A 57671-nucleotide genomic window follows, 5' to 3' on the forward strand; every position below is an offset into this window, starting at 1 on the left:
CATGTAGAACAAGATCGTGTAGACCGCGACGTTGTAGAACAGCACCAGGCCGATGCACGTCACGATGGGCCGCCAGTGGTGGGTCAGCAGCTCCTTGAGCGGCGAGTCCGCAACGGCCTGCTTCTCCTCCAGCTCCCGGAAAGCGGGGGTGTCCTCCAGCTTGCTCCGCAGGTAGAGACCCACGAGGCCGAGCGGTCCGGCGATCAGGAACGGAACCCGCCAGCCCCACGCCGCCATCGCCTCCGGCGCCAGGCTGACCTCCAGGACCGTCACGAGCCCCGCCGCGAGCACGAACCCCCCGGTCGTGCCGAACTCGAGGAAGCTGCAGTAGAAGCCCCGGCGCTTGTCCGGCGCGTACTCCGCGATGAACGCCGCTGCCCCGCCGTACTCGCCACCGGTTGCGAAACCCTGCACGAGCCGTGCGACCACGAGCAGGATCGGGGCGAGCCACCCGACGGCGTTGAACGTGGGCAGGAGCCCGATCGCGAAGCTCGCGGCCGACATCACCACGATCGTCAGCGCCAGCACCCGCTTGCGCCCGATCTTGTCGCCCAGCGGGCCCAGGATGCACCCGCCCAGCGGGCGCACCAGGTACGCCACCGCGAACAACGCGAACGTGAACGCGACGTTTGCGCTCGTGTCACCGCCGGGAAAGAAGTTCAAGGCGATGAAGATCGTGACGTAGCTGTAGATCCCGTAGTCGAACCACTCGACGAGGTTGCCCATCGCGGCGGCACCGACCGCTTTGCGGACGGTGCGCTCGTCGACCTCATGCTGCTGCCCTTGCGGCGTCGCCATATGAAGGTCCTCTCCTTTTGGCCGCCGACGCTAGAAGCGGAGCGTTGGGTCCGCAACAGCTGGGCTCGTGCCGGGCACGGTCCCGTACCCGCTCGGACCGCCCACAAACGCCGGTCACTAGGGTCGGGACCGTGCTGGACGTCACGCGGGTCTCCAAGCGATTTGGAGAACGACAGGCGCTGGCTAAGGTCTCGTTCAGGGTCGAAGCCGGTGAGATGTTCGGCTTCGTGGGCAGCAACGGGGCCGGCGAGACCACGACGATGCGCATCGTGCTCGGCGTGCTCACCGCCGATACCGGCGAGGTGCGCTGACAGGACCGCCCGGTGGATGCCGAGCTGCGGCGCCGCATCGGGTACTTGCCCGAGGAGCCCGGCGCGTAGGTCCACCAACCCCCTGAACGACGAACGCCCCTCGCACAGCCGCCCGGCGACGGGAGCGCCACGAGGGCGAGGGGCCGCTCCAGGTAGGCGGGAGGATGAACCGACCGCGAGGCGCACGCGCGTAGCCCGATCCGCGGTGCGGTCGGTTCACGGCCTCGCAGATGAACCACCAAGCTTCACGCTGGCTCTCCGCGTACCCGTGCGACGCCTTCCCGTCACTGGCAACCACGGTCCAGCGCCAGCGTCCGGAGGACTCCTGAAAGTTCACGCTGCCCCGTTGCTGCGACTCGATCATCAGTCGCGCCTCATGCTCGTCGGCCGCCTCGCCCATCGCGAACCCCTCTGCTGGCACCGTCACCCAGAACGCCACGAGGCCGGAGTAGGCCAACGGAGACAACTGGAACATGGGGGCCTCTGCGCTACTTCGAGGCCGTCGGGGCTGACGGAGACCCGTGGTCGTACGTAGCGTCCGCGAGGTGGACGAGGAGCGGTTGGTGAGCACAGGGGAGGCAGCCCGCGCCCTGGGCGTCTCCTCACGCTCGCTTGCGCGCTGGGCGAGAGAGGGCAGGCTCAAACCTGTGTTCTCCACCCCTGGAGGAGACAAGCGGCCGGGGCAATATCGCTGGGATCTCCAGGACCTCCGCGCACAGTTGCTCCGGATGAACCGGCCGGAGTGATTCTGCCCAGCTCCGCCTGATCAGCCGCTCACCGGCGCGCCCGGCGTCTACGAGCTGGTCGGACTCGACTCAGTCGACTCCGACCTGGAAAGCCCTCGACCACGCAGTCGAGCCCGCGTCGGCCTCCGCGAGGCCCTGTCCACGAAGACCCCCTGACCCGTAGCTCAGCGCTTACGCGGCGTCCACTCCGTGAAGCCCGCGGCACGGGCGTCGTCGGCCGTGCGGAACCAGTACTCCGCCTTGGTGCGCCCGAAGTACGGGCTGGTCGGGGTGTGGAACAGCATCGACCCGGCGTTGCCCTTGACCGTGTACTCCGGGCCGGGCGCGGAGCCGTCGGGCAGCGCGGTCGCCGCGCCGTGCGGCAGACCGTCCCGAGCCGGGGTGGCCGGGGCCGCAGCGCGCGGGCGGGGCGACGGGCGTCGAGTGGCCGGTGCAGCCTCCCGCACCGGTGACGCGACGGCGCGCGGGGCCGGAGCCGGCGGCGTCCATGCCGGCGCAGCGGCGTTCGACGCACGCGCGGAGGCCGCTCCCGCGCCGTTGACGCCCGCGCTGTGCCTCGGCGCCGCGGCGGCCCGCGCAGCGCCGTCAGCCGCGGGGTTCAGCCACTCCGCGCCTGCACCCGTCGGACGCGCCGGCGGCCAGCCGGTGCCGATGTCGGCGGCGGCCGCCGCACGCCGCGACCGGACGATCCATGCGACGGCACCCAGCAGCACCGCGAGCAGCAACCAGCGCCCGCGATGACCGCGGCGCCCCTCCCCCTTGACCGCCATGGAGCTCACCCTCCCTCGGTGGATGCTCACGAAGGGTAAGCCGTGCCCTCACGGTGCGCGATCGCGGGCGGGAGATCAGCCCCGCGCATCCTTGACCCGCTGGTAGCGGGCCAGTGCCTCCTGCCGCTCGGCGGCGTGGTCGACGATCGGCTCCGGATAGCCGTCCGGCACCCCGTCGGGCAGCCGCCACGGCTGGTGCACCGCCTTGCCCGGCACGCCCCGCAGCTCCGGGACGAACCGGCGCACGTAGTCGCCGTCCGGGTCGAACCGCTCGGCCTGCGTCACCGGGTTGAACACGCGGAAGTACGGCGCGGGATCGGTGCCGCTGCCCGCCGTCCACTGCCAGCCGTGCTGGTTGGACGCCAGGTCGCCGTCCACGAGCAGGCGCATGAAGTGCCGCGCACCCCACCACCACGGCAGGTGCAGGTCCTTGACCAGGAAGCTCGCCACGATCATCCGGACCCGGTTGTGCATCCACGCCTGGGCGCGCAGCTGCCGCATCCCGGCGTCGACGATCGGGTAGCCGGTGCTCCCGGCGCACCACGCGTCGAACCGCTCCTGGGCCACAGGGCCCGATGCCAGCGGCAGCGCGTCGAAGGCGCGGTCGTAGTTGCGGCGCGCCGAGTCGGGACGGTGCAGCAGCACGTCGGCGTAGAAGTCGCGCCACGCGATCTCGTTGCGGAAGGTGCCTGCCGATTCCGAGCGCCGCGACGCGAGGTCGGCGAGCAGCGTGCGCGGGTGGATCTCGCCGTACTTGAGGTGCACCGACAGCCGGGACGTGCCGTCGCGATCGGGGCGGTTGCGGTCCGAGCCGTAATCCTGGACCCCGTCGTCGAGGAACTCGTGCCAGCGCCGCAGCGCGGCCTCCTCGCCCGCCTCGGGCAGCGTGGCGTCGACCGCGTCGTCGTCCGGGATCTCCTCGCCCGCCGGCGGGTCCAGCCAGCCGACGGTCGAGGCGTTCGTGTCGGCGGGCGGCCGCCAGCCGTGGTCGGTCCAGGCCCGGCGGAACGGCGAGTACACCCGGAACGGCGCGCCGTCGGCCTTGCGGACCCGCCCCGGCGCGACGGCGTAGGGCGAGCCGGTGCGCACCAGCTCCCGGCCGTCGTCGGCGAGCGCCTTCTCGACCGCCTCGTCGCGGCGCCGCCCGTACGGGCCGGAGTCCGCCGCGACGTGCACGGTGGCCGCGCCGCAGTCCGCCGCGACGCCCGGCACCACGTCGGCGGGATCACCGCGCACGACGAGAAGCCGCCCGCCCAGCGCCGTGTCCAGCGCGCGCAGGCTGCGGAACAGGTACGTGCGGCGAGCGGCTCCGGACGGACCCAGAAGCGCCGGGTCGAGCACGAACAGCGCCAGGGCACGCGGTGCGGCGTCGGCGGCGGCCAGGAAGGTGGGCTGATCACGCACCCGCAGGTCGCGCCGGAACCACACGACCGAGGAATCGGACATGGGCCGACGCTAGTGGCGGCCCCACGGCAGCGCGCGCCGGAGAACCGCCCCGACGAACGAAGGCACTCTCGTCGGCGCCTGGCCGACGAGAGTGCCGTTCGTCAGGTGGGTCCCCGTACTCAGCGGTTGTTCATCGGAACGTACGGGCGTTCCGTCGAACCCACGTAGAGCTGCCGCGGACGGCCGATCTTGGTGCTGGGGTCGTTGATCATCTCGCGCCAGTGCGCGATCCAGCCGGGCATCCGGCCGAGCGCGAACAGGACGGTGAACATCTTCACCGGGAAGCCCATGGCCCGGTAGATGACGCCGGTGTAGAAGTCGACGTTCGGGTAGAGCTTGCGCTCGATGAAGTAGTCGTCGGCAAGAGCGCGCTCCTCGAGGGCCTTGGCGATGTCGAGCAGCTGGTCACTCGCGCCGAGCTTCTTGAGGATCTCGTCCGCGCTCTGCTTGACGATCTTCGCGCGCGGGTCGTAGTTCTTGTAGACGCGGTGCCCGAAGCCCATGAGGCGGGCGCCCTTCTCGCGGTTCTTCACCCGCTCGACGAACGCGTCGACGTTGCCGTCCTCGACGTCGCGGATCCGCTGCAGCATCTCCAGGACCGCCTGGTTGGCGCCACCGTGCAGCGGGCCGAACAGGGCGTTGATGCCGGCGGAGACGCTCGCGAACAGGTTGGCCTGCGACGAGCCGACCATCCGGACCGTGGACGTGGAGCAGTTCTGCTCGTGGTCGGCGTGCAGGATGAGCAGCACCTCGAGGGCGCGTGCGAAGTCGGGGTCCACCTCGTAGGGCTCGGCCGGGAAGCCGAACGTCATCCGGAGGAAGTTCTCGACGAGCCCGAGCGAGTTGTCCGGGTACAGGAACGGCTGCCCCACCGACTTCTTGTAGGCGTACGCCGCGATCGTCGGCACCTTGGCCAGGAGCCGGACGGTGGACAGCTCCACCGCGTCCTCGTCGAACGGGTCGAGGCTGTCCTGGTAGAAGGTCGACAGCGCGCTGACGGCGCTGGACAGCACCGGCATCGGGTGCGCATCACGCGGGAAGCCCTCGAAGAACCGTTTCAGGTCCTCGTGCAGCAGCGTGTGCCGGCTGACGCGGTTGGTGAACGCGTCGAGCTCGGCCTGCGTGGGCAGCTCCCCGTAGATCAGCAGGTAGCTGGTCTCGAGGAAGGTGGAGCCCTGGGCGAGCTGGTCGATCGGGTACCCGCGGTAGCGCAGGATGCCCGCGTCACCGTCGATGTAGGTGATCGCCGAGCTGCAGGCCGCCGTGCTGCCGAAGCCGGAGTCGAGCGTGACCAACCCGGTCGACGGCAGCAGCTTCCCGACGTCGAACGCAGAGGCGCCCTCGGTGGCGGCGTGGATCTCCATCTCGTAGTCGCCGCCGGGGTGGCGCAGGACGGCGGTGCTGGTGGTGTCGTCGGCCATGTGGAGGTTCCCTCACACTCTTGTCTTCCGTGGTTGGCCGCAACGCTAGTGCGCCAGACGGCTGTTGTGCCGGTCGGACGGTGACTCGTTGGTCACGACTGCACGCGACGGGCCGGCGACGACCGGAGCGATCAGTGGGCAGGCCGGTAGCGCCAGAAGACCGGGAAGGCCGCGACCACGGCGACCGCGCCCACGACCACCGCGACGCCCCCGACGGACGCCGCCACACCCGGCCCCCACCACTCCGCGGCACTGCCGTGCCAGAGGTCGGCGACCCGAGGCCCGCCCGCGACGACCACGCCGAAAACGCCCTGCATCCGGCCGCGCATCTCGTCGGTGGCGGCGCTCTGCAGGATCGACATCCGGTACACGCTGCTGATGACGTCGCCCGCCCCGGCGATCGCGAGGAAGAGCACCGCGAGCCACAGCGAGCTGGTGAGCCCGAAGAGGGCGACGCCCACGCCCCACGTGCAGATGGCGAGCGTGACGGCGACGCCCTGGCGCTGCACGCGGTGCAGCAGGCCGGTGAACAGGCCGGCCGCCACCATCCCGAGGGGGATCGCGGCGAACAGCAGCCCCATCGCGAACCCACCGCCCGGTGGGTCGCCGTAGAGCGTCTGGGAGATCTCGGGGAACACCGCGCGGGGCATCCCGAACGCCATCGCCACGATGTCGATCAGGAACGACACCAGCAGCACCGCGTGCAGCGCGGCGTAGCGGAAGCCGTCGACGATCTCCCGCAGGCCCGCCCGCCTGCGCGCGCCGCTCGCCGCGGGCGGCACGGCAGGCAGCCGCCAGGTCGCCCAGAGCGTGGCGAGCAGTGCGATCGCGTCCAGCAGGTAGAGCGTCGGGAGCCCGATCACCGGGATCAGGACGCCCGCGAGCAGCGGCCCGGCGATCGCCCCGACCTGGAACACGGTCATGTTCAGCGCGTTCGCCGCCGGGAGCTGCTCGGCGGGCAGCAGCCGCGGGATGACGGCGTTGCGGGCCGGCTGGTTCACCGCGAGGAACGCGGTCTGGACGGCGAACAGCCCGAGCACCGGCCAGACCCCGCCGGCGCCGCTCGCCGCCGTGACCCAGAGCGCCAGCGACGACAGCGCGATCCCGGCGCCGCTGAACAGCAACAGCGTGCGCCGGTCGACGGCATCGGCGATCGCGCCGCCCCAGAGCCCGAAGACGACCAGCGGCACGAGCCCGAACAGCCCCGTCAGGCCGACGTAGGCCGAGGAGCCGGTGAGCTCGTAGATCTGGGCGGGCACCGCGACGACCGACAACTGCGCGCCGATCACCGTGACGATGCCGGCGGTCCACAGCCGCCGGTAGGCCGGCGTGCGCAGCGGGCGAGTGTCGGTGAGCACGCCGCGCACCGCCCGGGCGACGCGCCGCGTGGCGGGCTCCGCGCCGGACGTCGGACGGGTCGGGGCATCCGGCCCGGCCAGGATGTGCCCTGTCCGCTCGTCGCGGTCGTCCCGGTTCGGGCGGGTGGGCCCCTCCGGACCGGAGGTCGTCATGGGACAACGACTACCACCCCTGGCCTGCAGAGCCACCCCTCGATCCGGCGGCGAGTGCCCGTCCTCACGACCGAAACGGACGAACCACCCCAGCGCGACACCCGCGCACCGAGAGCCCGACTCGCGGACGGGGCGACCCCGACTCGCGGAGTTCCGCGAGTCGGGGCCCAACACCCGCGAGTCGGGGTCTCAGTGTCGGCGAGTCGGGGTCGCTGCGGCTGATCCTGCGAGTGCGGTCCGGCCCAGCAGCGCCGCGAGCCCGTCGATCGGTGGGGCGAGGTCGGACACCGGCCGTGGTGGCGCGAACGGGGATCGCTCCGGTGGGACGTCGGCGAGCTTGACGCGGGTGAACTCCGCCGCGCGCTCGACCACGTCGTCGGGGAACCGGGGCTGCCCGCCGGTCGCCTGCGCGAGGTCCCAGCCGTGCACCAGCTCCTCGACGATGCGCAGGTGGACCGCGACGATGCCGGGCACCGGCCCGACGGGCACCTCGAAGGTCCGTCCGAGCACGCCCGGCTGCCCGAACGCGGCCAGCAGGCTGTCCGCAGCCTCCCGGTAGGTCCCCGCGGGATCGTCGCCGAGCGCGTCGGCCGACCCGGGTTCCAAGGCACCCGCGGTGACCGTCGCCTCGCCGCGGAGGATCGCGGCGAAGAGGCGGTGACCGAGCACCATGTGCTCGACCAGCGCGCGCACGTCCCACTCGGGACACGGGGTGGGTGCGCTCCACCGGTCGTGCCGGACGTCGCCCACCAGCTCGCCGACGATGCGCAGGACCGCGGCGAGGTCGTCGAGGGGAGCCTGTTCGGTGCTGTCGTTCACTGTCGTTCCTTCCCGTGGACCGATGTCCGTCGCTTGTCGAGACACCACCGGCTTCGGGAACGGAACGGTGCGATCAGGCCGGGTGGCACGATCCCACGGTGAGCCAGGACGTGCTGGAGCGCGCTCGACGAGGTGACGAGCACGCGTTCCGCGAGCTGACCGACCCCTACCGGCGCGAGCTGCACCTGCACTGCTACCGCGTCCTCGGGTCGCTCGCGGACGCCGAGGACCTGCTGCAGGAGACGCTGCTCGCGGCGTGGCGCGGTCTGGACGGCTTCGAGGGGCGGGCGTCGCTGCGGGCCTGGCTCTACCGCATCGCCACCCACCGCTGCCTCAACGCGCTGCGCGACGCTGGGCGGCGCAGGCCGCCGGAGCCGCAGCCTTCCTTCGCCCCGCCGGAACCCACGCGCCGCACCGACGTGACCTGGCTGCAGCCCTACCCGGACCACCTGGTGGAGCAGATCGCCGACACCGAGCCGGGGCCCGAGGCGCGCTACCGCGCCAAGGAAGCGGTCGAACTGGCGTTCGTCGCCGGACTGCAGCACCTGCCGCCACGCCAGACCGCCGTGCTCGTGCTGCGCGACGTGCTCGGCTTCTCCACCTCCGAGGTCGCGTCCATGCTGGACACCAGCACGAACGCCGTCAAAGGAACCTTGCAGCGCGCCCGTGCGCACGTGCGGGCCCATCCCCGCCCCGGGAGCGTGGCGCCGCCGGACTCGCCGGCCGAGCGCGACCTGACGCAGCGCTTCGCCGCCGCGTTCACGGCGGGCGACGTCGAGGGTGTCGTCCGGCTGCTGACCGACGACGCGTGGCTGACCATGCCGCCCGCTCCGCACGAGTACCAGGGCCGGGCCGCGATCGCGGATCTCCTCACCACGTTCACCGGCTGGCGCGGTCGCCGCCACCTCCACCTGGTGGGCACCCGCGCCAACACGCACCCGGCCCTGGCCTGCTACCTGGCGGAGCCCGACGGGACGACCGCGCATCCAGCGGGTCTGCTCGTCCTGCGCCCGAGCGGTGACCGGATCGGCGCCGTGACGTGGTTCCTCGGCCACGGGCTGACCCGATGGTTCGACCTGCCCCCGACGGTCGGGTGACGCGGGCCGTCACCCGACACCGTGCCGGTCCGCTCGTCCCGCAATTCCTCGAGGTCTCGTAGGCCCGCACGAGGACACCGGCCCGCGACACGCGCGCATTCGCAGCGCGACTCGCGGGCACGAGACCCCGACTCGCGGGGGTTCCGCGAGTCGAGGGCCGCGTGCGGGAGTGCCGCGGGTCAGGGGGCCAGGCGGCGGATGCGCCAGGTGCGGTCGTGCGTGTCCAGCTCGAAGCGCAGCCGGTCGTGCATGCGGTTGCTGCGCCCCTGCCAGAACTCGACCTGCTCCGGCACGATCCGCCATCCACCCCAGTGCGGCGGCGCGGGCACCGGCTCCTCGGCGGAGAAGCGCCGGGTGGCGGTGGCGAGCGCGTCGTCGAGGACCCGGCGGTCGCGCACCTCCACCGACTGCGCGGACGCCCACGCCCCCAGTTGGGAGCCACGCGGCCGGCCTGCCCAGTACGCCGCGTTCTCGGCCGCCGTGACCAGCTCCACCGTGCCGCGCACGTGCACCTGCCGGTGCTGGGCGTACCAGGGGAAGGTGGCCGACGCGTAGCGCGTGGCCCGCAGCTGGTGGCTCTTCGCCGAGGTGTAGTTCGTGTAGAACACGACGCCGCGGGCGTCGAGCCCCTTGCACAGCACCGTGCGCGAAGTCGGACGACCGTCCTCGCCGGCCGTGGCGAGCACCATCGCGTTGGCTTCGGCGACGCCGTCGGTGACGGCCTCGTCCAGCCACAGCGCGAGCTGCTCGTGCCACGTCGGGGCGAGGTCGCCCACGTCGAGCTCATCGGTCCGCACGTAGTCCACTCGCATCGTCGCCAGCTGCTCTGCCATCGACGCCTCCCCCGGGTAGCCGGCCCACCACGCTATGTGCTATCCGCCCCGATCGACACCCCCGGTGACCGATGCCACCCGGTCGTCCCGTTGCACGCCGATCGGAGCGGGTGCAAGGTGCAGCCAACCACGCCCGCCGATCACGGGGTGGTCTTCTGCTGCACGGGGCCATCACTGTGGCCACGACGGCATGGTCCACGACGAGGAGGACGCGGTGACCACTGCGCCGGCCGCACCCGGAGCCGACCGGAACGAGAGCGCACCGCCCCCGCCGCCCCCCGGGTTCACGCCGGGGCTGGAGGGGCACGTCGCCTTCCGGACGCAGATCGCCGAGCCCGACAAGGACGGCGGTTCGCTGCGCTACCGGGGCGTCGACATCGAGGACCTCGTCGGCCAGGTGACCTTCGGCAACGTCTGGGCGCTCCTGGTCGACGGCCGGTTCGGGCCGGGGCTGCCGCCCGCCGAGCCGTTCCCCATCCCGGTGCACACCGGCGACGTCCGGGTGGACGTGCAGGCCGCGCTCGCGATGCTCGCCCCGTACTGGGGCTACCGCCCGCTGCTCGACATCGGCGACGAGGAGGCCCGCGACCAGCTCGCCCGCGCCTCGGTCATGGCGCTGTCCTACGTCGCGCAGTCCGCGCGCGGGATCGGCGTGCCCGCGGTGCCGCAGGCGCGCATCGACGAGTGCTCCACGATCACCGAGCGGTTCATGACCCGCTGGCGCGGTGATCCCGACCCGGCGCACATCCGGGCCGTGGACGCGTACTGGGTCTCCGCCGCCGAGCACGGCCTGAACGCCTCCACGTTCACCGCGCGCGTCATCGCCTCGACCGGCGCCGACGTGGCCGCCTCGCTGTCCGGGGCGATCGGCGCGATGTCCGGCCCCCTGCACGGCGGCGCGCCGGCCCGGGTGCTGCCGATGATCGAGGAGGTCGAGCGCACCGGCGACCCCGAGGGCCTGGTGAAGGGCATCCTCGACCGCAGGGAGCGGATGATGGGCTTCGGGCACCGGGTCTACCGGGCCGAGGACCCGCGCGCCCGCGTGCTGCGCCGCACCTGCCGGGAGCTCAAGGCCTCGCGCTACGAGGCGGCCGCGGCGCTCGAGCAGGCCGCCCTGTCCGAGCTGCGCACCCGCCGCCCCGACCACCCGATCGAGACGAACGTCGAGTTCTGGGCCGCCGTGATCCTGGACTTCGCCGAAGTGCCGCCGCACATGATGCCCGCGATGTTCACCAGCGCCCGGACCGCCGGCTGGTCCGCGCACGTCATGGAGCAGAAGCACGAGGGCAAGCTGGTGCGCCCGAGCGCGCAGTACATCGGCCCCGGCCCGAGAAGCCCGGAAGAGGTCGAGGGCTGGGCGGACATCCGCCACGCGTAACGAGCCACGCGCAACCAACGGCACTTTCGTCGCTTCCTAGCCGACGGAAGTGCCGTTGGTTCGGCCGCGGACCAGCAGGGAGAGCACGCCGGCCACCATGCACAGGCCGCCTCCCACGTACCAGGCCATGTCGTAGGCGCCGAGCTCGTCGCGGACGATGCCGGCTCCCAGCGCCATCGCCGCCGCACCCACCTGGTGCGAGGCGAACACCCACCCGAACACGACGGGCGCGGCCGCCCCGAACAGCTCCCGGCACAGCGCCATCGTGGGCGGGATCGTCGCCACCCAGTCGAGCCCGTAGAACACGATGAACGCCACCATGTTCGCCTGGATGTCCGGCCCGAACAGGGTGGGCAGCGCCAAGAGCGACAGGCCGCGCAGCACGTAGTAGACGAGCAGCAGGTACCGCGGGTCGATGCGGTCGGTGAGCCAGCCGGACGCGATGGTGCCGGCCACGTCGAAGATCCCGACCAGCGCCAGCAGGCCTGCGGCCACCGTCTGCGGCATCCCGTGGTCGTGCGCCGCCGGCACGAAGTGCGGCTGGATCAGGCCCATGGTGGTGGCGCCGCAGATCATCATGCCTGCGGCCAGGTACCAGAAACCCTTCGCACGGGCCGCCGCGGCGAGCGTGCGCAGCGCCATGCGCGCCGCCCCGCTGCGCATCGGCTCGGCGTCGTCGGCCGCGGTGCCGCCGTAGGGCGTCACGCCCACGTCCCGCGGCCGGTCCCGCAGCAGCCACATCACGAACGGCGCGACGGCCAGCGCTGCCACCGCGACGGCCAGCGAGGCGGGCCGCCAGCCGTAGCCTTCGGCGAGCTGCGAGACGAGCGGGAGGAACACCAGCCCACCCGCCGCGCCGCCTGCGGTCAGGACGCCGGAGACCAGGCCGCGCCGGGCCACGAACCAGCGGCCCGTGACGGTGGCGACGAGCGCGAGCGCCATCGACCCGGTGCCGAGGCCGACGAGCACGCCCCAGCACAGGATCAGCTGCCAGCTCTGCGTCATGAAGACCGTGAGACCGCTCCCGGCCGCCACGACGACCAGCGCGGCCGTCACGACCCGCCGGATGCCGAAGCGCTCCATCAGCGCGGCGGCGAACGGGGCGGTCAGGCCGTAGAGCGCCATGTTGACGGCCGCGGCGAGCGAGATCGTGGAGATCGACCAGCCGAACTCGTCGTGCAGCGGGTTCATCAGCACGCCGGGCACGGCCCGGAAGCCGGCGGCCCCGACGAGGGCCAAAAACGTCACGGCGGCGACCCACCACGCCGGGTGGATGCGCGGCACGCGCGCGGTGCGGAGCTCGGTCACGTCCGGCAGCATCGCCGCACGGCGCGCCCGGCAACAGTGGCCCGAGGGCCAATACGTGAAAGAATCCGGCCATGACCGGACTCCACGAGGTCGCCGTGCTCGCGCTGCCGGACGTGGTGGCGTTCGAGCTGGGGCTGCCCCACAAACTGATCGGCACGGCCGTCGACGACGCGGAACGTCCCCTCTACCGCGTGCGCGTCGCCACGCTGGACGGCGGCCCGGTGCGCACGTCGGCGGGCTACCAGGTGCTGCCCGAACACGACGCCTCGATCCTGCGCACCGCCGACACCGTGATCGTCCCCGGCGTCCACAGCGGCTCGGCGAAGGAACGCGGGGTGCTGGAGCCCGAGCTCGCGGCCGCGCTGGACGGGCTGTCCGCGCGGATGGTCTCGATCTGCACGGGCGCGTTCGTGCTGGCCGCGGCCGGGTTGCTCGACGGGCGCCCGGCCACCACCCACTGGATGCACGCCGACGCGTTCCGCGCGCTGTTCCCGCAGGTCGCACTGAACCCGGACGTGCTGTACGTCGACGACGGCGACGTGCTCACCTCGGCGGGCAACGCCGCGGGCATCGACCTGTGCCTGCACGTCGTGCGCCGCGACCACGGCGCCGTCGTGGCCAACCGGGTGGCGCGGCGCAGCGTCGTGGCCCCGTGGCGCGAGGGCGGCCAGTCGCAGTTCATGGAGCCCGCGCCGGACGCCGAGGGCCCCGGCACGGCGCCCACCCGCGCGTGGGCGCTGGAGCGCCTCCACGATCCGCTCACCCTCGCCGACCTCGCGGCGCACGCCGCCATGAGCGTGCGGACGTTCACGCGCCGCTTCCGCGAGGAGACGGGGGTGAGCCCCGCCCGCTGGCTCACGACCCAACGCGTGGCCGCGGCACGGCGCCTGCTGGAGGGCACCGACCTTCCGGTCGAGCGCATCGCCGCCGAGTGCGGGTTCGGCACCACGGCCTCGCTGCGCCAGCACCTGCACGCCGCCATCGGCGTCGCGCCGCTCGCCTACCGGCGCACCTACCGCGGGGTGGAGCCGGTGGGCGTGTGACCAGGGGTTCCCGCTAGAGGCCCACCCAGCGGGCCAGCTCGACGTCGAACCGCTCCCGGCGGATCCGCTGGTCGATGTAGAGCAACCCGGTGACGCCCGTGGCGAACGGCACGGCGAACGAGCTGGCCACGACGACGCCGATCGCCGCCCGGACCATGGACCCGGTGTCCTCGGGGTCGAGGCTGAGACCGCCGAGCACCCCGATGACCACGATCATGGGCACGACCACCAGAAGCGCGGTGAGCAGCAGGACGCCGAACGTCCTCCACCAGACGCCGTGGACGAGCCTGCGGGACCGCCCGATGGCCGCCACCACGCCGATCGGCTCCAGGACGTAGGCGGCGGGCGCCAGGACCCACAGCACGGACAGGTAGACGGCGACCAGGGTCGCGACCATGATCAGGACAACCGCCAGCAGGATGGCGTCACCGGATCCGGTGGCCGCGACGACCGCCGCCGGGATCGCCACGACCACCACGACCGCGACGACCGCGACCCCGATGAGCAGGGTCAGCCCGATCAGGCCCGCTAGCCGGGGCGCCACGGCGCGCCACGCGGCGGCGACGTCGATCCGCTGCCCGAGCACGGCCCGGCTGAGCACCACGAACAGCAGGCCGGTGAGGAGCGCGCCGAGCACGACCGCGACCAGCGTGCTCCCGATCTGGCCCGCCGCCGCGAGCCAGCCGACCCGGCCCGTGGCCAGCGCGCTCGGATCCGGCTGCGGCAGGGTCAGGTCGACGACGAGCTGGACGACCTGGGTGACGAGCATGATCGCGGCACTCGCCCCGAGCGTGAGCAGCGGGTTCGCCCGGATGTAGCCGATCGCGGCGGACAGCACGTCGCCGACGGCGAGGGGACGGAGCGGCACGACCCCCGGCTGGGGCGCCGCGGGCCAGGAGCCAGGAGCGCCGTACCCCGGCTGGGCTCCGTACGGGGGCCGGCCGTAGGCGGACGGTCCGTGACCCGGCTGGTCGTAACCCGGTCCGTACGCAGACGGCCCGTACCCCGGTTGCCACGCGGCCTGCTCGTACCCGGGCGGTCCGTAACCCGGCTGGCCATAACCCGGCTGCCCGTAGCTCGGTTGGGCATAACCCGGCTGGCCAAAACCCGGCTGCCCGTAACCCGGCTGGCCATAACCCGGCTGGCCATAACCCGGATGCCCGGGATCCGGCTGCCCGACGGGCGTCGGGTACTCGCCCGGCCCGTACCCATCCGGCCCGCCCGGGACCGGGTCCGGTTGCGGGGTCTCCTGCGCGACGGTGGGCGGCTCACCGGACTCCGGCCCGGGGTCGGACTCGGCCGCCGTCGCCCCGACGCTCGGCCCGGCCGACGGCGGCCCCTCGACTGCTGCGGTGCCGGCGTCCGCTCCGGCCGCCGGCGCCTCCGGCTCGGCACCGCCTGTACCTCCCCCGGACCCCGGCCGCTCCGGCGCGGCCTCCTCGCGGCCGCTCCCCGCCGGGTCGCGCGGTGCGTCCTCGCGCGGGGTGCTGTCGGCCGGTTCCGGTCGCTCCTGCTCGTTCGACACGTAGGCCCCCTGAGATCAACGTCCTCCGCATCGTGTCAGCGATCGCCCGCCCGCGTGGGCACACCCCGCAGAACGATGCCGAAGCCCGCCCGCCGGTCGGGTGACCTACCGCGTCGAGGCCGGCTCCAGCAGTACGCCGACGCTGCCCATGCGGGGCATGTCGACCGCCACGACGCCCGCGTCGACCGTCAGCGCCTCGCCGCGGTCGCCGAGGTAGGTCGCGGTCCACGCCCCGGCCACCGGCACCCGCACGCGGGCGCGCAGCGCCACTGGCTCCTCGGCGTAGGACTGCAGGCGCAGCAGCACACCGCCGTCCGCGGCCGAGACCGACACCAGCCGGACCCGGTCGTCGTCGAGCTCGAGCAGCGAGCGCTCCGGTACCGCCTCGGCGGCGGGACCGGTGGCGAGCACGCCGTGCACCGGCAGGGTCAGTTCCGCGGCCGTCCGGATGCCGAGCCCCGACGGGGACAGCTGCTCCCCGGCCCGTCGCACGCCCACCGCGTAGCGCACGGACGCGGTGAAGCCCTGCTGGGAGGGGAAGTTGGTGTCCCAGACGTTGTTGTGCACCCAGGAGTAGATCGTCGCGGGTTCCCGCGGGGTCGTGGAGTCGGGGAACGGCGCGTAGGGCAGCGCGATCGTCTCCGGATGCACGAGCGGGGCCTCGTCGGTGGCCCAGGCCACGGCGTGGTCCCCGTCGGCCACGCTCGCCCAGTTCCGGATCGCCCGCATGTGCTGCGGTGCACCGGGCACGTGCTCCAGCCCGTCCCCGGTGAGCGCGCCGGTGATCTCGTACCGGACGACCGGGTCGTCGGCCGCGAAGGGGAACGCGAAGAAGGCGCTCTCCTTGGTCATCGTGGCGGGCTTGGAGATCCGGTTCTCGATGTCCAGGCGCGCCTGGTCGCGGCCCAGCCGCAGCGTGGTGCGGGCCCAGCGCACGCCGTCGGCGGCGAACTCGAAGGTGAGCCGCTGCTCCACCCCGGTGTCCACGCGCTCGAGGAACGCGGCGGGCCGGGCGAGCGTGCGGCTGCCGAGCAGCTCCAGCTCCGGCGACACCGCCGTCTTGTTCGACTGGTGGTTGTAGCCACCGGCCGTGGTGTAGGTGTCGTAGACGTAGGCGTTGAAGCCGACCACGGCGTCGGTGTTCACCAGCTCGCGACCGGTGGCCAGCTCCACGATCGAGGCGATGCAGGCGCGGGAGAGGTCGACGCGCACGCGCAGGTGCTCGTTCTGGATCACGAGCGGGTCGGGGTGCTCGGCCGCGACCGGCCCTGAGGCCTGCGCTGTGGTCTCCGCCTCCCCCTCCGGGGTGACGACGTCGAGGCGCACGTGGCCCAGCGGCGGCAGATCCGGCACGTGCACGGTGACGATGCGCCCGGCGTCGCGGTGGTTCGGGTTCTGCTGGCCGGCCACGGTGATCGGCAGCGGCTTGCCGGTGCGCCCGTCGCGGACCTCGATCGTCCGGTCGAGCGGCACGCGGCTCTCGCGGACGAACAGCCGCACGGTCGCGGTGCGGGCCAGCGCGGTCGTGTTGGTGGCGTAGTAGGTGACGACCGCGTCGCCGCTCTCCGGGAGGACCTCGCCGAGCCGGGCCGACGCGTGGTCGGTGAACGTCGCGGCGTCGTCCTGCGCGTTCACGCCGTGGGCGTACTTCCAGTGCCACTGCTGCTCACCGGAGTGCATCCCCTCGTCGCCGTCGGTCCACGGGTTGGACGCGCCCCAGGTGTGCTCGTTGAACAGCGAGATCGAGCGGTAGACCCGATCGGAGTGCTCGGCCTCGTCGGCCAGCGCCTCGCCGCCGAGCAGGGCCGACATGCCGCTCATCGTCTGCGCCCCGGTGACGGCGGCCTGCGCCTTGCGGGTCATCGCGAGCGGACGCGCGCCGGACCCGACGCCTTCCACCCACCAGTCGCCCCAGTCGCCCTCGAACTCCTGGATCTGCCCGTCGAGACGTTCCTCGGCGTCGCGGAAGAAGTCCTCGTTGCGCGACAGGCGCAGCCGCGGGTAGAGCCAGTTCTCGTTCCAGCGGGCCACGGTGTCGGCCATGATCATCCGCGGCGGCGCGTTGTCGCCGAACATGCCCTGCACGCGCAGGTGCAGCACGTCCCACGGGTAGGGCTCGCGGTCGTGCACGGCGTCGCCGTGCCAGCCGAACATCCCCGGCGGGAACGGGTACGGCTTGGTGGCCAGCGCCGTGAGGTAGGCCGGCAGCATCCCGTCCACCTCCTCGTAGGAGGTGTCGAAGCCGAGCACCGAGCCCTCCATGTAGGCGAGGCCGTGCGGGCTGTCGGTCATCCAGACCAGCACCGAGTTGCCGGCGGGCGAGCGCCAGCGGAACAGCCGCGGCAGCTTCTGGCCCCCGTTGAGGTGCGGCACCGACCGGCCGGCCCAGTTGTGCGCCACCGACAGGTAGCGCACGCCGAGCTGGGCGAGCGCGTCCGGCAGGCCCGCGACGGTGCCGGGCACGTCGGTCTGCATCGCGGAGGTGAACTCCACGCCGTAGGTGTCGCGGACCCACCGCGCGAGGCGCAGCAGCTCGTGCAGCTCGTCGGTGGAGCAGGTGTCGGTGTGCAGGTTGTAGGGCAGCGCGGTGAGCTCGATCTGCCCGTTGCGCACGTAGGAGACGAACTCCTCCACCCGCTCCGGCGAGCGCGCCGCCACCCACTGCTCGAACGACCACAGCGACTCGACGGCCCAGCGGAACTTCGCCTGGTCGGGACGGTCGGCCGTCGCGCGGACGAGGTCGAGGCAGGAGTCGAGGAACCCGACGTGCTCGGCGAGCACCGTGCCCTGCGGGTCGGTGTAGCCGATGTCGAGGTGGCTGTGGTGGACGAGGTGGATCGTCCACTCCCGCACCGGCGCCACGGCCACCTCGACCGTGCCGTCGGCGTCCAGCGACGGGATCGCGAGCCGCAGCGTGGTGGGCCCGTCGACCGCGGGCACGAGGAGCCGCAGCGACCCCGCCGGGCCGGCCACCTCCTCGGCCGGGACCGCGGATCCGCCCTCCGTGAACAGCTGCACGTCGGCGGCCCGCAACTCGCCGAGCCCGTCCACCTCGATCCGCACGGCCTGCTGCCGCCCGCCCCCGGGAGCGGCGCGCAACAGCTGCTCGGCGACGATGCGGACGGGGCGGCCGCCGAGGCTGCCCCGGCCCGCGGTGGCGAAGTCGACCATCCCGGCCTTCGCCTTGTCGGCGGACCAGGGGGTGGCGGCGATGAGTGCCTTGGTCGTCATGGAGGAGGAAGAACCCTTCAGGAGGTGAGCTTGAGACTGCGGGTGAAGAAGCGCTGGAAGGCGAAGAACAAGACGATGGTCGGCAGCGACGCCACGAGCGCGCCCGCGAGCACGACCGGCGGCCCGACGTTCGAGTAGTTGCTGCTGAGGTCCGCGAGCGCCGCCATGGCCGGCCGGACGTTCGGGCTGGTCCCGAGCGTGATCCCGAACAGCAGGTCGTTCCAGATCCAGGTGAACTGGAACAGGAACGCGGCCACCATCGCGCTGCGCACCAGCGGCAGGTGGATCGACAGGAACATCCGCAACCAGCTCGCGCCGTCCAGCGCCGCCGCCTCGCGCATCTCGCTCGGCACGGTCGTCATGTAGTTGCGCACGACGAAGAACGCGAACGGCACCGCGAGCGCCGCGTAGATCAGCAGCATCCCGTACTGCGTGTCGTACAGCGATGTGACCGCGTACCCGTTGAACAGCGGCGCGAGGAACATCTGCAGCGGCAGGATCGTGCCCACGTAGATCGCCCAGAACCACAGCGCGGGCCGCTTGACCGGCATGATCACCACCGCGAACGACGCCAGCGCCGCGACCACCACCGCGATCAGCCCGCCGAGGGCGGCGTAGACGGCGCTGTTGAGCATCCCGGAGCCGACGTTGGCCATGGAGAAGGCCGTGCCGACGTTGTCGAGGAACGCCCACGAGACGGGCCACCACGCGGGTGTTCCATCGTAGTCCGCCACCGCGGTGAAGGAGTTGACCACCAGCAGCCAGCTGGGCACCAGCCACAGCAGTGCGGTGACCACGAGCACGACACCTTTGACCGTACGTCCCATCACCGGCTCCTCAATCGGACTTCAGCTGGCGGCGCAGGTAGAGCCAGGACACCGCGACGACCACCACCGTGAGCACCACCGCGACGGCCGCGCCCGCGCCGTAGCGGGCGAGCGTGAACGTCTCGCGGTACATGGTCAGCGCGAGCGTCTCCGAGGCCGTGCCCGGTCCGCCCTTGCTGAGCAGCCAGACGATGTCGAAGGTCTTCAGGCTGTTGACGACGGAGATGCCGACGACCACCACGGTGATCGGGCGCAGCTGCGGCAGCGTGATGTTCCAGAACAGCCGGACGCCGGTCGCGCCGTCGAGCTTCGCCGCCTCGATCGTCGACGGCGGGATCGCCTGCAGCCCGATCAGGAACAGGATCACGGCCACGCCGGTGCCCTGCCAGGTGCTCGCCACGATCATGACGAGCGTGTTGAGCGGCCACTCCAGCAGCCAGCCCTGCTCCAGACCGCTGAGGCCGAGCGCGGCCAGCGCGGAGTTGAGCGCGCCGTCGTCACGCAGCACGAACATCCAGACGACGGCGGTGGCCGCGCCGGACAGCGCGTAGGGCAGCACCAGGCTGAACCGGGCGACCGCGCCCCAGCGCAGATCGTGCGTGCCGACGGCGATCAGCAGGCCGATCAGCACCGGCAGGGCGAGCGTGCCGGCCACCCACATCAGGGTGTTGACCAGCGTCTGGCCGAAGCCGGCGCTGGTGAACAACGTGACGTAGTTGTCGAAGCCGACGAACGTGCGGGTGAAGCCGTTGTCGGCGAAGAAGCTGCGGTAGGCCGTGTCCAGGAACGGCACGATCATCAGCAGCGCGACGAGCCCGACCGCGGGCGTCAGGAACAGCGCGATCGCCAGCACGGAGCGTGGGCTGCGGCGCGCCGAACCGGTCGCGGGTGTGCTCGCCGGGCGCTCGACCTCGGCGGCGGGGGTCAGCACGCTCATGCTCGCCAGGCCTCCCATTCGGCGTCGGCGCGGTCCTGCATGGTCCGCAGCACCCTGATCCCGTTGTCGACGGTGGGCGTCACCATGAACGCGCTCAGGTCCTGCGCGTTGCCCTCCACCAGTACCGGCGGGGAGGCCTCCCAGTAGCGGATGACCTCGCGGGGGCGGACCCGGGCGACGTCGTGGGCGAAGTCGGCCACGACGCTGCCGGTGGGCAGCGCGGCGGGGTTCGCCGAGGCGTCGCCGAGCTGGTCGACCCAGGCCTGCTGCACGTCGGTGGCGAGCCAATTGTCGGCCACCGCCATCGCCTGCTCGTGCTTGTGCGCGTTGGCCGAGACGCACAGGGCCGCGCTCTCCACCACCACTGCCTGCTCCACCCCTGGATCCACCGGTGGCACCAGGAACATCCCGACGTCCGCGGCGCCGAGCCCGGCCTCGGTGTAGCTGTTGATGTTGAACGTGCCCCCGAGCGTCATGCCGAGCGTGCCGTCGGCGAACATGCCCGGGAAGCCCGACGCGTCGGTGTCCGGCTCGGAGAACAGGCCGTCGGCGTACATCTGCGCCCAGAGCTCCATCGCGGCCGTCGCCGTGTCGTCCAGGTAGCTCGCCCGTCCCGCCGTGACGTCCTCGTAGTAGTCGGGGCTGCGGCCGATCAGCAGCTGGCTGAACCAGACGATCGACTCCCAGGTGGTGGCACCGGTGGCCCCGATCGGCGTGATCCCCGCATCGCGCAGGGTGCCGGCCACCTCCAGCAGCTCGGCGAACGTCGTCGGCACCGACACCCCGGACTCGGCGAACGCGCGGCGGCTGAAGAACATCGGGTAGTAGGTCTTGTAGAGCGGCAGCGCGTAGGGACGGCCGTCGAGGCTGAACGACTCGCGCATCACCGGGTCCACCCAGCCCTGCTCCTGCGCGTGGTCCCACACGGCGGAGAGGTCGGTGACGATGCCGCCGCGCGCGATGTCCTGCAGCCGGTAGCCGTTCCACCACTTGAACAGGTCCGTGGTGGCCTCGGTCTGCGCCGACATCCGCACGATCTGCTGGTAGGTGCTCTGGTTCGGCACCGCCCGCACGGCGAGCCGGGAGCCGGTCCGCTGCTCGAGCACCGCGGACGCCGCGCCGTAGGCGTTCGTCCAGGTGGCCACGTCGTTGTTGAGCGTCAGCACGTTGCCGGGCGCGGGGCGGGTGTAGGTGCCGCGCGCGCAGCCCGTGGCCCAGGCGAGCCCGCCGGCACCGACGAGCCCGAGCAGTGTGCGGCGGGACAGCCGGCGGGAGCGCGGGCTGGGCGGCCGATCGGTCATCGGGGCTCCGGTCGTCGGCGAACGGGATGGAGGGAAGGTATCGGTAACACGCGAGTTGAGCAATAGCCTGCAGCAACCTAAGGTATCCGTATCTCGATCTGCTGTGAGGAGTACGGATGACCGCCCCCGGTTACGACCCGAGCCCGCGCTACCCCGCCGTCGGAGGCCCGGTGAGCACCGGATGGGACGGGCCGGTCGCCGAGCTCCCGTCGGCGCCGCTCACGCTCGCCGTCGACGGCCCGGCCACGCAGGACTGGTCGCGGCTGGCCGCCGACCTGGCCGGGCACCTGCGCGCACGCTTCCCGGGCGTCGAGATCCTCGACGCGGCCGCCCTGTTCGCCCCGTGGGACACCGTCGTCGAGCGCACCACGTCGGCGGAGCTGCCCGACGACCCCGACTTCGCCCGCCTCGCCGAGGGCACCCTCGCCGACCTGATCGACGCACCCGAGCACGCCGGGCCACCGGCAGGCGGCGTGCTCCTGGTCCACGGACCGGGCGCGGCGCTGCTGCCCCACGACGTGCTCTGGTACGCCGACCGGCCCAAGCGCTGCGCCGAGGCCGAGATCACCGGCGGCACCGGGCGCAACCTCGGCCAGCGCACCGGCGCCGGCACCACCCGCAGGCTGTTCTACGTGGACTGGCCGCTGCTCGACCGCCACCGCGACGCGCTGCTGGCACGCGTCGACCGCTTCATCGACGTGCAGGACGCCGCCCGGCCCACGTCCGTCGACGGCGACACCCTGCGCCGCACCGCCACCGACCTGGCCGCCCGCCCGTTCCGCACGCGCCCGTTCTTCAACTCCACGTCGTGGGGCGGGCACTGGGCCCAGCAGGAGCTCGGCGTCAACCCCGACGCGCCCAGCACGGCGCTGGGCTACGAGCTGATCGCGCCGGAGAGCGGCGTGCTGCTCGGGGACGACGCCGAGGCGCAGGTCGAGATCCCGTTCGCGGCGGTGGTGGCGCTGCACCCCGCCGAGGTCCTCGGCGCCGAGGTCCACGCGCGGTTCGGCACCTCGTTCCCGGTGCGCTTCGACTACCTCGACACGGTCGGCGGCGGCAGCCTGTCGGTGCACTGCCACCCGCAGCCGGAGTACATGTCGCAGGTCTTCGGCTGGCCCTACACGCAGCACGAGACCTACTACGTGATGGAGACGAGCGGCGGGCGCTCGATCTACCTCGGCCTGCACGAGGACGTCGACGTGGACGCGTTCCACGCCGAGGCGCACGCCGCGGCGCACGAGGCCGTGCCGTTCGACATCACCGACCACGTCCAGGAGCACCCGGCCACGACCCACCAGCTCTACCTCGTGCCCGCCGGCACCCCGCACGGCAGCGGCGAGGGCAACGTGGTCCTGGAGATCAGCGCCACGCCCTACCTGTACTCGCTGAGGTTCTACGACTGGCTGCGCCGCGACGCCGCGGGCCGGCAGCGGGCCGTGCACGTCGGGCACGCCTTCCGCAACCTCGACACCACCCGTCAGGGCAAGGCCGTGCACGAGCAGCTCATCCAGGACCCCCGGCCCCAGGGCGCAGGCGAGGGGTGGAGCGAGGAGCTGATCGGGGCCCTGCCCGAGATGTTCTTCGAGGTCCGCAGGCTCGCCCTGGACGCGGGCGGGAGCGCCCCCCAGCGGACGGACGGGAGCTTCCACGTGTGGACCGTCGTGGAGGGCGAGTCGGCCGTGTTCTCCGCGGGCGGGCGCACCCACCGCCTGGCCTACGCCGAGACGCTGGTGGTGCCCGCCGCCGTCGGCGACTACCGGGTCGAGGCCGCGGGTCCGACCCGGCTCGTGCAGGCTTTCGTGCCGTGACCGCGGTTCCGGTGCTGGAGATCGGCGGCACCCACGTGTCCGCCGCCCTCCTCGCGCCGCCGTGGGTCGCGGAGCGGGTGCACCGCTCCCCGCTGCGCGCGGACGGGACGAGCGCGCAGATCGTCGAGGACCTGCGGCGCAGCGCCGCCGTGCTCGGTCCGCAGCCGGGCGCGCGGTGGGGCGTCGCGATCCCCGGGCCGTTCGACTACACGGCCGGGATCGGCCGGTTCACCGGGGTCGGCAAGTTCGACTCCCTGCGCGGGTTCGCCCTCGGCGACGTCCTCACCCGCGAGCTGGACGCGGCCGGGATCGTGTTCGTCAACGACGCCCACGCGTTCGGCGTCGGCGAGTGGCGGGCCGGCACCACGCGGGGCCACGACCGCGTGCTCGTGCTGACGCTGGGCACCGGTGTCGGCAGCTGCTTCCTCGACCGCGGCATCCCCGTCGAATCCGGCCCCGACGTCCCGCCCGAGGGCCGGGCCGACCTGCTCACGATCGACGGCGCGCCGCTGGAGGACACGGTCTCGCGGCGGGCGCTGCTCGCCCGCGCCGGCGACGCGCCGGACGTCGACGTGCGCCACCTCGCCGAGCGCGCCCTGGCCGGTGACGCGGCCGCGCAGGTGCTGTTCACCGACGCCTTCACGGCCCTCGGCCACGCCCTGGCGCCCTGGGTCCGGCGGTTCGGGGCCTCCCTCGTGGTCGTGGGCGGGGCGGTCGCGGCATCATGGGACCTGGTGGCCGCCCCGCTGCGCGCGGGCCTGTCCGGCGGCCGGGTCGATCTCCCGGTGGTCCCGGCGTCCTCGGCGCACGCGGGCCTCGTCGGCGCCGCCTGGTGGGCACACCGGTCGGGAGGGGGGACGACGTGACGTCGATGGCGGCCGGCCGGGCACCGACGCCGACGATGCGCGACGTGGCCGCGCACGCCGACGTGAGTCCGATGACGGTGTCGCGCACCCTGCGCGGCGACCCGCGCGTGTCCCCGGAGATGCGTGCCCGCGTGCTCGCCTCGGTCGAGGCCCTGCGCTACCGCCGCAACGACCTGGCCCGCGGCCTGCGCACCGGGCGCTCCAGCGGCCTGCTCGGGCTCGTCGTCACCAACCTGTCCAACCCGTTCTACTCGGAGCTCGCGCTCGGCGTGGAGAGCTTCGCCTCCACCCACGAGATGCGGGTGGTCATCGGCAACACCGGCGGCGACCTCGACCGCGAGCGGCAGCTCGTCGACGACATGGCCTCCCGCCGCGTCGACGGGATCATCGTGGTGCCCGCCGGCAACGACCACACCCACCTCGAACCCGCCGGGCTGCACGGGCTCCCCGTCGTGCTGGCCACCCGCCCGCCGTCCGGCCTGGACGTCGACTGCGTGGTCGTCGACGACTTCGGCGGCAGCCGCCGCGCCACCGCGGCCCTCGTTGCGCAGGGTCACCGCCGGATCGGTTTCCTCGGCCTCGGCCGGTCGCTGTGGACCGGCGCGGAGCGGCTGCGCGGCCACTGCGCCGCGCTCGAGGAGGCAGGCGTCGGTATCGAGGACGCGCTGCTGCGCAGCGTGGCGGCGGACGCGGGCGCCGCCGAGGCCGTCGCGCTGGAGCTGCTGGGCGCCGACGACCCGCCCACGGCGCTGTTCGCGGCGAACAACCGCAACACCGTCGGCGCGTACCGCGCGATCGCCGAGACCGGCTCGAGCGCCGCACTGGCGGGCTTCGACGACGTCCCGCTGGCCGACCTGTTCGCCGCCCCGATCAGCGTGATCACCTACGACACCGGCGAGGTGGGCAGGCGCGCCGCCGAGCTGCTGCTCGACCGCATCGCCGACGAGAACCCACCGTCCCACCCCCGCATGGTGACGATCCCGACGACCCTCAAGGCCTACCGCCCCCTGCGCCCGAGCTGACCGCTCACACACCGACTCCTGCGCCGGCACACCGACTGCAGTCGGTGCGTGAGAGCAGAAGTCGGTGTGCGACCACCGGAACGGCCGTGCGGGGGGCGCCCCGCGCGATCGACCACGCGCGCGGTCTCCGACGCTCACGCACCGACTTCTGCGCCGGCACACCGACTGCAGTCGGTGTGCGAAGGCAGAAGTCGGTGTACGGCCAGCTGGACGGCCTGGGGGTGATCGGCGCGCGCGGCGGCAGCCGAGGCAGATCGTTCCGAGAAGCACCTCGACGCGGCGCCGGCAGCCCTGAGGTACGTCCGGCGGCGATCACACGCAGTTGATCGCGGTCAGGCGTACGGGAGCGTGGTGTCGGCCGCGCTGGGGCACTTCTCGGATCGATCAGCGGACCCGTGGCGGTGCGTCAGCAGCGGCCGCGCTGCCGGATTCGCCCAGTTCACGCCACCGACGTGAGCACCCACACCCCGGCGGATCCGGCCGCGGCTGCGACACTGGGGGCCGTGACCGCTTCGACGTCCAGCGACCTCCAGATCCCCGCCGACCTCAAGCCCGCCGACGGACGCTTCGGCTGCGGGCCGTCCAAGGTCCGGCCGGAGCAGATCACCGCCCTCGCCGGGGCAGGTGCGGCGATCATGGGTACGTCGCACCGCCAGAAGCCGGTGAAGTCGCTGGTCGGACGGGTGCGCACCGGGCTGCGGGAGCTGTTCTCGCTCCCCGAGGGTTACGAGGTCGTGCTCGGCAACGGCGGCTCCACGGCGTTCTGGGACGCCGCGGCGTTCGGCCTCGTCCGCGAGCGCGCGCTGCACCTGACCTACGGCGAGTTCTCCTCGAAGTTCGCCGACTCCACCCGCGGTGCCCCGTTCCTCGCCGACCCGGTCGTGATCTCCTCCGAGCCCGGCACCGCACCGGAGCCGACCACCGACCCGTCCTGCGACGTGTTGGCCTGGGCGCACAACGAGACGTCCACGGGTGTGTCGGTGCCGGTCGTGCGCCCCGAGGGCGCCACCGCCGACCAGCTCGTGCTGATCGACGCCACCTCGGGTGCAGCCGGGCTGCCGGTGGACGTCACCCAGGCCGACGCCTACTACTTCGCCCCGCAGAAGGGCTTCGCCTCCGACGGCGGGCTGTGGGCCGCGCTGATGAGCCCCGCCGCGCTGGAGCGGGTGGCCGAGCTCGCCTCCACCGACCGGTGGATCCCGCCGTTCCTGTCGCTCGCCACGGCCGTCGACAACTCGGGGAAGGACCAGACCTACAACACGCCCGCGCTCGCCACGCTGTACCTGATGGCGGAGCAGATCGACTGGATGCTCGGCCTCGGCGGGCTCGACGCCTGCGTCGCGCGCACGGCCGACTCCTCGGGCCGGCTCTACGCGTGGGCCGAGAAGTCGGAGTTCGCCACCCCGTTCGTCAGCGACCCGGCCCACCGCTCGCAGGTCGTGGGCACGATCGACTTCGCCGACTCGGTCGACGCGGCGGCCGTCGCGAAGACGCTGCGCGCCAACGGCATCGTCGACACCGAGCCGTACCGCAAGCTGGGCCGCAACCAGCTGCGCATCGGGATGTTCCCGGCCGTCGAGCCTTCGGACGTCTCCGCCCTGACGGACTGCATCGACTGGGTCGTCGAGCGCCAGAACTGAAACCCTGTGAGTGGATACGAGTGCTGGAGCACTCGTATCCACTCACAAGGAGTTGCCGCCACTGTTTGCGCTGCGTAGTCACACCAGTAACATCCGCCCCACTCGACCCTGCTGTCGTCGGCGCGCCGCGCCGGGCAGGGGCCAGGTCGGAGGCGCTGTATGACCTCAGGTGCACCCTCGTGGCCCCGGCGCGCCTCCGACGCAGGGCACGATCTGGCAACTACCGTCACCCGGACGGGGAGAACGAGAGCAGGAGGGCCGCTGATGCGGGCGCTGCGGGTCGTCGGGATCACCGAGGGCGGCGGTGAGATCTCCGTCGTCCTCGAGGACCCGGGCCGACGCGAGCGCTTCACCGTGCCCGCCGACGAGCAGTTGCGAGCTGCAGCGCGGGGCGACCTCGCCCGGCTCGGACAGATCGCGATCGAGTTGGAGAGCCAGTTGCGCCCACGTGAGATCCAGGCCCGCATCCGCGCCGGAGCGTCCGTGGACCAGGTCGCGACGGCGGCCGGCGTCCCGCTGCAGAAGATCGAACGATTCGCCTACCCGGTCCTGCTGGAGAGATCCCGCACCGCCGACGTCGCGCAGCGCGCCCACCCCGTGCGCGTCGACGGCCCCGACTCGCGCACGCTCGGCGACGTCGTCGCGCACACCTTCGGCCTGCGCGGCCAGGAGTACGCCGACGCCGAGTGGGATTCCTGGAAGGGCGAGGACGGCAAGTGGATCGTCGCCCTGTCCTGGCGTGCGGGGCGCTCGGACAACCGCGCGCACTGGACGTTCCAGCCCGGCGCCCACGGCGGCACCGTCACCGCGGTCGACGAGCACGCCAGCGACCTCGTCGAAGGGCTGCCCGCGCGTCCGCTGCGCACCGTCGGCCCGGTGATCGACATCGCCCGCACCGAGGACCCCGCACCGGCACCCGCACCGGACGAGGAGCTGCGCGCGGCGGCGTCCGACACGGTGCGCGGCGGCCGGCTCGAGGCGCCGCGCGAGCACACGTCCGAAGCCCGCACCGTGGAGCGCAGCGCCCCTCGCACCTCGCCGGAGCCGCGCAGGTCCATGCCGCCCGTGCAGCGCCAGGCCCCGGTCGAGCCGCAGCGCCCCGAGCGCGCGCGCACCGACGCTCCGCCCGCCCGGCGGCCGGAGCGCGAAGCACCGGCCGTCGAGGAACCCGTCGACGACTCCCCGATCAGCGACAGCCCGGACGGCGACGCCCCGACCTCCCGTCAGGAGTCGCAGCGCCCGCCGGCCGGCACCCCCGAACCGGCCGACCGCACGGAGCGCCGCCGTCCCGAACCGGTCGAGCCGCCCGCCGAGGCGCCGGTCACCGAGCCACCGGCCACCGAGCAGCCTGCCGCCACGGCGGAGCCCGCGGAGGCGCCGGTCACCGAGCCGCCCCCGGCGAAAGCCGAGCCTGCGGCAAAGGCAGAGCCCGCAGCAAAAGCAGAGCCCGCAACCACGGCAGGACCGGCCACGGATACGGAGGACACCGCGAAGCCCGCCGCGGCGGCCTCGCAGCCCGCGGCGAACCGCCGGACCAAGAAGGGCAAGCCGGTCATGCCGTCCTGGGACGAGGTCCTGCTCGGGGTGCGCGGCCAGCGCTGAGCCACCGCTGCCGTCTGATCGCGGGCCGCGTTCCACGCCGCCTGCGAGCACAACGGCCGGCAGCAAGGTCCGCGCAGCGCCGGCTACACCGCACGCGGGGGTTGCGATCCGCGTTGATCGTTGCGAGATCCACGGATGCGCCCCGCCGAGGGCGTTCACCTCGATCTCGAATCGATCGATCATTGCGAGGTCGAGCTGTTCGCCCTGCGAGGGACGATCCGGTGGATCTCGGAAAGATCTTGCTGATCGGGTCGGCTCCGATCGGTACTAACCGAGCAGCCCGAGCAGCAGCACGACCCAGGCCGCCGCGAGGCCCACCGCGGCGCCCGCCGCGGGCCAGCGCCAGAAGGGCACCTGCCGCAGCAGGTGCAGCGACGGGGTCAGCCCGAGCGCCACGAGCACGTTCGCCGGCACCCAGAGCAGCCCGAACGCGTCGGCGAAGGCCCGGCTCAACGCGATGTCGCCGATCGCGACGAGCACGGCCGTGAACGCGGAGACGGCGAGCCCGGTGGCCCACGGGGTGGGGCCCGGCGGATCGGGGTCGATGCGCGGGATCGGCCCGCTCGGTGCGGCCGGAACGGACTCCACACGCCCCGTGACGGGGTCGGTGTACGCGACGGGCCGGCCGAGCGTGTCGGCCACCCGGACGGCCAGCTGCCGGCCGCGACGCTGCAGGAGGTCGCGTTCGGTGGGACCGCCGGCGGAGACCGTGACGGCGAACGCCGCCCATTCGCGCAGCGCGTCCTCGAGATCGGACGGCAGCGGAGGATCACCCGCTCGGCGCTCGCCGAGCAGGACCCGTCCCCCCGAGGCGAGCTCCACGTCACCAGCCTAGGTCGTCGCTCCCCCTTCCGGGTGCCGGTGCGAGCGCGTGGAAGGCCACCGCCGCCGCGGTGGCGACGTTGAGTGAGTCCACGCCGGTGGCCATCGGGATCCGCATCCGCGCGTCCGCGGCGTCGAGCGCATCGGGTGTGAGGCCCGGACCCTCGGCTCCCAGCAGGAGCGCCGTCCCGGCCCCGGTGGTGCCGACCGCGAGCGGCTGCGCATCCGCGGCCGGTGTGAGCGCGACGATGCGCAGGCCAGCGGCGCGCAGCACGTCCAACGACGCAGGCCACGGGCCCGGCAGCTCGGCGAAGGGCACCCGCAGCACGTGGCCCATGGACACGCGGACGCTGCGCCGGTACAGCGGATCGGAGCAGCGGGGCCCGAGCAGCACCGCGTCCACGCCGAGGGCCGCGGCGTTGCGGAAGAGCGCGCCCAGGTTCTCGTGGTCGTTGACGCCCTCCAGCACGGCCACGAGCCGCGCGTCGCGCACGATCGTCGAGATCTCGGGCTGCGCGGCCCGGTCGGCCACCGCCAGCACGCCGCGGTTGAGGTGGAACCCCACCACCGCGGCCATCGTCTCGGCGTCCGTGGCGTAGGCCGGGACGTCCACGCCGGTCAGGTCGTCGGCGAGCTCGTCGAACCGGCGCGGCACGCCCAGCAGGGAGCGCACCGGGTAGGGCGACGCGAGCAGCCGCCGCACCACGACGACACCCTCGGCGATCACGAGGCCGCGACCGCCCGGCCGGTCCGGGCGGCGATCGGCCGTGGTCAGGTCGCGGAAGTCGGTCACGCGCGGATCGGCCGGGTCGTCGACGGGGGTGATGGTGGCCACGACGGAACATCGTCGCAGGCCACGCCGACGCTCCGACGGCGGTCATCCGGTCGGCCGTAGCGAAGGGATCACCACCCGTGCCACGGTGGACAGCCCGCGCGTGAGCGGCCGCCGCCGCGGCCGACCTCGCGAGCATCGAGACGACTCCGGGTTCACCCGGGGGCCGGGAGGCAGCGCACGCATGGGCCAGGACGTCGACCGGCGGACGTTCAGTCGACGCGATCGCCAGCGCTACCGCGCAAAGGTGCAGCGCTGTCTCGACGCTCTCGCCGTCATGCTGCGCGAACACCCGTTCGCGCACGACGAACCGATGACCGGCCTCGAGGTGGAGCTCAACCTCGTGGACCACGACCTGGCGCCGTCCCTCGCGGGAGCCGAGGTGCTCGAGGCGATCGGCGCCCCCCAGTTCCAGTCCGAGCTCGGGCGCTGGAACCTGGAGCTCAACCTGCCGCCCCGCCCGCTGCCCGGCGACCAGTGGCAGCACCTGGAGCGCCAGCTCGTCGACGAGCTCGCCGTCGCCCGGTCCAGCGCCGTGGACTGCGGGGCGCAGCTGGCCGTCATCGGCATCCTGCCGACGTTGCAACGCCACGACCTCGTCGCCGGGGCGCTGTCGGGCGACCCCCGCTACGAGACGCTCAACGAGCAGATGCTGGGCGCCCGCGGCGAACCCATCCGGCTCGACATCGCCGGCGACGACCCGTCGGGGCGACACGGCGTCGAGCCCGAACACCTGACGGCCGACTTCGACTCCATCGCACCCGAGGCCGCCTGCACCTCGATGCAGCTGCACCTGCAGGTCCACCCGGATTCGTTCGCCGGCTACTGGAACGCCGCGCAGTGCCTCGCGGGCGTGCAGCTGGCCGTCGGTGCGAACTCGCCGTTCCTGCTCGGCTCCCGGCTGTGGGCCGAGACCCGCATCCCGCTGTTCGAGCAGTCCTGCGACGTGCGCACCCCCGAGCTGCGCAACCAGGGCGTGCGGCCGCGGGTGTGGTTCGGGGAGCGCTGGATCACCTCGGTGCTCGACCTGTTCTCCGAGAACGGCCGCTACTTCCCGGCCCTCATGCCCCACACCGACGACGACAGCGACCCGATGGCGGACCTGGAGGCGGGGAACGTCCCCGGCCTGGACGAGCTGCGCCTGCACAACGGCACGATCTGGCGCTGGAACCGCCCGGTGTACGACGTCGCCGACGGCGTGCCACACGTCCGGGTGGAGAACCGCGTGCTGCCCGCCGGGCCCACGGTCGTCGACATGGTCGCCAACGCGCTGTTCTTCTACGGGCTGCTGCGCACGCTCGTCGAGGCGGACCGCCCGTTGTGGAGCATGATGTCGTTCGAGGCCGCCGAGGAGAACTTCACCACCGCGGCGCGCCACGGCCTGGAAGGGCCGCTGTACTGGCCGGGTAGCGGCTGGATCCGGCCCGACGAGCTGGTGCTGCGCAAGCTGCTCCCGCAGGCGGCCGACGGGCTCGCGCGCTGGGGTGTCGAGTCCGACGTCACCGACCGGTTCCTGTCGATCATCGAGCAGCGCTGCGTCGCCCGTCGCACCGGCGCTTCGTGGCAGCTCGACTCGGTGGCGGCGCTCGAGACGGCGGGCGCCGACCGGCGCACGGCCCTGCACGGGATGCTCGAGCGCTACCTGGAGCACTCGGCGGCGAACGAGCCGGTGCACACCTGGCCACTACCCGGCTGACCTGCCCCGGGCCCCCTCCGAACGTTCACTATCGCAAACCGTTTCGCCGTTCCGCCCCACGGCGACGTCGGGCGCTCCTACCGTCGTGCGCGCACCGACCGGCAGCACCGGCGACCTCCGGAGAACCCCGAGCCCGCAGCCCACCTGCGGGCCGACCCGGCGCGCCCGACAGAGGGGGAACGATGCCCGCAGCCCGCACACCGGACCGCAGCGCTGCCCCGGCGCTCGCGCACCGGTGACCACCGTGGCCCGGTTCCGGCTCTTCGGACGCGCCCCGCAGACACCTCCCGCGGAACAGGCCGATCCGGCCTCCGCACCCCCCTCGCTCCCGCCCTACCCGTCCACGGGGCAGCCGCCACCGGTGGGCGCCGGCGTCGCGTGGCCGGCACCCGGCGGGCCCGCCACGCAGGCTGCCCGGCCCGCCTTCCCGGCGCCGGTCGCCGACGAGCCCGCCACCGACCCGTACGGCTTTCCCCCCACACCGGCCCGGCCCGCGTGGCCGGCACGGGTGCCACCGGCACCTGACCCGGCGGACGCCGCCGCGCTGGCCGGGGCGTTCGCCGTCGACTACCTGTCCTGGGACGAGGACGACCCGGCACGCCGCGGGCGGGTCCTGCACGGCTACCTGGCCGTCGCGGGGAGCGACCCGGCCCGCATCGGGTGGACCGGGCGCGGGCGGCAACGTGCCGACTTCGCGCTGCCCGGCAGCGTCCGCGCCGACGGCGACGGGCGCGTGCTCGTGGACGTCCGCGTGCGGGTCACGCCCTACCGCTCGGTGGGCGAGCACGACGCGCACGATCCGGGCCGGGAGCCCGAGCACCCGCCCGTGGGTGTCCCCTCCGTCGCCCCGGCGCCCACGGGCCGTGGCTGGCGCAGCGTCGCCGCCTGCTGGGTGCGCCTCAGCGTGCCCGTGGTGCTGGAAGGCGGGCGGCTCGCGATCGACGCGTGGGAGGAGACCCTCGACGCGCAGGAGCCACCGCGGCCCGACGACGAACCCGACGACCACACGCTCGCCGAGGACGACCCGCTCGCCGAGCACCCGGGAGGTGCGTGGTGAGCCCGGTGCGCCGCCCGGTGATCGTCGGCCTGGCCCGGGGCATCGGCACCAGCACGCTGGCGGCGGCGCTGCACGCCACCGACGGCGCGCTGCTCCGCCCGGGCACAGCGGTCGAGGCGGACGTCCTGCTCTGCCCGGCCGACGCGGTGTCGCTGCGCAACGCCGCGGCGCTGGCCTGCGCGCCCTCCGGGCCGCGTCCGGTCCTGGTGCTCGCCGGGACCCCCGGCCCGCCCGTCGCGCCGCCGCGGGCGGTCCACGGGCTCACCGCCGTGCTGGCGCTCCCGCACCTCGCGCGGTGGACCGGCAGGGCCGACGCGCGCGGCTCCGCCGGGGCGGTGCTCGCGTTCCCGCCCGAGACGCTGCCCGGCGACGTCGCCTCCTACGCCGCCGCCCTGCGCGATCTCGTGGAGGCCCTCACCGAATCCGGGCTGCTCCGACGCAGGACCCCGCCGCCGGTCAGCCGGCCCGTCGCGGGCGGCCTGCGCCGCGGGCTGCAGCCGTCCGCCCGGCCCGTGGCGTGCTCGTCCACGTCCTCGTCCACGACGCCCTCGACGGCCGCGACACCGATCGTCACCCCGCCGCTCACCAGGCCGCCGCTCACGCCGGCACGGACCACCACGGCGCCCGCCCCGGCGTGGGCCTTCCCCGGTCCCGAGCCCGACGACGACACCCTCGAAGCCGGGCCCCCGCCCCTCCCGGCGGGGCGGGCGGGGTGAGCGGTGACACGCACGACCAGGAGGCGCAGGCCGCTCGCCACCGCATTCGCCGCCCTGGCGGCGGTGCTGCTCATGGGCGCCGCGCCCGCCGACCCGCCGGCCTCCGACCCCGTGTCCGGGGTGGCCACCGACGCCGTCCCCGCGCCGGCCCGCGACGCCCTCCCGCTGATCACCGAGCTCACCGCCACTCACTGTCCGGAGCTGCCACCGGTGTGGGTCGTGGCGCAGGTGCAGGCCGAGTCCGGCTGGGACGCGGCGCTCGCCTCGTCGCGTGCGGGCGGGCCGGCCGGGCTCTACCAGTTCAGCGGGCAGAACTGGGAGGCCGCGGGCGGGCACCCGTGGACGTCCGACCCCCCCGAGGAGGACGCCGAGGTCCTGTCCGCCGAGGCGCACCTGCGGGTGGCGGTGCCCTGGGTCTGCGCGAACCTGCGAGCGGTCACCGCGCACCTTCAGGCCACCGGGAAGGCCACCGCCCCGCTCGACGCGATGCTCGTCTGCCACATCGCCGGATGCGGCCGGGTCACCGGCAGCGAGACCGGCATCCCGCAGGCGGGGGAGGCGGGCTGTGGGGAGCGCTGCGCGCAGGTCGTCGCCCGCTACGTCGCCGCGGTGCACGCCAACCTCGAACGCTTCAGCGCGCCGGAACCGGCGACGAAGGAACCGGCGACGCTCGCCGCACCCACGCCGTGGACCGGCGGCGCCACCGGCTGCAAGTCGCCCGACCCCACCGGCGACGGCTGCCTCACCGGAGCCACCCGGCACGGACTGGAGGCCGCGGAGGCGGCGTTCGGCAGCGTCTCGGACGGTCCGGTGATCCGCTCCGCCGGCTGCTGGGACGAGCACGCCTGGAACCCGCGCAGCGACCACTCGCGCGGGCGGGCCTGCGACCTGTTCCCCACCGAGCCGGGCACCTTCGCGGAGGGCACCGACCTGGAGTCCGGCTGGCAGGTGGCCAACTGGTTCCGCAGCAACGCGGAGCCGTTGCACGTCAAGTACCTGATCTGGCAGGGCCGCTACTGGGCGCCGGACGTGGAGGACCGGGGCGAGGGCTGGGGCAAGCGGTACAGCGGCGGCGGGGTCTACGACGTCCGCGACCCCACCGGCGGCCACTTCGACCACGTGCACATCAGCTTCCGGGAGTGACACCGTGACCCGACAGACCCGGATCTCCCTGCTCGCCGCCCTCGCCACCGCGGCGGTTGCCGTGCTCGTGTTCTCCCTGGTCGGTGGCGCCACGAGCGCCACCCCGCCGTCCGGTGACCCGCCGCCCGGGGCGACGATCGGGGAGGAGGACCGGCGCGCCGTGGACGCCGCGCCGGTGCAGCGCGGAGCGCCTGCTCCGCCGGCCGATCCCACGGTCGACCCGACCGATCCGGACGCGGTCGCGCGCGCCTACCTCGCGGCCGCCCACTCGAGCACCCCGGACGACGCCGGGCGCACCTCGCTGCGGGGCTCCGCGTACGCGGTGCCGGGAAGCCCGCCGGCCACGGTCGGCGTGGTCGTCGTCGACCCGCCGCCTCCGGGCCAGGAACGCACCGCCACCGTCACGGCGCTGGCACTCGTCACCGCCGACCCCGGTGACCGCAGACGCGCCTACCGGGCCGAGGTCGGCACCGCCACGGGGCCGCCGGGAGGCACCGCGGTCGTCGACCTCGTCACCCGGCACGTGGTGCTCGCCCGCTGGCCCGACGGCCGCTGGCTGGTGGCCGCCGACTCCCCCGCCACGCCCGACCTCCTCGCCGGGGAGGACTGACGTGAGCTTCGAGGAGATCGAGGAGCTGATCCGCAAGTACCTGGCCGCAGGCATCGCGGTCGTCGTGGTCGTCGTCGCGCCGGGCACCGCGGCCCCGGGCGGCGCTCCACCGGAACCGTCGGTGAGCGTCGTCGAGCCCGAACGGGCCGGCACGGGATCCGGCACGGGGCCCGACACGGACCGGGAGCCGGCCGATCCCGTGCCCGACGACCCGCAGGCGCCTCCCGGCGAGCGCACAGGAGCCGACGGGCGCGACCCCGGGAGCGCGGACGCGGGAAGCGAGGAGGGGGACGAGGATCGCGCCGAGCCTGGGGACACGGGGCGCGGCAGCGGCGACGACGCCCGCTCCGGGGCGCAGGAACCGGCGGCAGCGGCGGAGGACTCGGGCAGCGAGGGCACCACGGCCGCGGCCGTCCACGGCTGGGGCACGCCGAACCGCGAGGACGACTTCACCGGCGGCACCGAGCAGTGGGACATCTACGACGGCCCCGGTCACGCGGGCGAGGGCACGCGCTCACCGTCGGCCGTCACCGTCCAGGACGGGATCCTGACCATCACGGGAGACTCCGCCGGCACCACGGCGGGGATGGCCTGGAACCCGGGGCAGAAGTACGGGCGGTGGGAGGGGCGGGTGCGCGCGCCCGCGTCCGACCCCTCCTACAACGCGCTGCTGCTGCTCTGGCCCGACGCGGAGGACTTCCCGGTGGGAGGCGAGATCGACTTCATGGAGATGCTCGACCACACGCGGCAGGCCACCGACATCTTCATCCACTACGGGGAGGACAACTCGCAGGTCAACGGGCAGGTGGAGGTCGACGGCACCGAGTGGCACAACTGGGCGGTGGAGTGGACACCGGAGGCGATCACGGCGTACGTGGACGGCGAGGAGTGGTACCGCAGCACCGACACCAGCATCTTCCCGCCCGGCCCGATGCACCTGTGCATCCAGCTCGACTGGTTCCCCGAGGGCGACACCCCGCAGGAATCGACCATGCACGTCGACTGGGTGCGCCAGTACGCGGTGGAGGGCTCCTGATACGGCTGTGGGGCCCGGCCTGACGGCCGAGCCCCACAGCTTTCCCGAACTGACGCGCCGCTCCCACCACGAAGCGACGAGCTGAGGTTAGCCTACCCTCTCCTGTTCGCGCAACCCCCGGATCATGCGCCGCCGAACAACGCCTGCAGCGGGCCCACCGCGAAGTAGCCGACGAACGCCGCCGCGACCACCCACATCAGCGGGTGCACGGTGCGTGCGCGGCCGGTGGCCACCGAGAGTGCCACGTACGAGATGAAGCCGGCGCCGATCCCGTTGGCGATCGAGTAGGTGAAGGGCATGACCACGATCGTCAGGAAGGCCGGCAGCGCCACCCGGAACTCGGAGAAGTCGATCTCGGTGACCTGCCGGACCAGCAGGGCGCCGACGATCACCAGCGCCGGTGCGGCCGCCTCGATCGGGACCACGGCGTAGAGCGGGGTGAAGAACATCGCGAGCAGGAACAGCGCGCCCGTGAGCACGTTGGCGAGGCCGGTCCGCGCGCCCTCGGCGATCCCGGAAGCGGACTCGACGTACACCGTGTTCGAGGAGGACGACGCCAGCCCACCCGCCACCGCGCCCGCCGCGTCCACCACCAGCGCGGGCCCGATCTTGGGCAGCTGCCCGTCCTCGCGGATGAAGCCGGCCTGGCGGCCGAGCCCGGTGACCGTGCCCATCGTGTCGAAGAAGTCGGCGAGCACCAGGCTGAAGATCAGCAGCAGCACGGTGAGCAGGTCGACGTGGGCGAAGGCGCCGAAGGACACGGCACCCACGAGCGAGAGGTCCGGCAGCCCGACGACGCTGTCCGGCAGTGCGGGCACCGAGAGCGCCCACCCGCGCGGGTTGGTGCCTGCCGAGGGCCCCACCGCGACGATGGCCTCGACGACGACGGCGATCACCGTGGTGACGGCCACGCCGATCAGCAGGCCCGCCCGCACCCCGCGCGCCACCAGCATCCCGGTGAGCAGCAGCCCCACCACGAACACGAACGTCGGCCAGGAGGCGATCGAGTTGCCGATGCCCAGCCCGACGGGCACCGTCGTGCCTGCGGCGTCGGCGATGCGGCGCACGAACCCCGCGTCGACGAACCCGATGAACGCGATGAACAGCCCGATCCCCACCGCGATCGCGGCCTTGAGCGGGGCGGGCACCACGTTGAACACCGCTGTGCGGAAGCCCGACGCCGCGAGCGCGACGACCACCAGCCCGTTGACGACGACCAGCCCCATCGCCTCCGGCCAGCTCATCAGCGGCGCCAGGGTGAACGCCACGAGCGCGTTGATCCCCAACCCCGTCGCGATCGCGAACGGGTAGTTCACGATCAGGCCGAACAGCAGCGTCATGACGCCGGCGACGAGCGCCGTGACGGCCGCGACCTGCGGTACGGCGAGGACGTTGCCCAGCGCGTCCGGCTTGGCGCCGGGTCCGTCGGGCGAGACGCTGCCGAGGACCAGCGGGTTGAGCACGACGATGTAGGCCATCGTCACGAACGTCACGAGGCCGCCACGCAGCTCACGACCGATGGTGGAGCCGCGTTCGGACACGCGGAAGAGGCGCTCGATCACGCGCACAAGCTAAGGCACACCCGGCGCGACGGCACGTACGCTGGCCCGGTGGTCGCGCCCCCGCCCCTGCCGCCCCGGCTCACCCAGGTGCGCACGGTGGTGCTCGTGGGCACGACCCTGTGGCTGCTCGCGGCCGCCGCGCTGCTCGTCGCGGCGTGGGCGGGCCTGCGTCCCCTGGACATCTGGTTCACCACCTGCCTGGCGGGCGCACTGCTCGGCGGGATCGGCTGGGCGATCTTCACTTGGCAGCGGGCAGCAGCCCGCCGAGGCAGCCGCACGGCCCAGCAAGGCCTGGAGTAGGGCCGCGACACGTGCGCACGCAGACCCCGACTCGCGGGAAACCGGCCCGCCCCCGCGAGTCGGTGTGTGGGTGCACGCGTATCGCGCCGTGAGTGCAGGTGTCGGGCGCCCTTCGAGGGCTCTTAGGCTTCCCCCATGACTGATCGACCCACCGCCGTCGTCACCGGGGCCAGTTCCGGCATCGGGGCCGCCACCGCTCGCGCGCTCGCCGGGGCCGGGTTCCACGTCGTGCTCGGGGCCCGGCGGGTGGACCGGTGCGCGGAGATCGCGGCCGGGATCGACGGCACCGCGTTGCGCCTCGACGTCACCGACGCCGAGTCGGTCGCCGCGTTCGGCGCGGCCGTGCCGGACTGCCGGCTGCTCGTGAACAACGCGGGCGGCGCGAAGGGCCTCGAGCCGGTGGCCGAGGCCGACGAGGACGCGTGGCGCTGGATGTTCGAGGCCAACGTGATGGGCACGCTGCGCGTCACCAAGGCGCTGCTGCCGGCGCTGCTGGCCTCCGGCGACGGGCACATCGTCACCATCACCTCGATCGCGGCGATCGAGGCCTACGACAACGGCGCCGGGTACACGGGTGCCAAGCACGCGCAGTCGGTGCTGCACCGCACGCTGCGCGGCGAGCTGCTGGGACAACCGGTTCGGCTCACCGAGGTGCTGCCGGGCATGGTCGAGACGGACTTCTCGCTGGTCCGCTTCGGCGGTGACGCCGAGCGCGCAGCCGGCGTCTACCGCGGGATCACCCCGCTCACCCCCGAGGACGTGGCCGAGGTGATCGCGTTCGCCGCCACCCGGCCCTCGCACGTGAACCTCGACCAGATCGTGCTCAAGCCGCGCGCCCAGGCGAGCGCAACGCGGGCGCACCGCGACACCTGACCGGTTGACCGGACGGGCGCCCGGCCCAGAGGATGAGCACTGATCGTCTTCCCCGATGCGTCAGCGAGGTCGCCGGTGTCCGACAAGCCCACCGGCGCGCGCCCGGCGTCCTGGGTGCCCCGCGCCCACCCGCTGTCCTGGGCGACCCTGGCCGTCACCACCGGCGCCATCCTGATGACGGCGGTGGACGGCGGGATCCTGCCCGCGGTGCTGCCGGCGATCCAGGAGGAGTTCACGCTCACCGCGGCCCAGGCAGGGCTGGTGAACTCGGTGTTCTTCGCCGGGCTCATCGTCGGGGCGCTGGGGTTCGGGTGGCTGTCGGACCGCATCGGCACCGGGTACCGGCGCACCTGGACCTGGAACGTCGCGATGATCATCGGGATCCTCGGCGGCGCGCTCACGTTCGGGCTGGCCGGCAGCTTCGCGGCGTTCCTGCTGCTCCGCATCCCGATGGGGATCAGCCGCGGCGGGTCCGAACCGGTGAACGTCGCCCTGGTCAGCGAGTGGTGGCCCAAGGAGTACCGCGGGTTCGCCGTCGGCGTGCACCACACCGGCTTCCCGCTCGGGCAGTTCCTCACCGGCGCGCTGATCGCGGCCGTGCTCGGCGTGGCCGGGTGGCGCGAGGCGTTCCTGCTCATCCCGCTGCTCGGAATCCCGATCATCGTCGTGCAGGCGTTCCTCGGCACGCGGCGCAACCAGCAGAAGGTCTACGACTGGATCGACTACCGCGGCCTCACCCGCCCGCTGCCCGAGCTGTCCAGCCGCCCCCGCGGCGCCGGCCTCGCCCCCGTCAAGGAGGCCCTCGCCCACGCGAACGTGCGCTGGTCGGTCGTGCTGATCTTCCTCTTCCTGTGGGCGGAAGCGGGCGCGGTGACGTTCCTGACCGTTCAGATGGTGGATGCGGGCATGGGCCTCGGTCTGGCCGCGCTGCTGTCCGGCGTCTCGGGGCTCACGGGCTGGATCGGGCAGGTCGTCTGGGGCGCGTGGTCCGACCACGCGGGCCGCAAGTTCGCGATCCGGTTCCTGGTGATCGGCTGGACCGTGACCCTGCTGGCGATGACCCTGATCACCAGCCCGGCGAGCGCGTGGATCGTGCTGCTCGCGTGGGGCCTGTTCCGCAACGCCCCCTTCCCCGTGGTCTACGCCCTGCTGATCGACTCGGTGCCGCGCGCGGCCGGCACCGCGATGGGCATCATGATCGGGATCGCTCTCGGCGTGTCCGGCGTGCTCGCTGCCGCGGTGTCGGGCTGGATCATCGACAATGCCGGGTTCACGGTGCACTACGTCGTGCTCGCCGTGATCTGCTTGCTCGGGCTGCTGCCGCTGGCCCGGATGACCGAGACCGTGGAGGTACGACGATGACCGAGCTGCTCGAGTCAGGGCTGCTCGAGCCCGGCGCCGAACTGGAGGCCGTGGCCACCGGCTCGACCTGGGCGGAAGGACCGGTGTGGATCGGTGCCGAACACGCCGTGCGCTACAGCGACATCCCGAACAACCGCATCCTGCAGTTCTCGGAGACGACCGGCGAGCTGTCGGTCTACGCCGAGGACGTCGAGTTCACCAACGGCCGCACGCTCGACGTGGACGGCTCGGTGATCCAGTGCTCGCACGGCAGGCGCGCCGTGGAGCGCGACCGCGGCGGCGTCGTCGAGATCGTCGTCGATCGGTGGACCGAGCTGCGGTTCAACTCGCCCAACGACGTCGTCGTGAAGAGCGACGGCACGATCTGGTTCACCGACCCGTCCTACGGCATCCGCAAGCCGGGCGAAGGCCATCCGGGAGAGCTCGAGTACGGCGACCACTACGTGTTCCGCCACGACCCCCGGGACGGCTCGGTCATCCCGGTCGTGATCGACGTCGAGATGCCCAACGGCCTCGCCTTCTCCCCCGACGAGTCCCTGCTCTACGTCGCCGACTCGGCCGACTCCCCCACCCGGGGACACCGCGACCCGACCCGCCCGCCGGGGCACTCGATCCACGTCTACGACGTCCTCGACGGCCGGTTGTGCAAGAACGGCCGCGAGTTCGCCGCCGTGCAGCCCGGCGTGCCCGACGGCTTCCGCGTGGACGAGCACGGCAACGTGTGGACCTCGAGCCACGACTCGGTGCAGGTGTTCGCGCCGTCCGGGGAGCCGCTCGGCCTGGTCCCGGTGCCGGAGAAGATCGCGAACGTGTGCTTCGGCGGCGACGACGGGTGCACCCTCTACGTCGCGGCCAGCACCACGCTCTACCGGATCCGCACCACGGTGCGCGACGCCGCGGCCTTGCTGCGCGGGATCTGATCGGCCCCTCCCGCCCGCGGACCACGTCCGAGATCGTCGGTTCGGCGCGAAAGCGGCCGGATAGAGCGTGTTGCCGAGTCGGGGCCCGCGGACGCGCGATGGTGATCGCTGCGAGAAGTACCTGACGTCGCCGCGACAGCACCCACGCACTGCTCGCACCGATCACCCGACCTTGATCACTCCGACCCGTACGCCACCGTCGCCGCGCCCGCACCCAGGTACTGCTCGGATCGATCACCTGGCCGTGATCGCTCCGACATGTACGCCACGTCGTCGCATCCGCCCCCAGGTACCGATCAGATCGATCACCGCGCACCGCGCCCCGGCCGGCAGCGTCGAGCACGGGCGGACGGTCGTGACCGAAGATCGACCGACCACCATCTGCCCGTGATCGAGCAGCGCCCGCGGTGCGGGCCTGACCGATTCGACAACAGGCCCCCTGCAGCCCATGTCCCGATCCCGCCGATCATGAGAGGTGAACGCGCCTCGAACCGGACCGATGATCATCGTGAGGCGGTGGAACGGGACCACCGCAAGGTGGGCGAGCACGCAGCAGGGGCGGACTCGTCCCGGACAGGCCTGGGCCCGCGCCGGGGACGGCCGCCCACCCAACCCCGATATTCGGCAGTTCTGCCAACCCGGCCACCCCACCGACAGGCAGCAGCAGGGGAAACCCGGCCGACTACGCCGAAGACCAAGGCCGGAGCGTGAGGCAATGGCCGCGAGCCGGGAACGGCCCGCCCACAGGAGATTCCACGACGACGTAGACGTGAGCGGGGGTTGAATCTTCCCCGAACCCCGCTCACGTCTACGTGGTCATGCAACGGGCACGGAACCTGGACGGCCACGACCGCAGGATGCGCCACGAGCGAGACCTCAGCGGGGTTTGATCTCCAGCAAACCCCGCTCACGTCTCATTGATCATGCAACCGGCGCGGTACGGAACGCGAAGTGGCCATGAACAGCGAAAATGGTGCGAGGGCGACAGATCCAGCGTGCGGCCGACTCGGGCCTCGGAGGCCCGGTGGTGATCGCTGCGAGAAGCACCTGACGTCGCCGCGACAGCACCCACGCACTGCTCGGACCGATCACCTGGCCGTGATCGCTCCGACAAGTACGCCACCGTCGCAGCGACCGCCGCCAGGTACTGATCGGAACGATCACCCGGCCGTGATCGCTCCGACATGTACGCCACCGTCGCAGCGACCGCCGCCAGGTACTGATCGGATCGATCACCGCGCGCCGCGTCCCGACCAGCAGCGTCGACCATGGGCGGACGGTCGTGGTCAGCGATCGACCGACCACCGTGTGCCGTGATCGACGCAGCGTCCGCGGTGCGGGCCGTGACCGGTTCAGCAACCAGGCGCGATATCGCCGTTCCTGCACAGAACCGATGATCACGGCGCCCCGCGGCCCCGGTCAGGGGCCGGCGGTCTCCTCGGTCGGACGGTTCTCCCGGGCCGCATCGGCCGGGCGCGGGCCGGTGGCCGCCTCGTCCACCCGCTCCTCGGAGTCGTGCAGGATCTCCGCGGCCTCGGCGTGGCGGTCCTCGTCGCCGTCGGCCACGCGCGCCTCCTCCGGGAGCGGCACGGCGCGGCGTTCGACCTGGTCGCTCAGCTCGTCGGGATGCATGCCCGCGCGTACCCGAGGTCGGCAGGCCCCAACCGGGCGGCGGCACGAACGCCGTGTCCGCGGTCGCGGAGTCAGCCGGTCAGCTGTTCGGAGCGTGCCCAGAGGGAGCGGGCGAGATCGGTGTCGCGGGTCTGCGGGTTGACCCGCTTGGCCGGCTTGCGCTTCTCGTAGTAGGTGCCGGACTGCCAGTCGACGCCCGGCCGGCTCTCGGCGAGCCAGACCAGTTGGTCGGCCCCCTTCTCCGGGGTCGTCAGCATCGCGCGGGTCAGCCGGTTGGTGGTGATGAACCGCATCAGGCGGCTGTCGGACTCGGTCCCGAAGCTCGTCGCGACGTTGCCGGGGTGGAAGGCGGCGGTGGAGATGCCCAGGGCGTGGTAGCGGCGGTGCAACTCGCCGGTGAACAGGATGTTCTCCAGCTTGCTGGCGTTGTAGACCGCTACCGGGTTGAAGGCGCGGTCGTGGTTGAGGTCGTCGACATCGAGCTTGCCGGCCATGCGGGCGCCGACGCTGGAGGTCTGGATCACCGTGGCGCGGGAGGCGATCAGCTTGTCGAGCAGCAGCCGGGTGAGCAGGAACGGCGCCAGGTGGTTGATCTGGAAGGTCATCTCGAACCCGTCGACCGTCTTCGTGCGATCGCCGAAGACGCCGCCCGCGTTGTTGGCGAGCACGTCGATCCGGGGATAGGCGCCGTCCAGCTCGGCGGCGAGCTTGCGCACCTCGTCGAGGCGCGTGAAGTCGGCGATGAAGTAGTCGGCGCCGATCTGACGGGAAACGGCCTGGGTCTTCTGCGGAGAGCGGCCGACTACGACGACGTGGTGACCGTCCTGGCGTAGCCGGCGCGCCGCGGCGGCACCGATGCCGTTGCTCGAGCCGGTGATGACGATGGTCTGGGACATGACGACAGTTTACGTCAGCTTTGTCAGTCTCTGCCACAACCGTCAGTGATACGCTCGGCACACCATGACCAGCCCGCAGTCCCGCCTCCGCGAGCGCACCCGCCGAGCGGTGCAGAAGGAGATCGCCGACGCGGCCCTCGCCCTGTTCGTCTCACGCGGCTACGACGCCACGACGATCGACGACATCGCCGCCGCCGCCGGGATGTCCCAGCGCAGCGTCTTCCGCTACTTCGCCACGAAGGAAGACATCGTGGTCGGCAAGCTCGACCTCCGCACCGACGCCATGCTCGACATCCTGCGCGCGCGCCCGGGCGACGAACCGGTGTGGACGTCGCTGCGCCGGCTCTTCGACATCGTGGGTACGCCGGACCAGCAGGAGATCACGAAGCCCATCCAGCGGGTGGTGTTCGAGACGCCAGCCCTGCTCGCGGTGTACCTGCAGCAGCTGCACAGCATCCAGGACGCCGTCGTGGCGGTGCTGCTCGATCGGGCCGACGCAGCCGGTTCTCCTTACGCCCCCGACGATCCCGCCCCGCGAGCGATCACGGCCGCAGCCTTCGGCTGCCTGGTCGCCGCCCAGCACGCCTGGCTCGCGTCCACGGGCTCCCTCGCCGACTGCATCGACCGCGCCATGGCGAGCATCACCGTTCAGGCGTGAGAAGTCGTACTCGCCGTCAGCTGTTCAGCGCGGACAGGCCCTTCCAGTCCTCCCAGGACAGCGTCCAGTCCCAGATGTCGCCGTCGCGGGGCGACAGATCGACACCGGTTCCCGTGACCTCGACGGGGTCGCCGTAGAGCGCCGTGTCGTAGTAGGCCTTCGCATCCTCCGGGGAGAGGTTGATGCAGCCGTGGCTGACGTTCGACGAGCCCTGCGCCGACACCGTCGCGGGCTGGGCGTGGAGGAACTCACCGTTGTTGCTGATCCGGACCGCCCACTTCATCATCACGTCGTAGTCGAAGGTCTCGCTCACCATCCGCCGATCGGCGAACTTCTCGGTGACGACGTGGACGCCGGTGCGGGTGTTGCGCCGGGGGTCCGAGTCGAGCCCGAAGCTCGCCGGGAAGTCGAAAACCTCCTGGCCGTCCCGGATGACGGTCACGCGGTGGCTGGCGGCGTCGGCCTTCACGATCTGCGAGCGCCCGATCTCGAACGTGCTGGTGACGTCGGCCGCGCCGTAGGCCCCGCCGCCGTAGGGCACGCCGAACAGGTCGGCGGTGACGGTGACCTGCGTGCCGGTGGGCCAGTACTCGCGCGGGCGCCAGTCCACGCGCGAACCGCCGCCCTCGTCGGGCAGCCAGCCCCAGGCTCCCTCGACCGGCACCGACGTCTCGACCGACAGCGCCCGCTCGACCGCGGCCCGGTCCTCGACGTGCTCGTCGAACTGGATGCGGATGGGCGCGGCCACGCCGACGGTGCGGCCGTCGCCGATGTTGACGATCCCCCGCGCGATCGACTCGGGGGAGATCGTCGTGAACGACCCCTGCACCGGCACCGGGGCGCCGTCCTCGCCCGTAGCGCTGCCGCTCCACGTGTAGGTGGTGTCGTACTGCAGCTCCTCGGTGCTGCTCCACGAGGTGCGCTCGGCATCCGGTTCGCCCGCCACCTCGGCGCCGTCGGGCCCGGTGAGCGTGACGGCGTCCAGCGTGCCGTCGGTGACGCTGACGGTGGCCTGCTCGCGGGGGTCGATCCCGGTTGCGGCGGCCACGGGCGCGTACGCGAGCGCGGCCGGCGGCGCGAGCACCGGCGGCACCGTCGGGGTCGTCACCCCGGAGCCGTCAGCGGTGGCGATGGTGGCCACCCCGAGCACGCCGCACAGCACGATGGCTAGTGCGAGCAGAATTCTTCGCAACACTCGCGTCCCCCTAGCAAGAGCTCCCCACAGCCGAAGACGCACGGAGAGCGCCGCGGGTTGTCCTGCTGTGGGCCCCTGTTCGCCAGGTTACGCGGCCGTCACTGGGTGCACCCGACCAGAACGGGTTCCGGGTGCAGCATCACGTTCCACCGCTCGCGCACGCCCTCACGGACCTCTCGCGCCAGGGCGAGCAGGTCGGCGGTGGTGCCCTCCCCGCGGTTGGTGAGGGCGAGGACGTGCTTGCCCGACAGCGCCACCCGACCGCCCGGGCCGGTGTGGCCACGGCGGAAGCCGGCCTGCTCGATCAACCACGCCGCGGGCACCTTGACCAGGCCGGGCCCCGCCGGCCAGCGGGGCGCCCCCTCGGGGGCCTCGGCCTCGGGCAGCACCGGGTTGGTGAAGAACGATCCGGCGCTCCACGTGTCGTGGTCGGCCGCGTCGAGCACCATTCCCTTGCCCCGGCGCAGGTCGAGCACGGCCTCGCGGGCCGCCGCGGTGGGCACCTGCGCGCCGGGCTGGACGCCCAGGGTCCGGGCGAGCTCGGGGTAGCGCACGGGCGCGCTCGCACCGCTGCCGGGCAGCGCGAACCGCACCCGCAGCACGACCGCGTCGTCACGGCCCTTCAGCAGGCTGGTGCGGTAGCCGAGGCCCAGCTCGGCGGCCGGCACGTGGGGACGCACCGCACCGGTCCGACGGTCGTAGAGGTCGACGTCGACCAGCACGTCGGCGACCTCCACCCCGTAGGCGCCGACGTTCTGCACGGGCGTGGCGCCGGTCCGTCCCGGGATGCCGGACAGGCATTCCAGCCCGCCCAGCCCGTCGGCGACGCAGGCGGCGGCCACGTCGTCCCAGTCGGTGCCGGCCTCGACGGTGAGCAGCACCGACCCGTCCGGCCTGCGGTGCACCTCGCGCCCGGTGCTCGCGACGTGCACGACGGTGCCCGGCCAGCCGTCGTCGGCGATCACCACGTTGGATCCGCCGCCGAGCACCAGCAGCGGTTCACCCGACGCATCGGCGGCACGCACCGCATCGACGACGGCGTCGGCGCTCGTGGCCTCCACGAGCCTCCGCGCGGGCCCGCCGAGCCGCAGCGTCGTCAACGGGGCGAGCCGTTGCGTCGGCAGGGGGAGCACGTCGGGTACGGGCACGATGGCCAACGGTATGGCACCCGGCGCGGGGTCCGGGCGGCGGTAGCCTCCGCGCATGTCTCGGCAGATCGACTACAGCTCCACGTCGCAGTACCCGGCCGACGAGGTGTACGCGACGATGGTGGACCCCGACTACCTGCGCTCCCGGCTGCAGCGCATCGGCGGACCGGGTGCCGACCTGCTGGAGCACACGGCCGAGACCGAGGGCGCGCGCTACCGCCTCCGGCACGGCCTCGACGCGAAGGACCTGCCGCCCGCGGTGCGCGGCGTGCTGCCCGGCGACCTCACGATCGAGCGCACGGAGCGCTGGACCCGCCAGGAGAGCGGGCACTACCTGGGCGATGTCCAGGTGGCGATCCCGGGCACCCCCGCGTCCGCCGTGGGCGGGATGCGATTGCGCGACTCCCCCGACGGCGGCAGCGAACTGCAGGTGCGCGCGGACGTCACCGTCCAGGTGCCGCTCCTCGGCGGCAAGATCGAGGGTGTGGTGGCGGATCAGGTACGGAAGCTGCTGACGGCGGAGTCGGCGTTCACGCAGCAGTGGCTGGCCGGGGGCCGCTGAGCCATGGAGCCACGTGCGGAACACCGCTACGTCCTCACCCTGAGCTGCCCGGACACCACGGGGATCGTCGCCCGCATCTCGACCTTCCTGGCCGACGCGGGCGGGTGGATCGTCGAGGCGGGCTACCACTCCGACCCGCACACCGGCTGGTTCTTCACCCGGCAGGTGGTGCGGGCCGACTCGCTCCCGTTCGACGCGGACGAGCTGCGGGCGCGGTTCGCGGGCGTCGCAGCGGAGCTCGGCGGCGAGGCGAGCTGGACGGTCACCGACAGCCGGGAGCCGAAGACCGCGGTGCTGCTGGTCAGCACCGAACCGCACTGCCTGCACGACCTGCTCGGCCGCGTCGCCGCCGGGGAGCTCCCGGTGCGGCTGGCCGCCGTGATCGGCAACCACGAGCCGCTGGGCGACATCGTGCGGGCGCACGGGGTGCCGTTCCACCACGTGCCGTTCCCGGCGCCCGGCGGCGACCCGGACACGCGCGCCGCCGCGAAGGAACGGGCCTTCGGGCAGGTCAGCGAACTCGTCGACCGGCACGATCCGCATGCCGTGGTACTCGCCCGGTTCATGCAGATCCTGCCCCCGCACCTGTGCCGGGAGTGGGCGGGCCGCGCGATCAACATCCACCACAGCTTCCTGCCGTCCTTCATCGGCGCACGCCCCTACCACCAGGCGTACGCGCGCGGAGTGAAGCTGATCGGCGCCACCTGCCACTACGTCACGCCCGACCTGGACGCCGGCCCGATCATCGAGCAGGACGTGATCCGCGTGGACCACGGCGACACCGCCGCCGACATGGTCCGCCGGGGCCGCGACATCGAGCGCCTGGTCCTCTCCCGCGGGCTGCGCTGGCACCTGGAGGACCGGGTGCTCGTGCACGGCAACAAGACGATCGTCTTCCGCTGAGCAGGACCGGCGCTGTGGACCATTGCCACACCCCGCGCCGGACAATAGGTTCCCGCTCACAGCCTGACGGCTGCACCGACAGCCACCACGGCCGTGGAGGAACTCCTGATGACGACCGTCAGTCCCCGCTCACAGGAGACCGACCACCTCGGCCGCGTCGACCTCACCGACCGGTCGGCGATCGGCACGAACAGCTTCGTGAACGAGGAGCTGCTGCCCACCCCCCTGCCGAAGCGCACGTGGACGACGTACAACTACGCGGCGCTGTGGATGGGCATGGCGCACAACATTCCCAGCTACCTGCTCGCATCCGGGCTCATCGCGCTGGGCATGAACTGGTTGCAGGCTTTCCTGACCATCACGCTCGCGAACCTGGTCGTTCTGGTCCCACTGCTGCTCAACAGCCATGCGGGCACCAAATACGGGATCCCGTTCCCGGTGTTCGCCCGCGCCTTCTACGGCCTGCGCGGGGCGAACCTCGCGGCCCTGCTCCGCGCATTCATCGCCTGCGGCTGGTTCGGCATCCAGACCTGGGTGGGCGGGCAGGCGATCTACGTGGTCGTCGGCGAGCTCATCGGACCAGCGTGGACCGACGCCCCCGGGTTCGGCGGGTACGCGTGGACCGTCTGGCTCTCGTTCGCGGTGTTCTGGTTGCTGCAGATGGCCATCATCTGGCGCGGGATCGAAGCATTGCGCCGGTTCGAGAACTGGGCGGCGCCGCTCGTCACGGTGGCGTTCCTGGCGCTGATGGTCTGGGTCCTCGTCGAGGTCGGCGGGTTCGGCCCGATCTTCGCGCAGCCCTCCGAGCTGGGTTGGGGCGCCGATTTCTGGCCGGTCTTCTGGCCCGCGCTGATGGGCATGATCGCCTTCTGGGCGACCCTGTCCCTGAACATGCCCGACTTCACCCGGTTCGCCCGCAACCAGCGCACGCAGGTGCTCGGCCAGGTGTACGGGCTGCCCACCACGATGTCGTTCATCTCGATGGTCTCGATCGTCGTCACGTCGGGCACGATCGTGCTGTACGGGGAGGCGATCTGGGACCCGGTGGAGGTCGCGAGCCGCTTCTCCAGTCCGATCGTGGTCGTGATCGGCCTCGTGATGGCGGTGCTCGCCACGATCTCGGCGAACGTCGCCGCCAACGTCGTGAGCCCGTCCTACGACTTCTCCAACGCCCTGCCCCGCCTGCTGAGCTTCCGCACAGCCGGGCTGCTCACCGGGGTGATCGGCATCCTCATCCAGCCGTGGCGGCTGGTGTCGGACCCGCAGATCTACATCTTCACCTGGCTCGGCTTCTACGGTGGCGTGCTGGCGTCGGTGGCGGGCGTGCTCATCGCCGGCTACTGGCTCATCTCCCGCACCCACCTCGACCTGGCCGAGCTCTACCGCCCCGGCGGCCGGTACTGGTTCACCTCCGGCTGGAACTGGCGCGCGGTGGTGGCCACCGCGCTCGGTGCGGTGGGCGCGGTCGGCGGCGCCTACTCCGCGGAGGGCAGTGGCCCCTTCCCCGCCGACGGGCTGATCCCGCTGCTCAAGCCGCTCTACGACTACAGCTGGATGGTCGGGCTGGCGATCGGGTTCGTGGTGTACGCGGCGCTGACGCTGCCCGGCTCCCGCCGCCCGGCATAACGCAACGAACGGCACTCTCGTCGGCTAGATGCCGACCAGAGTGCCGTTCGTCAGCGGATCAGGCTGCGGCGGACACCGGAGCCGGCTCCAACGCCAGCTCCAGGACCTCGCTCACGTCCGCCACCGGGTGCACCCTCAGCTCGCCGCGCACCGACTCCGGCAGGTCGTCGAGGTCGGGCTCGTTACGCTTCGGGATGATCACGTCGGTGAGCCCGGCGCGGTGGGCCGCCAGCAGCTTCTGCTTGACGCCGCCGATCGGCAGGACCTTGCCCTGCAGCGTGACCTCACCGGTCATGCCGACGCTCGAGCGCACCGGCCGCCCGCTCGCGAGCGAGGCGAGCGCCGTGGTCATCGTGATGCCGGCGCTCGGGCCGTCCTTGGGCACCGCGCCGGCGGGCACGTGCACGTGGAGCTTGCGCTGCGCCAGGTCACCGGCCAGGCCCTTCGATCGCAGGTAGGACAGCGCGATCGACACCGACTCCTTCATGACGTCGCCGAGCTGCCCGGTCAGGGTCAGCCCCGGCTCGCCCTCCATCGCCGTGGCCTCGATGAACAGCACGTCCCCTCCGGCACCGGTGACGGCGAGCCCGGTGGCGACGCCCGGCGTCGAGGTGCGCTCGGCCGACTCCGGCGTGAACTTCGGCCGGCCGAGGTAGCCGACCAGCGCGTCGGCGTCGACGTGCACGGGGGCCTCGGTCCCGCTGTCGAGCTGCACCGCGGCCTTGCGCAGGACCTTTGCCAGACCCCGCTCCAGCTGCCGCACGCCGGCCTCGCGCGTGTACTCGGCAGCGATCATCGACAGCGCCACGTCCGTGAACTCGACGTCCGACGGTTCCAGCCCGGCCTTCTCGACCTGCCGGGGCAGCAGGTGGTCGCGGGCGATGGCGACCTTCTCCGCCTCGGTGTAGCCGTCGAGGGTCACGAGCTCCATGCGGTCCAGCAGCGGGCCCGGGATGGTGTCGTAGCTGTTGGCCGTGCCGAGGAACAGCACGTCGGACAGGTCGAGGTCGACCTCGAGGTAGTGGTCGCGGAACGTGTGGTTCTGCGCCGGGTCGAGCACCTCGAGCAGCGCCGCGGTGGGGTCCCCGCGGAAGTCGCTGCCGACCTTGTCGATCTCGTCGAGCAGCACGACCGGGTTCATCGAGCCGGCCTCGCGGATCGCGCGGACGATCCGGCCCGGCAGCGCGCCGACGTAGGTGCGCCGGTGCCCGCGGATCTCGGCCTCGTCGCGCACACCGCCCAGGGCGACGCGCACGAACTTGCGGCCCAACGCGTGGGCGACCGACTCCCCCAGCGACGTCTTGCCGACGCCGGGCGGGCCCACGAGCGACAGCACGGCTCCGGAGCCGCGGCCGCCGACCTTCTCCTTGCCCTTGCGCTCGCGCCGGGCCCGGACGGCGAGGAACTCGACGAGCCGCTCCTTGACGTCGTCGAGACCGGCGTGGTCGGCGTCGAGCACGGCACGAGCGGCGACGAGGTCGTCGGTGTCCTCCGTGCGCGTGCTCCACGGGATGTCGAGGACCGTGTCGAGCCAGGTGCGGATCCAGCCCGCCTCGGGGTTCTGGTCGGAGCTGCGCTCGAGCTTGTCGACCTCCTTGAGCGCCGCCTTGCGCACGTCGTCGGGAAGCTCTGCGGCCTCCACCCGGGCGCGGTAGTCGTCGGAGCCCTCGGGCTCGCCTTCACCCAGCTCCTTGCGGATCGCGGCGAGCTGCTGGCGCAGCAGGAACTCGCGCTGGGTCTTCTCCACGCCCTCGCGGACGTCGGTGGCGATCTTCTCGGAGACCTCCTGCTCGGCGACGTGCGCCTTCGTCCACTCGAGCAGCAGCTCCAGCCGCGCCGTCACGTCGGTCTCGGCGAGCAGCTGGGCCTTGTGCTCGAGGTCGAGGTAGGAGGCCCAGCCCGCGGTGTCGGCGAGCTGGCCGGGGTCGGTGATCTGCTGCACCGAGTCGACGACCTGCCACGCGCCGCGCTGCTGCAGGATCCCGATCACGAGGGACTTGTACTCCTTGGCCAGCTCGGTGGTCCGGCCGGTGACCGGCCCGTCCTCGACCGGCGTGGCCTCCACCCACAGGGCCGCACCGGGCCCGGTGACACCCGAGCCGATCTGCGCGCGGCCCTCGCCGCGCACCACGGCCGCCTTCTCCCCGCTGGGGAGCCTGCCGACCTGCTCGAGGACGGCGACCGTGCCCACGGCTGCGTACTTGCCGTCGAGGCGGGGGACGACGAGCACCTGGCGGTCAACGCTGTTGGCCGCGTCGACCGCTGCCTGGATCTCCGGCTGGTCCAGCCGGACGGGAACCACCATGCCGGGCAGCACCACCGAGTCGGCGAGCGGAAGCACCGGCAGCTTCAGCGTCTCTGTCATGCCCGGCTCAACGCTTACACCGTTGTCACCATTCCAGCGTTCAAGTAAGTCCGCCGGGAGCGAACGCAGGAACCTTGAGCGTAGGCCGCTCACACCGGTCGTGGTGCGGTCACACCGGCTGCACGCACCGTCGGTGTGCGGGTGAGCCTGCGCGCAACGTCTCAGGTTCCCTGCGCCAACGACGCCGGCAGGCGCTCGGCGTGGATGACGTGCAGGTTGCTGACCGCTCGGGTGAGGGCGACGTAGAGGCGTTGGAGGCCGCGGTGCTCCGCTGCCGCGATGCGGGCCGGCTCGACGACGATCACCGTGTCGAACTCGAGCCCCTTGGCGAGGGTGACCGGCGTGAGGGCGAGCCGTTCCGCCTGCAGGCCTGTTCCGTCGGCGCCGAGGACGAGGTGCGGGAGCCCGCTGTCGGAGAGCGAACGATGGAGGTCGGGGATGTCGTCGTCGGCGGCGATGAGCCCGACCGATCCTTCTGCAGCCAGCGCGGTGGCACATGTCGTGAGGGTCGCCGCGATCATGTCCTCGGGCGCGGTTTCGATGATGTGGAGGGCGTCGGGGGTATGGCGGAACGATGCCGGGCCGCGTAGCCCGGGCGCGATGCGGGGCAGGAGCCGGGCGACGTAGTCGATGATCTGCGCCGGCACGCGGTAGCCCTGGGTCAGTTCCTCGACCTGGCCGTCCGGCCGGTCGAGGTGGGCGAGAACGGCGGTCCAGTCGTGGACGGCGGCAGGGCTGGTGGCCTGGGCCAGGTCGCCGAGGACGGTGCAGGAGCTTGCCGTCCGGCGGGCGATCGCCCGGAGGTGCATCGGGCTGAGGTCCTGGGCTTCGTCGACCACGATGTGGCCGAGTTTCGCGGGGCGCTCGATCAGCGATGCGGCCTCGTCGACGAGAGCCAGGTCGAGACTGCTCCAGGTCATCGCTCTCACGCTGCGCGGGCGAGGCATGAGCAGGATCGCGCGTTGCTCGTCCGGGGAGAGGAGTCCGGCTGCGGCACGGGCCAGGTGGGACCGGTTGGTGAGGAGATCGAACACCACGCGTGCCGGATCGACCGCGGGCCACAGCCGACGGACGGCGTGGCGACCGAGTTGGTGCGAGGTGGTGCCGCTCACAACCCCCGAGCGGCCCTTCATGAGACGCCCCAGACGCTGAGCGAGCAGCTCGCGACCGGTGCCGTAATCGATCCCGCGGCTGAGTACGCCGTGGAGTTCTTCTACGACGTCCTCAGCGGGCAGGCGCCAGGTGCGGCGCTGGACCGTGACTTCCAGTGGTTCCCGTGGGGACTCGATCCGGGACCACACGTGGCGCCGGACGACCTCGGCCATCCGGGCGTCGCCCTTGATCAGCGCCGCCCGTGGATCGTCGACACGCTCGACGGAGATGCCCGACCCGGTGAGCTCGTCGATGGTGGCCTGCGAGACCTCCACCTCACCGAGGGCCGGCAGGACGTTGCGGATGTAGGAGAGGAACGAGCGGTTGGGGCCGATCACGGCAACCCCGCCCTGCTTCCGCAGCCGGTCCCGCTCGGAGTAGAGCAGATACGCCAGACGGTGCAGGCCCACCGCGGTCTTGCCCGTGCCAGGCGCGCCCTGGATGCACAGCGTGCACCCCAGCGGAGCACGCACCAGCCTCATCTGTTCCGGTTGGATCGTGGCGGCGATGTCGCGCATCGGCCCCGTGCGGGGCCGCTCGATCTCCGCGGCCAGCAGGCCTTCCCCAGCACCGGAGGAGACCTGCTGGTCGAGTGGTTCGTCCTCGAAGGCGCTCAGCACGCCGTCGCGGTCGAAGCCGTAGCGGCGGCGAACCCGAACCCCCATCCGATCCTGCTGACCGGCCTCGTAGAACGCGCGCGCCAGCGGGGCACGCCAGTCGATGACCAAGGGCTCGCCGTCGTCGTCGCGGATGCCGAGACGTCCGACGTACACGTGGTCACCGCCCGACCCGTCGGCGCGGGAACCGCGTGCGGGGACGCCGTCGTGGATCTCGCCCGGCGGGTAGACCAGGCGTCCGAAGAACAACGGCGCGCCGTCGCGGTCCGCCAACCTCTTGATCAACCGCTTGCGGTGCTGCCGGAGCGCGTGGTTGGAGTACTTGTCCGCGACGGCATCGCCTTCACCCGCGCCGACAGCCAGCATCGTGCTGACCTCCGCACGCATGCGGGCCAACGTTGCGCGACAGGTGTCCATGTAGTCGCGCTCGGCGCGAATCTCGGGCTCGACGAGGTCCTGGTCGGTCTGGTGCATGGTCGTGCCCACACTGAGAGCATAAGTAGACCGAGTGCAGAAATCAACCGAGGGTAGGATTGCGCCATGGACGAGCACCTGGGGCTGCGGGAGCGGAAGAAGGCACGCACCCGGCGGGCGATCTCGGAGGCGGCGATCGCGCTGTTCCTGGAGCGCGGCTACGACGACGTGCCGGTGGCCGAGATCGCGGAAGCGGCCGAGGTCTCCAAGCGCACCCTGTTCGCCTACTTCCCGACGAAGGACGACCTCGTCCTGCACCGGTTCGCCGACCACGAGGACGAGGCTGCCCGCGTCGTCCGGGACCGCGCCGCAGGCGAGCCACCCCTCGACGCGCTCCGGCACCACCTGCAGGACGCCCTCGACCGCCGCGACCCGATCAGCGGCCTCTGCGACGTCCCCCAGGTCGTGGCGTTCTACCGGCTCGTCTCCGACACCCCCACCCTGCGGGCGACACTGTTGCGGTACCAGGTCCGCAGCGTGGAGACCCTCGCCTCAGCCCTGCTCGACGCAGCCCCGGGGGCTCCGCAGCCGCAGCTCACCGCACGCCTGGCGGCGAACCAGATCCAGGCCGTCCTGCGCGAGCTCGCCGACTACAACCAGCAGCGCATCGCCGCCGGGGCCAACGCCGAGGACCTGGCCCCGATCGCCCGAGCGGAGGCCGAGCACGCGTTCACACTGCTCCGCGCAGGCCTCACGCCGTACACGACGGAGCCCCGAGGCACTTCACACATCCAGTAGCCACTCCACACAAGGCGGGCCTTCGGTGGAGTGGAGGCTGGATGTGTGGAGTGCCGATCTAGCGGCCCAGGCCCTCCACGACCTCCGCGCCGGGGAGCCTTGCCGCCAGTTCTCCTGGCAGTGCCAGCTTCGAGCCGCGGATCCCGCTGCCGATCACCACGGCGGGGGCGACCGCGACCGCGGCGTCGACGAGCAGGGGCCAGCCCTCGGGGAGGCCGACGGCGGTGATGCCGCCGTACTCCATCCCGGTGTGGGCGACGGCGTCGTCCATCGGTGCGAAGGAGGCCTTGCGGGCGTCGAGGCGCTTGCGGACCAGGCCGTTGACATCGGCGCGCGTGGTGGCGAGCACCAGGCACGCGGCATAGCGGGTGTCGCCGCCGCGGCGGCCGGCCACGACGACGCAGTTGGCCGAGCCGTCCAGCGGCGAGGAGTAGGCGGCGCAGAACTCCGCGGTGTCGGCGAGGGCCGGGTCGATCTCCGCGACGCCGACGAGCGCGGCGTCGGCGGGATCGAGCGCCTTGAGAGCGTGGGCGACGGGCTCACCCAGCAGGTCGGGCCGGTCGAGCGCGGGGACGGCCCGCAGCGTGCCCAGTACCGTCCAGTTGCTCACCAGCGCTGGCCACCACCCTGCACGCGGACGACGGCCGGCTTGACGTCGACGATGTAGACGATCACCGCGACGAGCGCGGCCAGCCAGAACAGCGTGCCGCTGCTGCGTGGGCCGCCCTGGAAGACGATGAGCACGAGCAGGCTCGCGCCGGTGATGCCGAGCCACGCCGGCTTGGTCAGCTTGTCGACGGCGGTGAATGCGTCGGCGCGTTGCATCAGCGCGTGGACGAACGCATAACCGCCCACGGGGATGGCCAGCAACCAGATGGCCCACAGCACCCAGTCGTCGAGGTCGTACAGCAGGCTCACACGACCAGAGTACGTGCGCGCGCCGTCTGCGCACATCCCCGGTGCAGATGAGCGGTCGCTACCGGCGACGACAGGCGACGCGAACGCACCGGTGCCCCCGAGGCGCGGGAGGCCCCGGGGGCACCGGTGGTGCGCAGCGGATCAGCTGCTGGACGTGCCGTTCGCCGAGCCGGTCCGGCGGACGGGCTTGCTCGCCGTCGCCTTCGGTGCGGCCGTCTTCGGAGCCGTGCGGTTGGCAGCCTTGCGGGTGGTGCTGCGCGTCTCCTGCGCCACCTCCGCCCCGGCGTCGCTGATGCTCTCGGCGGCGTCGGCGCCTGCGTGCGCGACGGTCGTCGACGCGTCGCGGCTCACCTCGGTGACGGTCTCGGCGGTGCGGCCGGTGAAGCGCTGCGTGGCGCGGGCCACCCGCTCGCCCGTGGACCGGGTCTGCGTGGTGACCACGGTGAGGGCCTTCTCCGTGGCGTCGCGCGCGTCGTCGACGATGTCGTCGACACGCGCGTCGAGCTTCTCGGTGTAGCCCTCGATCCGCGCCAGCGCCTCCTTGACCTGCGGCTGCTTGCGGATGCGCCCCCAGGTCCGCTCGCCCTGCTCGGCGAAGCCCGCGTAGGCGTGCTCGGCCTGGGTGCGCAGGTCGATGACGGTCCTGCGCAGCTCCTCGCCGTTCAGGTGCTGCGGCAGGTCGGCAACCCGGTGCTGCACGCCCTCGGCCTGCGAGGCCGCACGGGTGCGCGCGGCGGCGACGGCCTTGGAGACGGCGGTGACCGCCAGGTCACCGACGCCCAGGACGGCGAGCAGCGGGGTGCGCGCGAGCTCGGCGCGCTCGGCGGCGGTCTTCGCCGCGTCGTGGCGGGCCTTGCGGACGTCCGCGGTGGTCGGCAGCTCCACAGCCATGATGATCACTCCTCGTGTGACGACGACTCGTCGGTTGCGGGGACGACGTCGCGGTCGGTCTCCCGTCGGAAGGACTGGTAGATGTCGAGGAGCACCTGCTTCTGGCGCTCCGTCAGGTCCGGGTCGGCCACCACGGCATCGGTCACCGCGCTCGCCGGCCTCTCCTCGAGGAACCCGGCCTTCACGTACAGGGCCTCCGCGGAGATCCGCAGACCCTTGGCGATCTGCTGGAGGATCTCGGCAGACGGCTTGCGCAGCCCCCGCTCGATCTGGCTGAGGTAGGGGTTGCTGACTCCGGCGGTGCGGGCGAGCTGACGCAGCGAGACCTGCGCACCCTCGCGCTGGCTGCGGATGTAGGCGCCGATGTCGTCGACGGCCTGGCCGACGGCCTGACCGGCATGCCCGACCACGTGCCCCACCTGCTCGACCGCGTGGCCGACCCGCTCGCTGGGGCCCGCGTCGGAGGGCCGCTCCGTATGCGTCACTCGCACTCACCTCCGTCCGTCCCCATCGACGCTACGCCCGCGTGCTAGCTGTTGCAAGCACCATGCTTGCGCAGGTCGATGAGCCTGTTCACACCCGAACGGAGGCAGGCGGCAGGATCGCAGCCGTGCCGGAAGAAGCCGTTCTCGCCGGGCAGTGGCCCGTTCTCGCCGCGGTGGCGGCGGGAGGTGCGCTCGGAGCGCTCGCCCGGTGGGGCGTCGGGCTCGCCCTGCCCACCCCTCCC

General features: G+C 72.7%; 51 protein-coding genes and 1 pseudogene (2 of these 52 running past the window's edge). 26 read left to right on the forward strand and 26 right to left on the reverse strand.

The window, feature by feature from the left end:
• Positions 1-798 carry the 5' portion of an MFS transporter gene (locus CFP66_RS06095; protein WP_094920954.1) on the reverse strand. Its footprint begins 543 nt before the window's first position, so the window shows 798 of its 1341 coding nt (coding positions 1-798); its start codon is at positions 796-798; the stop codon falls past the left edge of the window.
• Between the two features lie 131 nt (positions 799-929).
• On the opposite strand from CFP66_RS06095, the pseudogene CFP66_RS06100 reads away from it, so the two are divergent.
• Together CFP66_RS06100 and CFP66_RS06105 are read left to right on the forward strand one after the other, a co-directional pair.
• Positions 930-1172: pseudogene (locus CFP66_RS06100) on the forward strand (ATP-binding cassette domain-containing protein); the annotation flags it as partial.
• A 500-nt stretch (positions 1173-1672) separates the two neighbouring features.
• Entirely contained in the window at positions 1673-1855 is a 183-nt protein-coding gene (locus CFP66_RS06105) for a helix-turn-helix domain-containing protein (protein ID WP_094921626.1), read from the forward strand.
• A 164-nt stretch (positions 1856-2019) separates the two neighbouring features.
• On the opposite strand, the gene CFP66_RS06110 is transcribed toward CFP66_RS06105, so the two are convergent.
• From CFP66_RS06110 to CFP66_RS06130, 5 genes are all read right to left on the reverse strand, one after another.
• Positions 2020-2625: a hypothetical protein gene (locus CFP66_RS06110; protein WP_094920955.1), complete on the reverse strand. Its 606-nt coding sequence runs from the start codon at positions 2623-2625 to the stop codon at positions 2020-2022.
• A 75-nt stretch (positions 2626-2700) separates the two neighbouring features.
• Positions 2701-4071 (reverse strand): deoxyribodipyrimidine photo-lyase, encoded by a 1371-nt coding sequence (locus tag CFP66_RS06115; RefSeq protein WP_094920957.1) that lies wholly within the window; start codon positions 4069-4071, stop codon positions 2701-2703.
• Between the two features lie 119 nt (positions 4072-4190).
• Positions 4191-5492 (reverse strand): citrate synthase, encoded by a 1302-nt coding sequence (locus CFP66_RS06120; RefSeq protein ID WP_094920959.1) that lies wholly within the window; start codon positions 5490-5492, stop codon positions 4191-4193.
• Positions 5493-5623: 131 nt separating this feature from the next.
• Positions 5624-7003 carry an MFS transporter gene (locus tag CFP66_RS06125; protein ID WP_094920960.1) on the reverse strand — a complete coding sequence of 460 codons (1380 nt, stop codon included), beginning with the start codon at positions 7001-7003 and terminating at the stop codon, positions 5624-5626.
• Between the two features lie 189 nt (positions 7004-7192).
• Positions 7193-7822, reverse strand: a complete 630-nt coding sequence (locus tag CFP66_RS06130; RefSeq protein WP_198961249.1) for a TIGR03086 family metal-binding protein — start codon at positions 7820-7822, stop codon at positions 7193-7195.
• A 98-nt stretch (positions 7823-7920) separates the two neighbouring features.
• On the opposite strand from CFP66_RS06130, the gene CFP66_RS06135 reads away from it, so the two are divergent.
• Complete coding sequence (locus CFP66_RS06135) at positions 7921-8919, forward strand: RNA polymerase subunit sigma-70 (protein WP_094920963.1); 999 nt, start codon at positions 7921-7923, stop codon at positions 8917-8919.
• Between the two features lie 179 nt (positions 8920-9098).
• Here CFP66_RS06135 and pdxH read toward each other — a convergent pair whose 3' ends face one another.
• Positions 9099-9752, reverse strand: coding sequence for a pyridoxamine 5'-phosphate oxidase (pdxH, locus tag CFP66_RS06140; protein ID WP_094920965.1), 654 nt, complete (start codon positions 9750-9752; stop codon positions 9099-9101).
• A gap of 214 nt (positions 9753-9966) precedes the next feature.
• Here pdxH and CFP66_RS06145 point away from each other — a divergent pair, with 214 nt between their 5' ends.
• Positions 9967-11130, forward strand: coding sequence for a citrate synthase 2 (locus CFP66_RS06145; RefSeq protein WP_369804960.1), 1164 nt, complete (start codon positions 9967-9969; stop codon positions 11128-11130).
• Between the two features lie 36 nt (positions 11131-11166).
• Here the strand turns inward: CFP66_RS06145 and CFP66_RS06150 are convergent, their stop codons facing one another.
• Positions 11167-12450 (reverse strand): MFS transporter, encoded by a 1284-nt coding sequence (locus CFP66_RS06150; protein ID WP_094920966.1) that lies wholly within the window; start codon positions 12448-12450, stop codon positions 11167-11169.
• 59 nt (positions 12451-12509) lie between these two features.
• Between CFP66_RS06150 and CFP66_RS06155 the strand changes: the two genes are divergently transcribed.
• Positions 12510-13481 (forward strand): GlxA family transcriptional regulator, encoded by a 972-nt coding sequence (locus CFP66_RS06155; RefSeq protein WP_094920968.1) that lies wholly within the window; start codon positions 12510-12512, stop codon positions 13479-13481.
• Between the two features lie 13 nt (positions 13482-13494).
• Here the strand turns inward: CFP66_RS06155 and CFP66_RS47010 are convergent, their stop codons facing one another.
• From CFP66_RS47010 to CFP66_RS06180, 5 genes are all read right to left on the reverse strand, one after another.
• Entirely contained in the window at positions 13495-15006 is a 1512-nt protein-coding gene (locus CFP66_RS47010; RefSeq protein WP_143517130.1) for a hypothetical protein, read from the reverse strand.
• A gap of 105 nt (positions 15007-15111) precedes the next feature.
• Positions 15112-18237, reverse strand: coding sequence for a glycoside hydrolase family 38 C-terminal domain-containing protein (locus CFP66_RS06165; protein WP_094920971.1), 3126 nt, complete (start codon positions 18235-18237; stop codon positions 15112-15114).
• Between the two features lie 17 nt (positions 18238-18254).
• A complete protein-coding gene (locus CFP66_RS06170; protein ID WP_094920972.1) occupies positions 18255-19064 on the reverse strand; it encodes a carbohydrate ABC transporter permease in 810 nt (269 codons plus the stop codon).
• Positions 19065-19074: 10 nt separating this feature from the next.
• Positions 19075-20001 carry a carbohydrate ABC transporter permease gene (locus CFP66_RS06175; protein ID WP_094921629.1) on the reverse strand — a complete coding sequence of 309 codons (927 nt, stop codon included), beginning with the start codon at positions 19999-20001 and terminating at the stop codon, positions 19075-19077.
• Positions 19998-21302 carry an ABC transporter substrate-binding protein gene (locus CFP66_RS06180; protein ID WP_094920974.1) on the reverse strand — a complete coding sequence of 435 codons (1305 nt, stop codon included), beginning with the start codon at positions 21300-21302 and terminating at the stop codon, positions 19998-20000. The genes CFP66_RS06175 and CFP66_RS06180 overlap by 4 nt, the downstream gene beginning before the upstream one ends.
• A 116-nt stretch (positions 21303-21418) precedes the next feature.
• Here CFP66_RS06180 and CFP66_RS48450 point away from each other — a divergent pair, with 116 nt between their 5' ends.
• The 5 genes from CFP66_RS48450 (at position 21419) to sepH (ending at position 28240) form a co-directional block, all read left to right on the forward strand.
• Positions 21419-23110, forward strand: coding sequence for a class I mannose-6-phosphate isomerase (locus CFP66_RS48450; RefSeq protein ID WP_094920975.1), 1692 nt, complete (start codon positions 21419-21421; stop codon positions 23108-23110).
• Positions 23107-23976, forward strand: a complete 870-nt coding sequence (locus CFP66_RS48455; protein WP_094920976.1) for an ROK family protein — start codon at positions 23107-23109, stop codon at positions 23974-23976. Before CFP66_RS48450 ends, CFP66_RS48455 begins: the two co-directional genes overlap by 4 nt.
• Before the next feature lie 5 nt (positions 23977-23981).
• Positions 23982-24998 carry a LacI family DNA-binding transcriptional regulator gene (locus tag CFP66_RS06195; protein ID WP_094921631.1) on the forward strand — a complete coding sequence of 339 codons (1017 nt, stop codon included), beginning with the start codon at positions 23982-23984 and terminating at the stop codon, positions 24996-24998.
• A gap of 503 nt (positions 24999-25501) precedes the next feature.
• The gene (serC, locus tag CFP66_RS06200) at positions 25502-26638 is read left to right on the forward strand and encodes a phosphoserine transaminase (protein ID WP_094921632.1); all 1137 of its coding nucleotides are present in this window, start codon (positions 25502-25504) and stop codon (positions 26636-26638) included.
• Between the two features lie 264 nt (positions 26639-26902).
• A complete protein-coding gene (gene sepH / locus CFP66_RS49865) occupies positions 26903-28240 on the forward strand; it encodes a septation protein SepH (RefSeq protein WP_094920978.1) in 1338 nt (445 codons plus the stop codon).
• Between the two features lie 267 nt (positions 28241-28507).
• On the opposite strand, the gene CFP66_RS06210 is transcribed toward sepH, so the two are convergent.
• Both CFP66_RS06210 and CFP66_RS06215 read right to left on the reverse strand, forming a co-directional pair.
• Positions 28508-29062 carry a DUF2537 domain-containing protein gene (locus CFP66_RS06210; protein ID WP_094920979.1) on the reverse strand — a complete coding sequence of 185 codons (555 nt, stop codon included), beginning with the start codon at positions 29060-29062 and terminating at the stop codon, positions 28508-28510.
• Position 29063: 1 nt separating this feature from the next.
• Positions 29064-29897, reverse strand: a complete 834-nt coding sequence (locus CFP66_RS06215; RefSeq protein ID WP_094920981.1) for an RNA methyltransferase — start codon at positions 29895-29897, stop codon at positions 29064-29066.
• Positions 29898-30078: 181 nt separating this feature from the next.
• Here CFP66_RS06215 and CFP66_RS06220 point away from each other — a divergent pair, with 181 nt between their 5' ends.
• The 6 genes from CFP66_RS06220 to CFP66_RS06245 all read left to right on the forward strand — a co-directional run bounded on the left by CFP66_RS06220 (position 30079) and on the right by CFP66_RS06245 (position 36152).
• Positions 30079-31590 carry a glutamate--cysteine ligase gene (locus tag CFP66_RS06220; protein WP_094920982.1) on the forward strand — a complete coding sequence of 504 codons (1512 nt, stop codon included), beginning with the start codon at positions 30079-30081 and terminating at the stop codon, positions 31588-31590.
• A 235-nt stretch (positions 31591-31825) separates the two neighbouring features.
• A complete protein-coding gene (locus tag CFP66_RS06225; RefSeq protein WP_094920984.1) occupies positions 31826-32647 on the forward strand; it encodes a hypothetical protein in 822 nt (273 codons plus the stop codon).
• Positions 32644-33363 carry a hypothetical protein gene (locus tag CFP66_RS06230; protein WP_143517131.1) on the forward strand — a complete coding sequence of 240 codons (720 nt, stop codon included), beginning with the start codon at positions 32644-32646 and terminating at the stop codon, positions 33361-33363. The genes CFP66_RS06225 and CFP66_RS06230 overlap by 4 nt, the downstream gene beginning before the upstream one ends.
• 3 nt (positions 33364-33366) lie before the next feature.
• Positions 33367-34506 carry a hypothetical protein gene (locus CFP66_RS47825; protein WP_094920987.1) on the forward strand — a complete coding sequence of 380 codons (1140 nt, stop codon included), beginning with the start codon at positions 33367-33369 and terminating at the stop codon, positions 34504-34506.
• Positions 34507-34510: 4 nt separating this feature from the next.
• Positions 34511-35116, forward strand: coding sequence for a hypothetical protein (locus tag CFP66_RS06240; protein WP_094920988.1), 606 nt, complete (start codon positions 34511-34513; stop codon positions 35114-35116).
• Between the two features lies 1 nt (position 35117).
• The gene (locus CFP66_RS06245; protein WP_094920990.1) at positions 35118-36152 is read left to right on the forward strand and encodes a glycoside hydrolase family 16 protein; all 1035 of its coding nucleotides are present in this window, start codon (positions 35118-35120) and stop codon (positions 36150-36152) included.
• 122 nt (positions 36153-36274) lie between these two features.
• Here CFP66_RS06245 and CFP66_RS06250 read toward each other — a convergent pair whose 3' ends face one another.
• Positions 36275-37714: an NCS2 family permease gene (locus CFP66_RS06250; protein ID WP_094921634.1), complete on the reverse strand. Its 1440-nt coding sequence runs from the start codon at positions 37712-37714 to the stop codon at positions 36275-36277.
• A gap of 48 nt (positions 37715-37762) precedes the next feature.
• Here CFP66_RS06250 and CFP66_RS06255 point away from each other — a divergent pair, with 48 nt between their 5' ends.
• From CFP66_RS06255 to CFP66_RS06270, 4 genes are all read left to right on the forward strand, one after another.
• Positions 37763-38014: a DUF2530 domain-containing protein gene (locus CFP66_RS06255; RefSeq protein ID WP_094920992.1), complete on the forward strand. Its 252-nt coding sequence runs from the start codon at positions 37763-37765 to the stop codon at positions 38012-38014.
• Positions 38015-38149: 135 nt separating this feature from the next.
• A complete protein-coding gene (locus CFP66_RS06260; RefSeq protein WP_094920993.1) occupies positions 38150-38887 on the forward strand; it encodes an SDR family NAD(P)-dependent oxidoreductase in 738 nt (245 codons plus the stop codon).
• Positions 38888-38962: 75 nt separating this feature from the next.
• A complete protein-coding gene (locus CFP66_RS06265) occupies positions 38963-40249 on the forward strand; it encodes an MFS transporter (RefSeq protein ID WP_094920995.1) in 1287 nt (428 codons plus the stop codon).
• Positions 40246-41169 carry an SMP-30/gluconolactonase/LRE family protein gene (locus CFP66_RS06270; protein ID WP_094920996.1) on the forward strand — a complete coding sequence of 308 codons (924 nt, stop codon included), beginning with the start codon at positions 40246-40248 and terminating at the stop codon, positions 41167-41169. Before CFP66_RS06265 ends, CFP66_RS06270 begins: the two co-directional genes overlap by 4 nt.
• A gap of 1419 nt (positions 41170-42588) precedes the next feature.
• Here the strand turns inward: CFP66_RS06270 and CFP66_RS06275 are convergent.
• The gene (locus CFP66_RS06275) at positions 42589-42801 is read right to left on the reverse strand and encodes a hypothetical protein (protein ID WP_094920998.1); all 213 of its coding nucleotides are present in this window, start codon (positions 42799-42801) and stop codon (positions 42589-42591) included.
• A gap of 71 nt (positions 42802-42872) precedes the next feature.
• Positions 42873-43697, reverse strand: coding sequence for an SDR family NAD(P)-dependent oxidoreductase (locus CFP66_RS06280; protein ID WP_094920999.1), 825 nt, complete (start codon positions 43695-43697; stop codon positions 42873-42875).
• A gap of 64 nt (positions 43698-43761) precedes the next feature.
• Here CFP66_RS06280 and CFP66_RS06285 point away from each other — a divergent pair, with 64 nt between their 5' ends.
• Positions 43762-44355, forward strand: coding sequence for a TetR/AcrR family transcriptional regulator (locus CFP66_RS06285; protein WP_094921001.1), 594 nt, complete (start codon positions 43762-43764; stop codon positions 44353-44355).
• A 16-nt stretch (positions 44356-44371) separates the two neighbouring features.
• Here the strand turns inward: CFP66_RS06285 and CFP66_RS06290 are convergent, their stop codons facing one another.
• Together CFP66_RS06290 and CFP66_RS06295 are read right to left on the reverse strand one after the other, a co-directional pair.
• Positions 44372-45550, reverse strand: coding sequence for an Ig-like domain-containing protein (locus CFP66_RS06290; protein WP_094921003.1), 1179 nt, complete (start codon positions 45548-45550; stop codon positions 44372-44374).
• A 98-nt stretch (positions 45551-45648) separates the two neighbouring features.
• On the reverse strand, positions 45649-46698 hold the full coding sequence (locus CFP66_RS06295; RefSeq protein WP_233159171.1) for a UDP-N-acetylmuramate dehydrogenase: 1050 nt from the start codon (positions 46696-46698) through the stop codon (positions 45649-45651).
• Positions 46699-46753: 55 nt separating this feature from the next.
• Here CFP66_RS06295 and CFP66_RS06300 point away from each other — a divergent pair, with 55 nt between their 5' ends.
• The 3 genes from CFP66_RS06300 to CFP66_RS06310 all read left to right on the forward strand — a co-directional run bounded on the left by CFP66_RS06300 (position 46754) and on the right by CFP66_RS06310 (position 49789).
• Positions 46754-47260 carry a DUF2505 domain-containing protein gene (locus CFP66_RS06300; RefSeq protein ID WP_094921006.1) on the forward strand — a complete coding sequence of 169 codons (507 nt, stop codon included), beginning with the start codon at positions 46754-46756 and terminating at the stop codon, positions 47258-47260.
• Positions 47261-47263: 3 nt separating this feature from the next.
• Positions 47264-48163 carry a formyltetrahydrofolate deformylase gene (purU, locus tag CFP66_RS06305; protein ID WP_094921007.1) on the forward strand — a complete coding sequence of 300 codons (900 nt, stop codon included), beginning with the start codon at positions 47264-47266 and terminating at the stop codon, positions 48161-48163.
• Between the two features lie 108 nt (positions 48164-48271).
• A complete protein-coding gene (locus tag CFP66_RS06310) occupies positions 48272-49789 on the forward strand; it encodes an NCS1 family nucleobase:cation symporter-1 (RefSeq protein WP_094921009.1) in 1518 nt (505 codons plus the stop codon).
• Positions 49790-49847: 58 nt separating this feature from the next.
• On the opposite strand, the gene lon is transcribed toward CFP66_RS06310, so the two are convergent.
• Both lon and CFP66_RS06320 read right to left on the reverse strand, forming a co-directional pair.
• On the reverse strand, positions 49848-52154 hold the full coding sequence (lon, locus tag CFP66_RS06315; RefSeq protein ID WP_094921010.1) for an endopeptidase La: 2307 nt from the start codon (positions 52152-52154) through the stop codon (positions 49848-49850).
• A 161-nt stretch (positions 52155-52315) separates the two neighbouring features.
• Positions 52316-54409, reverse strand: a complete 2094-nt coding sequence (locus CFP66_RS06320; RefSeq protein ID WP_233159172.1) for an ATP-binding domain-containing protein — start codon at positions 54407-54409, stop codon at positions 52316-52318.
• 54 nt (positions 54410-54463) lie between these two features.
• Here CFP66_RS06320 and CFP66_RS06325 point away from each other — a divergent pair, with 54 nt between their 5' ends.
• On the forward strand, positions 54464-55135 hold the full coding sequence (locus CFP66_RS06325; protein ID WP_094921012.1) for a TetR/AcrR family transcriptional regulator: 672 nt from the start codon (positions 54464-54466) through the stop codon (positions 55133-55135).
• Positions 55136-55193: 58 nt separating this feature from the next.
• On the opposite strand, the gene CFP66_RS06330 is transcribed toward CFP66_RS06325, so the two are convergent.
• From CFP66_RS06330 to CFP66_RS06345, 4 genes are all read right to left on the reverse strand, one after another.
• On the reverse strand, positions 55194-55745 hold the full coding sequence (locus CFP66_RS06330; RefSeq protein WP_198961251.1) for a YbaK/EbsC family protein: 552 nt from the start codon (positions 55743-55745) through the stop codon (positions 55194-55196).
• The gene (locus tag CFP66_RS06335) at positions 55742-56053 is read right to left on the reverse strand and encodes a DUF2516 family protein (protein ID WP_369804963.1); all 312 of its coding nucleotides are present in this window, start codon (positions 56051-56053) and stop codon (positions 55742-55744) included. Before CFP66_RS06335 ends, CFP66_RS06330 begins: the two co-directional genes overlap by 4 nt.
• A 141-nt stretch (positions 56054-56194) precedes the next feature.
• A complete protein-coding gene (locus CFP66_RS06340) occupies positions 56195-56944 on the reverse strand; it encodes a hypothetical protein (RefSeq protein ID WP_143517132.1) in 750 nt (249 codons plus the stop codon).
• Positions 56945-56949: 5 nt separating this feature from the next.
• Positions 56950-57363: a helix-turn-helix domain-containing protein gene (locus tag CFP66_RS06345; protein ID WP_094921638.1), complete on the reverse strand. Its 414-nt coding sequence runs from the start codon at positions 57361-57363 to the stop codon at positions 56950-56952.
• A 191-nt stretch (positions 57364-57554) separates the two neighbouring features.
• Here CFP66_RS06345 and CFP66_RS06350 point away from each other — a divergent pair, with 191 nt between their 5' ends.
• Positions 57555-57671, forward strand: the 5' end (the start) of a protein-coding gene (locus CFP66_RS06350; protein ID WP_233159173.1) for a CrcB family protein. It continues 282 nt past the right edge of the window; only the first 117 of its 399 coding nucleotides appear in the window; the start codon lies at positions 57555-57557; its stop codon lies off the right edge, out of view.

This window comes from Pseudonocardia sp. MH-G8 (genome assembly GCF_002262885.1).
In the GTDB taxonomy this organism is placed as follows: domain Bacteria; phylum Actinomycetota; class Actinomycetes; order Mycobacteriales; family Pseudonocardiaceae; genus Pseudonocardia.

Excerpts from the sequence above, each read along its gene's own strand:
- purU (WP_094921007.1), top strand. The coding sequence starts at position 47,264 with ATGGAGCCACGTGCGGAACACCGCTACGTCCTCACCCTGAGCTGCCCG.
- CFP66_RS06195 (WP_094921631.1), top strand. The coding sequence starts at position 23,982 with ATGGCGGCCGGCCGGGCACCGACGCCGACGATGCGCGACGTGGCCGCG.
- CFP66_RS06175 (WP_094921629.1), bottom strand. The coding sequence starts at position 20,001 with ATGAGCGTGCTGACCCCCGCCGCCGAGGTCGAGCGCCCGGCGAGCACA.
- CFP66_RS06220 (WP_094920982.1), top strand. The coding sequence starts at position 30,079 with ATGGGCCAGGACGTCGACCGGCGGACGTTCAGTCGACGCGATCGCCAG.
- CFP66_RS06340 (WP_143517132.1), bottom strand. The coding sequence starts at position 56,944 with ATGGCTGTGGAGCTGCCGACCACCGCGGACGTCCGCAAGGCCCGCCAC.
- sepH (WP_094920978.1), top strand. The coding sequence starts at position 26,903 with ATGCGGGCGCTGCGGGTCGTCGGGATCACCGAGGGCGGCGGTGAGATC.
- CFP66_RS06170 (WP_094920972.1), bottom strand. The coding sequence starts at position 19,064 with ATGGGACGTACGGTCAAAGGTGTCGTGCTCGTGGTCACCGCACTGCTG.
- CFP66_RS06300 (WP_094921006.1), top strand. The coding sequence starts at position 46,754 with ATGTCTCGGCAGATCGACTACAGCTCCACGTCGCAGTACCCGGCCGAC.
- CFP66_RS06310 (WP_094921009.1), top strand. The coding sequence starts at position 48,272 with ATGACGACCGTCAGTCCCCGCTCACAGGAGACCGACCACCTCGGCCGC.
- CFP66_RS06325 (WP_094921012.1), top strand. The coding sequence starts at position 54,464 with ATGGACGAGCACCTGGGGCTGCGGGAGCGGAAGAAGGCACGCACCCGG.
- pdxH (WP_094920965.1), bottom strand. The coding sequence starts at position 9,752 with ATGGCAGAGCAGCTGGCGACGATGCGAGTGGACTACGTGCGGACCGAT.
- lon (WP_094921010.1), bottom strand. The coding sequence starts at position 52,154 with ATGACAGAGACGCTGAAGCTGCCGGTGCTTCCGCTCGCCGACTCGGTG.
- CFP66_RS06180 (WP_094920974.1), bottom strand. The coding sequence starts at position 21,302 with ATGACCGATCGGCCGCCCAGCCCGCGCTCCCGCCGGCTGTCCCGCCGC.
- CFP66_RS06275 (WP_094920998.1), bottom strand. The coding sequence starts at position 42,801 with ATGCATCCCGACGAGCTGAGCGACCAGGTCGAACGCCGCGCCGTGCCG.
- CFP66_RS06270 (WP_094920996.1), top strand. The coding sequence starts at position 40,246 with ATGACCGAGCTGCTCGAGTCAGGGCTGCTCGAGCCCGGCGCCGAACTG.
- CFP66_RS06280 (WP_094920999.1), bottom strand. The coding sequence starts at position 43,697 with ATGTCCCAGACCATCGTCATCACCGGCTCGAGCAACGGCATCGGTGCC.
- CFP66_RS06260 (WP_094920993.1), top strand. The coding sequence starts at position 38,150 with ATGACTGATCGACCCACCGCCGTCGTCACCGGGGCCAGTTCCGGCATC.
- CFP66_RS06120 (WP_094920959.1), bottom strand. The coding sequence starts at position 5,492 with ATGGCCGACGACACCACCAGCACCGCCGTCCTGCGCCACCCCGGCGGC.
- CFP66_RS06155 (WP_094920968.1), top strand. The coding sequence starts at position 12,510 with ATGACCGGACTCCACGAGGTCGCCGTGCTCGCGCTGCCGGACGTGGTG.
- CFP66_RS06125 (WP_094920960.1), bottom strand. The coding sequence starts at position 7,003 with ATGACGACCTCCGGTCCGGAGGGGCCCACCCGCCCGAACCGGGACGAC.
- CFP66_RS06285 (WP_094921001.1), top strand. The coding sequence starts at position 43,762 with ATGACCAGCCCGCAGTCCCGCCTCCGCGAGCGCACCCGCCGAGCGGTG.
- CFP66_RS06115 (WP_094920957.1), bottom strand. The coding sequence starts at position 4,071 with ATGTCCGATTCCTCGGTCGTGTGGTTCCGGCGCGACCTGCGGGTGCGT.
- CFP66_RS48450 (WP_094920975.1), top strand. The coding sequence starts at position 21,419 with ATGACCGCCCCCGGTTACGACCCGAGCCCGCGCTACCCCGCCGTCGGA.
- CFP66_RS06165 (WP_094920971.1), bottom strand. The coding sequence starts at position 18,237 with ATGACGACCAAGGCACTCATCGCCGCCACCCCCTGGTCCGCCGACAAG.
- CFP66_RS06150 (WP_094920966.1), bottom strand. The coding sequence starts at position 12,450 with ATGCTGCCGGACGTGACCGAGCTCCGCACCGCGCGCGTGCCGCGCATC.
- CFP66_RS06110 (WP_094920955.1), bottom strand. The coding sequence starts at position 2,625 with ATGGCGGTCAAGGGGGAGGGGCGCCGCGGTCATCGCGGGCGCTGGTTG.